At 74.0% G+C, this 55,014-nt stretch carries 53 protein-coding genes and 1 pseudogene (1 of these 54 only partly in view); 34 read left to right on the top strand and 20 right to left on the bottom strand.

Going from position 1 to position 55,014, the window contains the following annotated elements; genetic code table 11:
• Both ABD234_RS17800 and ABD234_RS17795 read left to right on the top strand, forming a co-directional pair.
• Positions 1-168 (top strand): annotated as a pseudogene (locus tag ABD234_RS17800) (arsenate reductase ArsC) (its annotated part extends 243 nt beyond the left edge of the window); the annotation flags it as partial.
• 48 nt (positions 169-216) lie between these two features.
• A complete protein-coding gene (locus tag ABD234_RS17795) occupies positions 217-618 on the top strand; it encodes an arsenate-mycothiol transferase ArsC (protein ID WP_425546808.1) in 402 nt (133 codons plus the stop codon).
• Positions 619-646: 28 nt separating this feature from the next.
• On the opposite strand, the gene ABD234_RS17790 is transcribed toward ABD234_RS17795, so the two are convergent.
• The gene (locus tag ABD234_RS17790; protein WP_344359130.1) at positions 647-814 is read right to left on the bottom strand and encodes an alpha/beta fold hydrolase family protein; all 168 of its coding nucleotides are present in this window, start codon (positions 812-814) and stop codon (positions 647-649) included.
• 98 nt (positions 815-912) lie between these two features.
• Positions 913-1,563, bottom strand: coding sequence for a cyclase family protein (locus tag ABD234_RS17785; RefSeq protein WP_344359127.1), 651 nt, complete (start codon positions 1,561-1,563; stop codon positions 913-915).
• Positions 1,564-1,646: 83 nt separating this feature from the next.
• Here ABD234_RS17785 and ABD234_RS17780 point away from each other — a divergent pair, with 83 nt between their 5' ends.
• The 6 genes from ABD234_RS17780 to ABD234_RS17755 all read left to right on the top strand — a co-directional run bounded on the left by ABD234_RS17780 (position 1,647) and on the right by ABD234_RS17755 (position 6,690).
• Complete coding sequence (locus tag ABD234_RS17780) at positions 1,647-2,528, top strand: GNAT family N-acetyltransferase (protein WP_344359125.1); 882 nt, start codon at positions 1,647-1,649, stop codon at positions 2,526-2,528.
• A 138-nt stretch (positions 2,529-2,666) separates the two neighbouring features.
• Positions 2,667-2,939 carry a hypothetical protein gene (locus tag ABD234_RS17775; protein WP_038371717.1) on the top strand — a complete coding sequence of 91 codons (273 nt, stop codon included), beginning with the start codon at positions 2,667-2,669 and terminating at the stop codon, positions 2,937-2,939.
• Positions 2,940-2,947: 8 nt separating this feature from the next.
• A complete protein-coding gene (locus ABD234_RS17770) occupies positions 2,948-3,931 on the top strand; it encodes an ABC transporter ATP-binding protein (protein ID WP_344359122.1) in 984 nt (327 codons plus the stop codon).
• Positions 3,928-4,755 (top strand): ABC transporter permease, encoded by an 828-nt coding sequence (locus tag ABD234_RS17765; RefSeq protein WP_344359119.1) that lies wholly within the window; start codon positions 3,928-3,930, stop codon positions 4,753-4,755. The genes ABD234_RS17770 and ABD234_RS17765 overlap by 4 nt, the downstream gene beginning before the upstream one ends.
• A 67-nt stretch (positions 4,756-4,822) precedes the next feature.
• The gene (locus ABD234_RS17760; protein WP_344359116.1) at positions 4,823-6,082 is read left to right on the top strand and encodes a sensor histidine kinase; all 1,260 of its coding nucleotides are present in this window, start codon (positions 4,823-4,825) and stop codon (positions 6,080-6,082) included.
• On the top strand, positions 6,079-6,690 hold the full coding sequence (locus tag ABD234_RS17755; protein WP_344359113.1) for a response regulator transcription factor: 612 nt from the start codon (positions 6,079-6,081) through the stop codon (positions 6,688-6,690). Before ABD234_RS17760 ends, ABD234_RS17755 begins: the two co-directional genes overlap by 4 nt.
• 25 nt (positions 6,691-6,715) lie before the next feature.
• Here the strand turns inward: ABD234_RS17755 and ABD234_RS17750 are convergent, their stop codons facing one another.
• Positions 6,716-7,084, bottom strand: a complete 369-nt coding sequence (locus tag ABD234_RS17750; RefSeq protein ID WP_344359110.1) for a hypothetical protein — start codon at positions 7,082-7,084, stop codon at positions 6,716-6,718.
• A gap of 21 nt (positions 7,085-7,105) precedes the next feature.
• Positions 7,106-7,378: a hypothetical protein gene (locus ABD234_RS17745; protein ID WP_344359107.1), complete on the bottom strand. Its 273-nt coding sequence runs from the start codon at positions 7,376-7,378 to the stop codon at positions 7,106-7,108.
• A gap of 295 nt (positions 7,379-7,673) precedes the next feature.
• Between ABD234_RS17745 and ABD234_RS17740 the strand changes: the two genes are divergently transcribed.
• On the top strand, positions 7,674-9,020 hold the full coding sequence (locus ABD234_RS17740) for a chymotrypsin family serine protease (RefSeq protein ID WP_344359104.1): 1,347 nt from the start codon (positions 7,674-7,676) through the stop codon (positions 9,018-9,020).
• A 723-nt stretch (positions 9,021-9,743) separates the two neighbouring features.
• Here the strand turns inward: ABD234_RS17740 and ABD234_RS17735 are convergent.
• From ABD234_RS17735 to ABD234_RS17710, 6 genes are all read right to left on the bottom strand, one after another.
• Entirely contained in the window at positions 9,744-10,775 is a 1,032-nt protein-coding gene (locus ABD234_RS17735; protein ID WP_344359101.1) for an ABC transporter substrate-binding protein, read from the bottom strand.
• 43 nt (positions 10,776-10,818) lie between these two features.
• Positions 10,819-11,688 (bottom strand): ABC transporter permease, encoded by an 870-nt coding sequence (locus tag ABD234_RS17730; protein WP_051486669.1) that lies wholly within the window; start codon positions 11,686-11,688, stop codon positions 10,819-10,821.
• Positions 11,685-12,491 (bottom strand): ABC transporter ATP-binding protein, encoded by an 807-nt coding sequence (locus ABD234_RS17725; RefSeq protein WP_344359096.1) that lies wholly within the window; start codon positions 12,489-12,491, stop codon positions 11,685-11,687. The genes ABD234_RS17730 and ABD234_RS17725 overlap by 4 nt, the downstream gene beginning before the upstream one ends.
• A gap of 160 nt (positions 12,492-12,651) precedes the next feature.
• On the bottom strand, positions 12,652-13,128 hold the full coding sequence (gene tadA, locus ABD234_RS17720; RefSeq protein WP_344359092.1) for a tRNA adenosine(34) deaminase TadA: 477 nt from the start codon (positions 13,126-13,128) through the stop codon (positions 12,652-12,654).
• Positions 13,129-13,150: 22 nt separating this feature from the next.
• A complete protein-coding gene (locus tag ABD234_RS17715) occupies positions 13,151-13,705 on the bottom strand; it encodes a dihydrofolate reductase family protein (protein ID WP_344359089.1) in 555 nt (184 codons plus the stop codon).
• Entirely contained in the window at positions 13,702-14,649 is a 948-nt protein-coding gene (locus ABD234_RS17710) for a helix-turn-helix domain-containing protein (RefSeq protein WP_344359085.1), read from the bottom strand. The genes ABD234_RS17715 and ABD234_RS17710 overlap by 4 nt, the downstream gene beginning before the upstream one ends.
• A 169-nt stretch (positions 14,650-14,818) precedes the next feature.
• On the opposite strand from ABD234_RS17710, the gene upp reads away from it, so the two are divergent.
• The 9 genes from upp (at position 14,819) to ABD234_RS17665 (ending at position 30,340) form a co-directional block, all read left to right on the top strand.
• The gene (gene upp, locus ABD234_RS17705; protein ID WP_344359082.1) at positions 14,819-15,457 is read left to right on the top strand and encodes a uracil phosphoribosyltransferase; all 639 of its coding nucleotides are present in this window, start codon (positions 14,819-14,821) and stop codon (positions 15,455-15,457) included.
• 556 nt (positions 15,458-16,013) lie between these two features.
• Positions 16,014-16,754, top strand: a complete 741-nt coding sequence (locus ABD234_RS17700; protein ID WP_038371702.1) for a winged helix-turn-helix domain-containing protein — start codon at positions 16,014-16,016, stop codon at positions 16,752-16,754.
• An 832-nt stretch (positions 16,755-17,586) separates the two neighbouring features.
• The gene (locus ABD234_RS17695) at positions 17,587-18,804 is read left to right on the top strand and encodes a hypothetical protein (protein WP_344359077.1); all 1,218 of its coding nucleotides are present in this window, start codon (positions 17,587-17,589) and stop codon (positions 18,802-18,804) included.
• A 190-nt stretch (positions 18,805-18,994) separates the two neighbouring features.
• The gene (locus ABD234_RS17690; protein WP_344359074.1) at positions 18,995-20,452 is read left to right on the top strand and encodes a PepSY-associated TM helix domain-containing protein; all 1,458 of its coding nucleotides are present in this window, start codon (positions 18,995-18,997) and stop codon (positions 20,450-20,452) included.
• Between the two features lie 91 nt (positions 20,453-20,543).
• Positions 20,544-21,893: a YibE/F family protein gene (locus ABD234_RS17685; RefSeq protein ID WP_344359071.1), complete on the top strand. Its 1,350-nt coding sequence runs from the start codon at positions 20,544-20,546 to the stop codon at positions 21,891-21,893.
• Between the two features lie 667 nt (positions 21,894-22,560).
• Entirely contained in the window at positions 22,561-24,558 is a 1,998-nt protein-coding gene (locus tag ABD234_RS17680; protein ID WP_344359068.1) for a chromosome partitioning protein, read from the top strand.
• A gap of 138 nt (positions 24,559-24,696) precedes the next feature.
• Entirely contained in the window at positions 24,697-27,873 is a 3,177-nt protein-coding gene (locus tag ABD234_RS17675; protein WP_344359065.1) for an SNF2-related protein, read from the top strand.
• Complete coding sequence (locus ABD234_RS17670) at positions 27,870-28,637, top strand: SWIM zinc finger family protein (protein ID WP_038371696.1); 768 nt, start codon at positions 27,870-27,872, stop codon at positions 28,635-28,637. Before ABD234_RS17675 ends, ABD234_RS17670 begins: the two co-directional genes overlap by 4 nt.
• Positions 28,638-28,693: 56 nt before the next feature.
• Positions 28,694-30,340, top strand: a complete 1,647-nt coding sequence (locus ABD234_RS17665; RefSeq protein ID WP_344359062.1) for a serine hydrolase domain-containing protein — start codon at positions 28,694-28,696, stop codon at positions 30,338-30,340.
• Positions 30,341-30,376: 36 nt separating this feature from the next.
• Here ABD234_RS17665 and ABD234_RS17660 read toward each other — a convergent pair whose 3' ends face one another.
• Positions 30,377-31,891 (bottom strand): serine/threonine-protein kinase, encoded by a 1,515-nt coding sequence (locus ABD234_RS17660; RefSeq protein ID WP_344359059.1) that lies wholly within the window; start codon positions 31,889-31,891, stop codon positions 30,377-30,379.
• A 160-nt stretch (positions 31,892-32,051) separates the two neighbouring features.
• Between ABD234_RS17660 and ABD234_RS17655 the strand changes: the two genes are divergently transcribed.
• The 4 genes from ABD234_RS17655 to ABD234_RS17640 all read left to right on the top strand — a co-directional run bounded on the left by ABD234_RS17655 (position 32,052) and on the right by ABD234_RS17640 (position 34,809).
• On the top strand, positions 32,052-32,300 hold the full coding sequence (locus ABD234_RS17655; protein WP_344359056.1) for a hypothetical protein: 249 nt from the start codon (positions 32,052-32,054) through the stop codon (positions 32,298-32,300).
• 208 nt (positions 32,301-32,508) lie between these two features.
• Complete coding sequence (locus ABD234_RS17650) at positions 32,509-33,765, top strand: alkaline phosphatase family protein (protein WP_344359053.1); 1,257 nt, start codon at positions 32,509-32,511, stop codon at positions 33,763-33,765.
• Positions 33,766-33,867: 102 nt separating this feature from the next.
• Positions 33,868-34,278, top strand: coding sequence for a four-helix bundle copper-binding protein (locus ABD234_RS17645; RefSeq protein ID WP_038371693.1), 411 nt, complete (start codon positions 33,868-33,870; stop codon positions 34,276-34,278).
• A 96-nt stretch (positions 34,279-34,374) separates the two neighbouring features.
• Positions 34,375-34,809 carry a bleomycin resistance protein gene (locus tag ABD234_RS17640; RefSeq protein WP_344359049.1) on the top strand — a complete coding sequence of 145 codons (435 nt, stop codon included), beginning with the start codon at positions 34,375-34,377 and terminating at the stop codon, positions 34,807-34,809.
• A gap of 52 nt (positions 34,810-34,861) precedes the next feature.
• On the opposite strand, the gene ABD234_RS17635 is transcribed toward ABD234_RS17640, so the two are convergent.
• On the bottom strand, positions 34,862-35,422 hold the full coding sequence (locus ABD234_RS17635; RefSeq protein ID WP_038371692.1) for a hypothetical protein: 561 nt from the start codon (positions 35,420-35,422) through the stop codon (positions 34,862-34,864).
• A 101-nt stretch (positions 35,423-35,523) separates the two neighbouring features.
• Here ABD234_RS17635 and ABD234_RS17630 point away from each other — a divergent pair, with 101 nt between their 5' ends.
• Positions 35,524-36,039, top strand: coding sequence for a GNAT family N-acetyltransferase (locus ABD234_RS17630; RefSeq protein WP_038371691.1), 516 nt, complete (start codon positions 35,524-35,526; stop codon positions 36,037-36,039).
• Here ABD234_RS17630 and ABD234_RS17625 read toward each other — a convergent pair.
• Entirely contained in the window at positions 36,020-37,249 is a 1,230-nt protein-coding gene (locus ABD234_RS17625) for an MFS transporter (RefSeq protein ID WP_038371689.1), read from the bottom strand. The genes ABD234_RS17630 and ABD234_RS17625 overlap by 20 nt on opposite strands.
• Before the next feature lie 187 nt (positions 37,250-37,436).
• Here ABD234_RS17625 and ABD234_RS17620 point away from each other — a divergent pair, with 187 nt between their 5' ends.
• On the top strand, positions 37,437-37,892 hold the full coding sequence (locus tag ABD234_RS17620) for a MarR family winged helix-turn-helix transcriptional regulator (RefSeq protein ID WP_038371688.1): 456 nt from the start codon (positions 37,437-37,439) through the stop codon (positions 37,890-37,892).
• 30 nt (positions 37,893-37,922) lie between these two features.
• Here the strand turns inward: ABD234_RS17620 and ABD234_RS17615 are convergent, their stop codons facing one another.
• On the bottom strand, positions 37,923-38,921 hold the full coding sequence (locus ABD234_RS17615; RefSeq protein ID WP_038371687.1) for an ATP-grasp domain-containing protein: 999 nt from the start codon (positions 38,919-38,921) through the stop codon (positions 37,923-37,925).
• 49 nt (positions 38,922-38,970) lie between these two features.
• The gene (gene yczE, locus ABD234_RS17610; protein ID WP_051486667.1) at positions 38,971-39,723 is read right to left on the bottom strand and encodes a membrane protein YczE; all 753 of its coding nucleotides are present in this window, start codon (positions 39,721-39,723) and stop codon (positions 38,971-38,973) included.
• Between the two features lie 60 nt (positions 39,724-39,783).
• Between yczE and ABD234_RS17605 the strand changes: the two genes are divergently transcribed.
• Positions 39,784-41,178: an aminotransferase-like domain-containing protein gene (locus tag ABD234_RS17605; RefSeq protein ID WP_051486666.1), complete on the top strand. Its 1,395-nt coding sequence runs from the start codon at positions 39,784-39,786 to the stop codon at positions 41,176-41,178.
• Here the strand turns inward: ABD234_RS17605 and ABD234_RS17600 are convergent.
• Together ABD234_RS17600 and ABD234_RS17595 are read right to left on the bottom strand one after the other, a co-directional pair.
• Positions 41,169-42,182, bottom strand: a complete 1,014-nt coding sequence (locus tag ABD234_RS17600) for an alpha/beta hydrolase (RefSeq protein WP_051486665.1) — start codon at positions 42,180-42,182, stop codon at positions 41,169-41,171. The two genes, ABD234_RS17605 and ABD234_RS17600, sit on opposite strands and share 10 nt — an antisense overlap.
• 31 nt (positions 42,183-42,213) lie before the next feature.
• Positions 42,214-43,617 (bottom strand): MFS transporter, encoded by a 1,404-nt coding sequence (locus ABD234_RS17595; protein WP_344359038.1) that lies wholly within the window; start codon positions 43,615-43,617, stop codon positions 42,214-42,216.
• A gap of 87 nt (positions 43,618-43,704) precedes the next feature.
• Here ABD234_RS17595 and ABD234_RS17590 point away from each other — a divergent pair, with 87 nt between their 5' ends.
• From ABD234_RS17590 to ABD234_RS17575, 4 genes are all read left to right on the top strand, one after another.
• On the top strand, positions 43,705-44,064 hold the full coding sequence (locus ABD234_RS17590; RefSeq protein WP_051486664.1) for a DUF3870 domain-containing protein: 360 nt from the start codon (positions 43,705-43,707) through the stop codon (positions 44,062-44,064).
• Between the two features lie 154 nt (positions 44,065-44,218).
• A complete protein-coding gene (locus tag ABD234_RS17585) occupies positions 44,219-45,373 on the top strand; it encodes a DUF819 family protein (protein WP_038371685.1) in 1,155 nt (384 codons plus the stop codon).
• Positions 45,370-46,590 carry a dipeptide epimerase gene (locus ABD234_RS17580; RefSeq protein ID WP_344359033.1) on the top strand — a complete coding sequence of 407 codons (1,221 nt, stop codon included), beginning with the start codon at positions 45,370-45,372 and terminating at the stop codon, positions 46,588-46,590. The genes ABD234_RS17585 and ABD234_RS17580 overlap by 4 nt, the downstream gene beginning before the upstream one ends.
• 33 nt (positions 46,591-46,623) lie before the next feature.
• On the top strand, positions 46,624-47,814 hold the full coding sequence (locus ABD234_RS17575) for a C40 family peptidase (protein ID WP_084148355.1): 1,191 nt from the start codon (positions 46,624-46,626) through the stop codon (positions 47,812-47,814).
• 12 nt (positions 47,815-47,826) lie between these two features.
• Here ABD234_RS17575 and ABD234_RS17570 read toward each other — a convergent pair whose 3' ends face one another.
• Positions 47,827-48,630: a serine hydrolase gene (locus ABD234_RS17570; RefSeq protein ID WP_038371683.1), complete on the bottom strand. Its 804-nt coding sequence runs from the start codon at positions 48,628-48,630 to the stop codon at positions 47,827-47,829.
• A 251-nt stretch (positions 48,631-48,881) separates the two neighbouring features.
• Here ABD234_RS17570 and ABD234_RS17565 point away from each other — a divergent pair, with 251 nt between their 5' ends.
• The 3 genes from ABD234_RS17565 (at position 48,882) to ABD234_RS17555 (ending at position 50,831) form a co-directional block, all read left to right on the top strand.
• A complete protein-coding gene (locus ABD234_RS17565; RefSeq protein WP_038371682.1) occupies positions 48,882-49,073 on the top strand; it encodes a hypothetical protein in 192 nt (63 codons plus the stop codon).
• Positions 49,074-49,147: 74 nt separating this feature from the next.
• A complete protein-coding gene (locus ABD234_RS17560) occupies positions 49,148-50,008 on the top strand; it encodes a hypothetical protein (RefSeq protein WP_038371681.1) in 861 nt (286 codons plus the stop codon).
• A gap of 133 nt (positions 50,009-50,141) precedes the next feature.
• The gene (locus ABD234_RS17555) at positions 50,142-50,831 is read left to right on the top strand and encodes a GntR family transcriptional regulator (RefSeq protein ID WP_038371680.1); all 690 of its coding nucleotides are present in this window, start codon (positions 50,142-50,144) and stop codon (positions 50,829-50,831) included.
• A gap of 15 nt (positions 50,832-50,846) precedes the next feature.
• Here ABD234_RS17555 and ABD234_RS17550 read toward each other — a convergent pair whose 3' ends face one another.
• Positions 50,847-51,671, bottom strand: coding sequence for a helix-turn-helix domain-containing protein (locus ABD234_RS17550; protein ID WP_232226249.1), 825 nt, complete (start codon positions 51,669-51,671; stop codon positions 50,847-50,849).
• 137 nt (positions 51,672-51,808) lie between these two features.
• Between ABD234_RS17550 and ABD234_RS17545 the strand changes: the two genes are divergently transcribed.
• On the top strand, positions 51,809-52,687 hold the full coding sequence (locus tag ABD234_RS17545; protein ID WP_051486663.1) for a phytanoyl-CoA dioxygenase family protein: 879 nt from the start codon (positions 51,809-51,811) through the stop codon (positions 52,685-52,687).
• Positions 52,688-52,761: 74 nt separating this feature from the next.
• Positions 52,762-53,085, top strand: a complete 324-nt coding sequence (locus ABD234_RS17540) for a hypothetical protein (protein ID WP_232226247.1) — start codon at positions 52,762-52,764, stop codon at positions 53,083-53,085.
• A 53-nt stretch (positions 53,086-53,138) separates the two neighbouring features.
• On the opposite strand, the gene ABD234_RS17535 is transcribed toward ABD234_RS17540, so the two are convergent.
• Positions 53,139-54,749 (bottom strand): HNH endonuclease signature motif containing protein, encoded by a 1,611-nt coding sequence (locus ABD234_RS17535; protein ID WP_344359021.1) that lies wholly within the window; start codon positions 54,747-54,749, stop codon positions 53,139-53,141.
• Positions 54,750-55,014 lie beyond the last annotated feature (265 nt).

Here is a 55,014-nt window from a genome sequence, read left to right as displayed (position 1 = left end):
GACGTCGTGATCACCATGGGATGCGGCGACGCGTGCCCCTTCTATCCCGGCAAGCGCTACGAGGACTGGGCGCTCGAGGACCCGGCCGGGCAGGGCATCGAGGCGGTCCGCCCGATCCGCGACGAGATCCGCCGCCGCGTGGTCGAGCTCATCGCCTCCCTCGAGCCCTCGGCATCGGCCGAGGGGGCCGCACCGCAGGCCGGGTCGAAGCCGTCCGTGCTGTTCGTGTGCGTGAAGAACGGCGGCAAGTCCCAGATGGCCGCGGCCCTCCTGCGCCATCAGGCCGGGGACGCGGTCGAGGTCCACTCGGCCGGCACGAAGCCCGGCGGCGCCCTGAACGCGCAGTCCGCGGCCTCGGTGGCCGAGGTCGGCGCGAGCATGGACGGCGAGCACCCCAAGCCCCTCGACCCCGATCTGCTGCGCCGGGTGGACCGCGTGGTCGTCGTCGGCGAGGAGGCGCAGGTGGACCCGGTCCCGGGAATGGCCGGCACCATCGACACCTGGGTCCTCGACGAGCCCTCCGCCCGCGGGATCGAGGGCGAGGAGCGGATGCGACTGATCCGCGACGCGCTGCGCGTGCGCGTCGAGGACCTGGCGGCGGAGCTGACCGGGCGCTGAGCGGGCGCTGACCGGAGGGCCGGCCGGCTCAGGGATGCTCGGCCCAGAGCTCGAGGAGGTCGGGGCCGAGCTGGGCACGGCGCTCCATCGGCAGCGAGTGCGAGGCGCCCGGCCACAGGGTGACCTCGGCCTCCGGGAGCAGTCCGCGGAGGCGCTCGACGCTCGCGGCGCCGCCCGCGAGCTCCGAGGGCTCCACGCAGGCCGTCCCTGGGCTGCGCGGGCCGGGACGACGCCCGGCCGGCGATCCGCCGCGCCCTGGACCGCATCGGCGCGCCGCAGGGCTGACGCCGTCGCTCAGCCGACGGCGGCGAAGGCGCGCACCGGGAAGGTCGCCATCCCCTGCACCGCGACCGGCACGGCGGTGAAGGTCGCGCCGGACGCGGGGAGCTGATCGAGGTTCGTGAGGTGCTCGACCACCGGGATCCCGGCGGCCAGCAGCGTCGTGTGCGCGGGGCGGTCCCCGCCGTCGGTCGCGTCGATGTTCACGGAGTCGATCCCGACCAGCTGGGCGCCGGCCTGCACCAGGTGGTGGGCCCCCTCCGCCGTGAGGAACGGATGGCCCACGTCCCCGTAGCGCGCGGTGCCCCAGTGCTGCGACCAGCCCGTGCGCAGCAGCACGGCCGCGCCGGCGACCTCGATGCCGCCCAGCGCCTCCGGGCCGATGGGACCGGGGCCGGCGTCCATGACCGCGGCCGGCAGCAGGGCGCAGCTCTCCAGCGGGAGCTGCGCCAGGTCATGGCCGTCGCGGAAGCGGTGGGCCGGCGTGTCCAGGTAGGTGCCCGTGTTGGCGACCATCGTGATCCGGCCGATCCGGAACTCGGTCCCGGGAGCGTAGTGCTCCGCCGAGGCCTCGAAGCTCAGATGATCCTCGATCACCGGGCCGGGAAGTCCCGGGTAGGTGACGGTCCCGTCGGCGATCGGATGGCTGAGGTCGATGCGTCGCATGGGACCGAGGATACGGAGGCCGGCCGCCTCCCCGTCCCGCGGATCATCGTGCGGCCGGGCCGGATCCCTGCGAAGCTGGTGCGATGAGCACCGCCACGCCCGAGGACGACCAGCGGGCCGCCCTGGACCTGATCATCACGGCGCAGCAGTCGCCGGCGAGCGCCTGCGCCTATCTGGGCACGGACCCGGAGGAGATCCGGGCCGATCTCGCGGACCTCGATCAGGACTGGCGGGAGACGCTGCGCCTGCGCCGGGACGAGGCGGGCCGGATCCTGGCCGCCGCGCTCCTGGAGTGGGACGAGGACCTCGACCTCGCCTGGGTCCACGGCCCGTGGGCGACGGAGGAGGGCTGGCGCACCGCGGCGCCGGCGGTGCTCGCCGAGGTGGTCGAGCTCTCGCCCGTCTCCCGGCACGAGATGTTCGCCGATGACGCCCACACCCGCCTCGCCGAGCTCGCGCAGGCGGCCGGGTGGGAGCGCGGCGCGGCGCACCATGTGCTCGCGCGGCGCGACGATGCCATGGACGGGGAGATCGGGGAGCTGACCGGGGGCGACCTGGAGCTGCGCGAGGCGGGGGCCGATGACCTCCCCCGGCTGCGCGCGCTGCACGACTCCGCGTTCCCCGGCACCTACGCGAGCGCCGCGGAGATCCTCGATCCGCGCAGCCCGTACCGCACCCTGATCTGCCCCAGCGGGGACGAGATCGCCGGCTACCTCACCTGGCAGGAGCAGGGAGAGCGGATGCTGCACCTCGACTTCCTGGCCGTGCATCCCGTCGCCCGCCGCCACGGCATCGCCGCCGCCCTGCTCGACGGCGCGCGGCGGCTCACCGGCCGCCCCGAGGCGACCGCGACCGTCCATGAGGACAGCACCGCCGGACAGGCCTTCTTCGTCGCCCGGGGCTTCGCCCGGGAGGCGATCACCCGCCCCTACCGGTTCTCGCGCGCCGCCGCCGCACAGGGCTGAGCCGCACGCGCCGACCCCGCCGGCGGGGACTGCGGGAGCACCCCATGACATCTGTCATGCCCATCCCGTGCAGAACGCATCCGGGCTCGTGATACCCGGCCCTACCTGCACGGACGCCGCCTCGGAAGACTGGGGGGCATGAACACGACGCACCCCTCCCGCCCTTCCCCCGCCCGCGACCGCGGCGTCCTGATGGACATCATCGGCTTCGCCCCGGCTCCCACGCTGTCCCGCGAGCTGTTCGCGCTCGTGGTCAACGCCGCGCTGATCGCGGTGGTCCTGGCCGTCCTCCAGCCGCCGCTGCTCGGCACGATCGTCGTCGCCGCCATCATGGCCGTGTGGCTGCTGGGACGCCTCGCCGCCGGGTTCGCCGTGCGCGGCTACGCCCGTCCCGCCGGGAGCACCCGATGAGCGCGCCGGTGAGCAGCTCCGCCGCCGCCTCCGCCGCCCCGGCGACGCCCGCCGCCGCGGCGGCCGCGGCCCCCGGACCCGCCGGCGAGCCGATCATCACCGCCCACGGCCTCGAGCGCCGCTACGGCCACGGCCGCGACGCCTTCCTCGCCGTGGCCGGGATCGACCTCGAGATCCGGCGCGGGGAGCTGTTCGGCCTGCTGGGCACCAACGGCGCCGGCAAGACCTCCACCCTCGAGGTGCTCGAGGGGCTGGCCCGCCCCAGCGCCGGCACCGTCCGGGTGCTGGGCCGCGACCCGTGGCGGGACCGCCGCCACGTGCGCCCCCACCAGGGGCTCATGCTGCAGAGCGGCGGCTTCCCGGCCGATCTCGCCGTCGCCGAGGCGCTGCGCATGTGGAGCGCCACCCTCACCGCCGCCCGCCCGGTCGGCGAGGTGCTCGAGGAGGTCGACCTCGCCGACCGCGCCGGCACCCGCATCTCCGCCCTCTCCGGCGGGGAGGTGCGGCGCCTGGACCTGGCCTGCGCGATCGCCGGCGGCCCCGACATCCTGTTCCTCGACGAGCCGACCACGGGCCTGGACCCCGAGTCGCGGGCGCGCGCCTGGAGCCTCATCGGCCGCCTCAAGGACAAGGGCACGACCATCGTGCTGACGACCCACTACCTCGACGAGGCCGAGTCCCTCGCGGACCGCCTCGCGATCATGCACCGGGGCCGGATCGTGCGCGAGGGCACGGTGGCCGAGGTCGTCGCCGGGCACCCCTCCACCATCGGCTGCGCCCTCCCGCCCGCCGCCCCCGCGCTCCCGCCGCTGCACGGCGAGGCCCGCCGCGAGGGCGAGCGCCTGCGGGTGAGCACGCCGCACCTGCAGGCGGACCTCACCGCCCTGCTGCGCTGGGCCGAGGCCGAGCGCATCCCCCTGACCGGCATCGACGCTCGCGCCGCGAGCCTGGAGACCGTGTTCCTCAGCATCGCCGAAGGAGAGTCCGCATGACCGCCGCCCCCGCCTCCCCGACCGTCCTCCCCCGTGCCCGCCGGGTGCTGCCCGGCCGTCGCCTGGCGGGCCTGGCCCGCGCCGAGCTGACGATGCTGCTGCGCAACCGCATGCAGCTGGTCACCGCCGTGCTGTTCCCGCTGGCGATCCCGTTCCTCTACCTGCCGATCGCCCGCGCCGGCGCGGAGCCGGCGCAGCTCGCCGGGGCCCTGGGCATGATGTTCGTGATCGCGCTGCTGTTCGTCGTCTACTACAACCTGCTCTCGACGTACGTCGCCCGGCGCCAGGACCTGGTGCTCAAGCGGCTGCGCACCGGCGAGGCGGCCGATGCGACCGTCCTGGCCGCGAGCGCCGTGCCGGCGCTGCTCATCGCCGCCGTGATGATCACGGTGATGGCGGTGATCTCCGTCCCGCTGCTGGACCTGCCCGCGCCGCGCAGCGCCCCGCTGATCGTGCTGGGCCTGGGCCTGGGGGCCGTGCTGCTGGTCCCGCTGGCGCTGGCCACCGCGAACATCACCCGCACCGTCGAGTCCGCGCAGGTCACCTCGCTGCCGCTGATGGCCGTCGCCATCCTCGGCACCGGCTCCGCCGTGCCGCTGTCGGCGATGCCGGAGTGGTTCGGGCGCCTGGTCGCCTTCGTCCCCTCCGCGCCGATCGTCGCCCTGGTGCGCGGCGGCTGGCTCGGCGTGGACGCCGACGGCGCGGTCCTCGGCACCGCCGATCTGTGGACCTCGGCGCTGGGACAGGTCGGGATCCTGCTGGGCTGGCTGGTGCTGGCGTGCTGGTTCGTGGCGCTGCGCTTCCGCTGGGAGCCGCGGGCGTGACCTCGCGGCGCGAGCGCGGCGAGCGCGGCGAGCGCCCGGCGAGCACGACGTGAGAGGATCGGGAACCATGACCGGACCTGCGACGACACCGCCCTCGCCGGCGTCCGGCCCCGAGCCCGCCGACGTCACCGGGGCCGCTCCCGCACCGTCCGTGGCGCGCCCCTGGGCCGTGTTCCGCCACTACACCGTGTGGTCGCTGGTGGTGCTCGCCGCGCTGCTGCCGCCGATGTGCGCGAGCCTCCTCCAGGACGAGCCGCTGCTGCGCGGGACCCTCGGGGCGCTGCCCACCACCCTGCTGCTGCTCCAGTCCGTCTGCAGCGCCGTCGCGACGCTGCTGATCGTCCGCGCCTGGGACGCGGCGGACCCGGCGCCGATGGGCGAGGACGACCTGCCGCGCCTGGGGGTGATCCGCGCGGGCCGGATGGTGCTGGTCCTCCCCCTGCTGCCGCTGCTCGCTGCGGCGGCGCTGGCCGCGATCCCCGGCCCGGGGCACCTGCACACCCTCGTCGCGGTGCTCGCCGGCTTCGTGCTGGTCCAGGCGATCCGGCTGCCGTGGGCCTGGGGGCTGGCGGCGGCCGCGGCGACCGCCCTGGCCGGGAACCTGCTGGGCATGGGCCGGGCGGAGGCCTCGATGGTGTTCGCGCTGCTGGCCGGCCTGGTGGTCGCCGGGCGCAGCTCCCTGTGGCTCGCCGCGCTGGTGCGGGAGCTCGAGCAGGCGCGGGTGGCGCAGGCCGAGCTCGCGGTCGCCGAGGAGCGCCTGCGCTTCGCCCGCGACCTGCACGACGTCACCGGCCGGGACCTGTCGGTGATCGCCGTGAAGGCCGAGCTCGCCAGCCAGCTCATCGAGCGCGGTGACCCGCGGGCCGCGCAGCACGGCCGGGAGGTCGCGCAGATCGCCCGGTCCTCCCTGTCCCAGATGCGCGCCCTGGTGCGCGGGTACCGCGAGGCGGATCTCGCCGCCGAGCTGCGCGGGACGCTGTCCCTGCTGCGCTCGGCCGGCATCGACGCGGAGGTCCGCGGCGAGGCCGCCGACCTGCCGCCCTCCGCCGCCCGCTCCGCCGCGTGGGTGCTGCGGGAGGCAGGCACCAACATCCTCCGCCACGCCCAGCCGAGCCGGGTGCGCGTCGACCTCGGCCCCACCTCGCTGACCATCGAGAACGACGGTGCAGGCGATGCCCCGCTCCCGGACCGCGGCATCGGGCTGCGGGGCCTCGCCGAGCGCCTCGCCCCCGACGGCACCCTGGAGACCGCCCTGGACCAGGGGGTCTACCGCCTCACCGCGCGCTTCGGCGCCCCGCCCGCCGCCGAACCGGAGGACCCCGCATGACCGCCACGAGGATCGTCCTCATCGACGACGAGCACCTGATCCGCTCGGCGCTCGCGACCATGCTCGACCTCGAGGACGACCTCGAGATCATCGGCCAGGCCGGGGACGTCGCCTCGGGGGTGGACCTGGTCCGGGACCTCGCCCCGGAGGTCGCGGTCGTGGACCTGCAGCTGCCCGACGGCGACGGCCTCGAGGCCTGCGCGCGGATCGCCCGGGCCGCCGCGGGGACGCGCTGCCTGATCCTCACCTCCCACGCCCGCCCCGGCTACCTCAAGCGCGCCCTCGCACAGGGCGTGCTGGGGTTCCTGCCCAAGACGACGAGCGCCGCCGAGCTCGCCGCCGCCGTGCGCACCGTCGCCGCCGGCCGCCGCGCAATCGACCCCGAGCTCGCCGCGGAGACGATCTCCTCGGGCGACTCCCCCCTGACGCCGCGGGAGGCCGACGTCCTCGAGTACGCGGCCGACGGCGCCGGCGTCGCCCAGATCGCCCGCCGCGCCCATCTCGCCGAGGGCACGGTGCGCAACTACCTCTCCAGCGCTCAGGCCAAGGTCGGCGCCGCCAACCGGCACGAGGCCGTCACGATCGCCCGCCGGCACGGCTGGATCTGACCCCTTCCGTCCGGTGCCCGGCGGATTAGAACGCCAGGAACACGACCGTCGTCACCAGCACCGCCGAGACGACGAGCGCCGGGACCACGCTGATCAGGCCGATGAGCACCCCGGGGAGCCCGGTCCGCCGCACCAGCACCCCGGCGGCGATGGAGGAGAGCACGAGGGCGCTCACCAGCGCCGGCAGGCCGATGATGACGCCGAGGAACACCAGCGAGTCGTGCGGGGTCAGCGTGCAGCCCCAGCCGATCCCGCTGCACTGCCCGCCGGGGTTCTCCGTCGGCGCCACGAGGATCGCGAGACCGTACAGCAGGACGGCGAGAGCCAGCACCCCCAGGACGGTCAGGGCCGCGCCCCAGCCCCGGCCCGGCCTGTGTTGCTGCTCGTCCGCCATGCCCGCTCCCCCTCGTGCCGTTCAGCGCCCTGTGGAGGACTCTACCCAGCGACCCCCGAGGATCCCTCGGCGCTCCCGTCCGAGCGCGAAGACCCGACCGTCCGCGGAGCGGATCCGGAGGATCGTCCGCGGCCCGCGCAGCAGGCGACGCGCCGTCACGATCTCGTGGCGCCCGGCGATGAAGCCCTCCAGCAGCGCGGCGAGCTCGTCGATCGCGTCGAGGTCCGGTGCGGGATGGTCCGCGAGATCGCAGAACTGGGTCCAGTGCCATTGGTCCAGGAGGACCAGGCCCACGACCTCGCCCCCGACCGCGTAGGTCGCCAGCGGCTTCCGCGCGCCGTCGCCGTCGCGGGAGATGCTCAGCAGGCCCGCGTCCCCGTCGACCGGGTCGATGCGCAGGCCGATCGGCGCGAGGGCCTCCGCCGCCGACGTCCGACACCGGGCTAATCGGACGCGGAGTCCACCAATGCCGTGCGGTAGACCGATTTTTGCATCTTCGCCCTTCGATGGTTGCGGTGGACTTCGGCTCACGATACTCTCTGACGAGTGACATCAGTCACATCAGGGGATACTAAGTCTTGGGGGATTCATGGGGAACTCATACCGCAAACGCCTGCTAGCTTTTGCGTCCATTTTCGTCGTCGCAACTTCCACATGCACATGGGCCACCTCAGCCTTTGCAGACCCGCCGGGAGAAAACCAAAACGACAGCACGGGCAGTCGGGCGTTCCTCTCAGAACCGAGCGCGGAACTCCAAGCTATCGATCAGAAGCTCCGGGAAGCACTGCGGAATAGCGGCGAAATGTTGCTTGGAACCGCTTTCACTTCGGACGGAACCATGATTGAAGTCCACGGCGAGTCCGCCACATCCGAATTACGCTCCGTCGTCCAGGGAGCGCTCAGTCACCGCGAGATGACTTTTGTTCGCTTCGTCGACTCGAACTTCAGCATCTCTGACTTCAATCGCTCTGCGGCGGAAGTACTTGAAACACGCACGGACTCAGGCGAGCTCGTCGGAATCGGGCTCGACGTCGCGACACAAACTGCGATCGTCACCATTGACACCGACCCCACCGGATCTATATCCGGTCTAAGCGTCCCCGATGGCGAACAGATCACCCCAGATAGTCGGGGGCTCTCGACTGACACTTCCGAACTTATGCGAGAAGTTGAAGCTACTACCCCGCTGCCCGTTAAGTTCACATCGGGAGAACTGAGCGTCTCTGCAGAAAATATGCGCTATCCGAACACTCCGCTTCCTGGCGGTGGACAGATTCGGTCGGCCCCCGACTATATTTCAGTCTGCTCCATGTCGGTCCCACTGAAGGTGAATGGTGAGACAATGATGCTCACTGCTGGCCATTGCGTAGGCTCCTCTTTCCGAACCACCGGAGCGTCCGGCACATTCGTTGGAAATACGTATACCACCTCCTATAGCACCAGCGGATCCGGCACACTGGAATCATATGGCGATTTTCGACTCCTCCGAGGGGGATCTTATGCCAAGCAGGTTTTGATGGGCCCCGTGTCCACGGCGCACCGCGAGCCTTACGGGGCGGCAGATTTCCTCCTTCCTTCACAGGGCACACTCGTGCTCACGTCAGGAAGAACCACTGGGACCAATGGAAACTACTTAGTACGCCGACCCACTCAACTTTCCAACGTGAACTACGGAACCGAAGAGAATCCGATCATCAAGCGGGTGCGGATGACGGAGATGGTCCTGCCGTCGCCCGACAACCCTCTGGAGTATACATGTGACGGATTCAGGAAGGGCGACTCCGGTGGGGCCGTCTTCCGATTCCGGGCATCTGGAGGGATGATCGCCTCCGGCAACGTGACCGCATTCGACGGCGTAGACAAGACCACCAACTGCCAGTACTACTACTCTCCCCTTGCGTACCTTCTTGATTGGAATTCGGGAGTATCATTTTGACCGGCTATACACCCCCGCAAATGACCACAAGAAGAGTCGTTGCTAGTTCGACGATCTTGGCGATTGCGATTCTCGCAGGTTGCACAGAACATGAGCAGGCCCCAGCCACAGCCCCATCGAAGGAAGCCCTGAGCTCCCTGGAGAGCGATATCGCCACGGATCGTTGCCTGGACGCATATCAGGCGGCACCATGGTTAAGCGACAGTGACCTTCCTGAAGTTCGCGAACACATAGACTCGGGAGAACCGATCACTATTTGCGATGTCGAATCGTCAGTGGACGCAATGCACGTCAACGTTTACACAGTCCTCCCGCCGCTGTACGGACTAGAGGAGTCCTGGCCCCGCGGCGCGGACCCCGGAGAGAAATGCGAGGTCGACACTGAGAGTTCGCGCACCTCATACTTGATTCTCAACGACGACGTCTGGCGCATCCAAACCCTCATGTGCTTTCCTATGCCCGTTGGATTCCTTTCCGACTTCGACACCCTGAAACATACAATCTAGTGACGTGGCTCACCGAGAGAAATCAATAATGATATCGTATGATGAAGTGACCCCAGCTTGGCGCGTCGGAGTTGCTATCTTGACCTGCAAACGAACACGTTAGACCCGTTGCGGTAACCGGCGGACGCGAGTCAGCTCGGCGACGGTCGAGGACTGCGGAATGCCATGTCTCATTCCGACGATGAGTGAAGTGTCCGGCACTGCTCGCCCCTGCGGCTCAGCTCGCGCCGGACCCCTCGGCGAAGCTCGCATCGACGATGCCCGCCACGTCCAGCGGCTCGGCGGCCGTGATCTGGCCGGCCTCGATCCACACGGCCTGCATGTTCTCGAGCTGTTCGGGCTGCGGGGCGAGGTCGGGCAGGTAGGTGTACATCGGCGAGGACTTCAGGACCTCGATGTCCTGGCCGAGGGTGTCGGCGAGGATCTGGTAGACCTCGTCGCTCTGCGGGCCGGAGGCGGCGAGGTCCTGCGCGCCCTTCGTGAGCGCGGTGAAGAAGGCCTGCGCCTGCTCGGCGCCGAGGAACGTCTCGGAGTAGAGCACGCCGGTGCCGGTGACGCCCTGCGCGGGGACGGCGATCGGCGAGGCGACCCCGGCCTCCTCCATCGCGGTGGAGAAGGGCGCCGAGGGGGTCGCCGCGGCCACGGACCCGTTGGTGATCGCGGGCTCCTGGTCGGGGGTGGAGAGGTTGGAGACCTCGACGTCGGCGAGGGTGAGCCCGCCCTCCTGCAGCATCGCCGCCAGCAGGTAGCCGCCGGTGGCGCCCTCGCCGCCGGCGACGGCGATCTTGCGGCCCTTGAGGTCGGCGACGGTCGTCACGGAGCCGTCGTCGATCAGCGCCTGGCGCACCTCGAGGGCGGTCGGGGAGTTCTCCGGGTCGCCCGGGGAGATCCCCATCGAGCCGACGACCTTGAAGGCCAGCCCCTGGGCGAGGGCGTTGAACATGCCGGCGCTGAACCCGGCGACCATCACGTCCAGCTGGTCGTTGGACAGCATCGGGATGCCGTCCTGGCCGGACTTCAGCGGCGTCAGCTCGATCGTGATGCCGGCCTCGGCGAAGTAGCCCTGCGCATCGGCCACGTACAGCGGGGCGAACAGGCCCGAGGGGACATGGCCCACGCGCACGGTGCCGGAGGCCCCGCCGGCGTCGGAGCCGGCCGGGTCCTCGCCGGTGACGGCGGGACCGCAGGCGGCCAGGGCCCCGCCGACGGCGGTGGCGGAGGCGAGGGAGAGGAGGGTGCGACGACGCATGGTGTGCTCCTGAGGCAGAGGAAAGGGGGACGGGCGGCGGGCGTCAGCGGCGCCAGGGCAGCAGCAGCTTCTCGCTGCGGCTGAGCAGGGTGGTCAGCACGGCGCCGATGATCCCGATGACCAGCAGGCCGACGTACAGCTTCTCCGGGATGAACAGCTGCCAGGAGTTCCAGATCAGGTACCCCAGGCCCGTGGTGGAGGCGCCGGTGAACTCGACGGCGGTCACCACGACCACGGCGGTGCCGGTCGCGGTGCGCAGCCCCGAGAACACGAAGGGCATCGCCCCCGGCAGCACCACGAAGCGGAAGCGGTCGAAGCCGGTGGCGCCGTAGGCGGAGCCCGCCTCGAGCAGCTTGCGGTCGATCGCCCACACCCCGGAGACGGTGCTGATCTGCATGACGAAGAACGTCGTGATGAACACGGCGATGATCTTGGGCAGCTCGGTGGGGCCGAAGATCATCAGCAGGATCGGGAAGATCGCGATCTTCGGCAGCGGGTAGAGCGCGGAGAACAGCGGCCCGAGGGCGGCGTTCAGGGCCCGCGAGGAGCCCATCAGCAGCCCGACGGCGATCCCGCACAGCGCCCCGAGTCCGCCGCCGATGAGCAGCCGGGCCAGGGTGGGGGCGGTGTGCGTCCACAGCTCGCCGCTGCGGAGCATCTCCCCCAGCGCGGCGAGGATGGTGGTGGGCGCCGGGAAGAACCGCGGGTCGATGATCAGCGCGCGGGCGCAGACCTCCCACAGCAGCACCAGCACCACCGGCGCGGCGATCGAGAGCACCAGGTCGCGGGTGCGCAGGGCGTTCTCCCGCGCCCGATGCGCCCGGGCGGCGACCAGGGTGCGGTCCTCACGGTCGGCGGGGCGCGGCGACGGGGCGGGGGCCGATGCGGCGTCCGGGGCAGGGGTGGTGCTCATGCGGTCTCCTCGGCCGCGCGGACGTCCTCGCGCAGCAGGTTCCAGATGCGGGCGCGCAGCTCGCCGAACTCGCCGGTGCGCTCGATGTCGACGGTGCGCGGCCGCGCGAACGGCACGGTGATGTCCTCGCGCAGGGTGCCGGGGCGGCCGGACATGACGATGATCCGGTCCGACAGGATGATCGCCTCGTCGATGTCGTGGGTGACCATGAGGACGGTCTTGCGCTCCTGCTCCCACAGGGCGACCAGCTCCTCCTGCATGAGCATGCGGGTCTGCGCGTCCAGCGCGCCGAGGGGCTCGTCCATGAGCAGCAGCGGGGAGCCGGTGGCGAAGGCGCGGGCGATCGCGACGCGCTGGCGCATGCCGCCGGACAGCTGGTGCGGGTAGGAGGCGGCGAAGTCGCCCAGACGCACCCGGTCCAGCCACTGCCGGGCGATGTCCTCGCGCTCGCGGCGGCCGGTGCCGGCCATCCGCAGCCCGAAGGCGACGTTGTCCAGCACGGTCATCCACGGGAAGACGCCGTGCTCCTGGAAGACGAAGGCGGCCGGCACGGCGTGCTCGGCGCCGGTGAGGGAGACCTCGCCGACGGTTCGCTCCTCGAGGCCGCCGAGGATCCGCAGGAAGGTCGACTTCCCGCAGCCGGACGGGCCGACGATGCAGGTGAAGGAGCCGGGCTCGAGGTCGAGGGAGAAGTCCTCGAGCGCCCACACGGGCTCGGTGCCGGAGAAGAAGACCTTCGAGACGTCCTGGGCGCGGACGGAGGCCTGACCTCCTTCCGACGGCGGCGTCGGACCTGGATTCATCGGAGCACTCCTGGAGGGTTCCCGGCAGCCCGGAGCTGCGGCGGGGGTGGGGCACGGGGCACCCGATCCTACTGACCGTCCCACTCTGCGATCCGCGCGTCTCGCACCGTGGTCGGCGCGCCGTGCCGCCGGGGGTGCCGGCGGGTCCCGGGCGCGGGAGTCACCGGCCGCGACGGGCGCGGAAGAAGGCGCGCAGCAGGTCCCCGCACTCCGCGGCGCGGACGCCGTCGGTGAGCTCGACCCGATGGTTCAGCCGTGGCTCGCGCACCAGGTCGTAGAGCGATCCGGCGGCTCCGGCCTTGGGATCCGGCGCCCCGACGACCACCCGGGCGATCCGTGCCAGCACGATCGCCCCCGCGCACATGGTGCACGGCTCGAGGGTGACCACCAGGGTGCAGCCGGTGAGGTTCCATCGGCCGCGGATGCGCGCGGCCTCGCGCAGGGCGAGGATCTCGGCGTGCGCGGTGGGGTCCTCGTCCGCCTCGCGGCGGTTGGCGGCCCGTGCGATGACGGCGCCGTGCTCGTCCACGACGAGGGCGCCGATGGGCACATCGGCCGGCTCCCGCCGCGCGGCCGCCGCCGCGTCCTCGAGGGCCATCCCCATCAGCTCGTGGTCGCGGGCAGTGGCTGCGGTCATGCCCCCATTGTCGCCGACGCGGTCAGCTCCCCGGTGCGCCGGGTCGACCCGCGACGGCGTACCGCGCGCAGGCGAAGGCCTCGTTGCGGGCCAGCTCGACCAGCTCGAGGTCCAGGCGGTCCGGGAACAGGGGGCGCCCGGCGCCGAGCATGACCGGCGCATAGGAGATGAGGACCTCGTCGAGCATGCCGGCGCGCGCGAACTGGGCGGCCAGGTCCCCGCCGCCGACGATCCATACGTCCTTCCCGGCGGCCGCCTCCTCGAGCCGGGGGCGCAGCGCCGCGACGTCGCCGGAGACCACGGCGACGTGGCCGGCCGGTGCCGCCAGGTCGCGGTGGGTGAGGACGAAGCTGGGCTGGGAGTAGGGCCAGGGCCGCGGGCCCGACTCCTCGTGCTCGAGGATCCAGGCGCAGGTGGTCGCGCCCATGACGATCGCGCCGATGCCTGCGATGAACTCCTCGTAGTTCATCGGCCCCGCCGCGTCGAGGGGCTGGGACAGGAGCCAGTCCAGGCTGTCGTCCGCGGTCGCGATGAAGCCGTCGAGGCTGCTGGCGGTGAAGTAGCGGTAGGCGGTCATGACGGGGCGTCTCCTCCGGTGAGGGTCCTGCGTCGCCACAGGATGGGGTCGGGGTCGGGCGGGGCGTGCTCGGGGCCGATGCCCGCATCGGCGAGCATCCAGCGGGCGAGCTGGCGGCGGTGGGCGGAGAAGGTGAGCTCGTGGGCGACGATCTCGGCGAGCAGGAACGACTCCGGCGGTTCGCACAGGGCGTCGACGATGCGGTCCTGCCAGGCGCCGCGGCGCTCGACGTCGCGGATCATCGCCAGCCACCGCGGGGCGACGTCCCGGTGCCGCTCCCGCAGCGCGGGGACGGCGTCCGGCACGTCCAGGTCGGGCGCCGCGGCGCCCTCGATGCTGGCCAGCCACGGCTCCTTGCTGATCACCAGGTGGCGCAGGACCTCGGTGATCGAGGTGTCGGGGCCGTCCCAGGCGCGCGGGGCGCTGCCCGGCAGGCGCACCCGGCGGCAGGCGTCCTCGTCCAGGGCGGCGGCGGAGTCCAGCAGGGCGTCGATGTCGTCGAGGTCGTGGGAGACCAGCAGCGCGAGCACGTCCCCGGCAGGATGCTCCCGCACCCCTCCGGCGTCGACGTACAGGACCGTCGGCGAATGGAAGTGGATCCCGTTGGGCGCCGGCAGCCAGTGGCCGCGCTCGCGCGGCGGCGGCATCGCGCTCGGCGGATGCCCGTAGGCGCGGCGGAACGCCCGGGAGAAGCCCTCGAGGGAGTCGTAGCCGGCGGCGAACGCGGCATCGGTCGCGCTGGTGCCGCGCTGGAGGCTCCATGCCGCCTGCTCGAGGGCGACCCTCCGGCGCAGGGCGGCGGGCGTCTCCCCCGCGCCGGCCCGCACGGAGCGGTGGAAGTGGAAGGGCGAGAGGTGCGCGCCGGCGGCCATCTCCTCGAGGGAGGAGCCGTCGGCGTCCAGCACCGCATCCAGCAGGCGCCGCAGGGGATCGTTCTCGCGCATGCCGCCAGTATCCGCGCCCCCGCGCCGGGGCGCTTGACCGTGCTTGCTCACCTGCTGCGACGGGCGCCTGCGCCGCCGCGGCCCCGCGGCGCGTGAGAACCGCCTCCCGCGCGCCCGGCGGGACGGGGATCGGGGTGTGCGCGCCGGGGCGCTCCGGTAGATTCCCCCCATGCGCGTCCTCGAGATCGACCACCCCCTCGTCGCCCACAAGCTCACCGTGCTGCGCGATGCCACCACGCACTCCTCGGTGTTCCGCCAGCTCGCCGATGAGCTGGTCACCCTGCTGGCCTACGAGGCGACCCGCCAGGTGCGCGTGGGCGACGTGGAGATCAGCACGCCGGTGACGGAGATGACCGGCACCAAGCTCACCAACCCCAAGCCGATGGTCGTGCCGATCCTCCGCGCCGGCCTGGGCATGCTGGACGGCCTGACCCGCCTGCTGCCCACCGCCGAGGTCGGCTTCCTCGGCATGGTCCGCAACGAGGAGACCCTCGAGGTCACCACCTACGCCAACCGGCTCCCGGAGGACCTCACCGGCCGCCAGTGCTTCGTGCTGGACCCGATGCTCGCCACCGGCCACACCCTCATCGCCGCCGTCGAGTACCTCACCGAGCGCGGCGCGAGCGACGTCACCTGCGTGACGCTGCTGTGCGCCCCCGAGGGCCTGGCGGCCATGGAGGCCGCGGTGGATCCCGACATCGACCTGACCATCGTCACCGCCTCCATCGACGAGAAGCTCAACGAGAAGGGCTACATCGTCCCCGGCCTCGGCGACGCGGGCGACCGCCTCTTCGGCGTCGTCGACTGATCATCCCTCCCCTGCCCCTGGTCCCCTGCCCTCTCCCGGCGGCGCGGACCGGGCAGCGGCGTCATCCGCGGACACGCCGCGACATGGGGTGTCATCCCCGGACCGGCGGCGGCATCGGGCGAGAGCCACGCCACATGCGCGACATCACCGCAGGCAGCGGGCTCGCCCGGGCGGCGGGCGCGCCCCGCGGGAGCACCGCGGCCCCCGCACCGGTCCCAGATCGTGGAACGTCGATTGCGCTCCGCCGCACGCCGCAGGCATTGTTGCCGCTATGACCTCGCTCGCGCATCGCTCCGAGGCCGCCCGCCGGGCGGCCCGCTCGATGATGCGCTCGATGCGAATGATGATGTGCATGTGCATGATGCACCGTCAGCCGAGCCTCTGAGCGCTCGAGAATCCTCCGGGGTCGGCTGACAGGAGCCGGCCGAGAGGCGCGGGCTCCAGGTGCCACCGGGAGCACAGCCCGCAGATCCGCCCACCACAGGCGTCGATCACCACGGGATCCCGGGTCCGCCACCGCTCGCGCAGCAGCGCACCGCATCCCCGGAGCCACATCATGACCGTCACCCTGGACCGTCCCGCCGCCCGCACCGCCGCCCGCCCCTACGACCGCGGCGTCGCCTCCGCCTCGCCGGCCCCCGCCGGACAGGCCGTCACCATCACCCTGACCGTGACCCTCCCCTCCGGCACCGCCGACGTGGAGGCCGCGAACCTCGCCGACTCCCTGCGGGCCCACGCCCAGCGCCTGACCTCGGGCCGTCGCGCCCGCGCCAGCGTGCACGTCTCCTCCCCGCACCCCTTCACCGCCACCACGCAGGGCGCCGCCCGGACCCTGCCGCCGACGGGCCAGACCCCCGCCGCCTCGCCCCTGCGCCCCCGCCGGGCCGGGATCGTCTCCCCCACCTCCCCCGCCCGCCGCGACGCGGAGGCCGCCCGCCGCCGCGTGCTGCAGGCGACCGCCGTGAGCCCCTCCTCGGCCGCGGTCCCCACCGGCGCCGCGCTGGTCATCGACCTCTACGGTCGCCGCGTGCGGATCGACGGCCAGGACGTCGACTTCACGTACAAGGAGTTCGAGCTGCTCGCCCACCTGGCGCGCAACGCCCGCACCATCATCACGCGCGAGGACCTCATGAACTCCGTCTGGTCCGGCGCCGGCACGGAGACCGGCGAGCGCACCGTGGACGTGCACGTGCGCCGCGTGCGCAGCAAGCTCGGCGAGTACCGGAAGCTGATCAGCACGGTGCGCGGCGCCGGCTACCGCCTGGACCCCGGAAGCGACGTCGCGATCCTCGGCTGAGGCGAGCTCCACCACCGGGCCCCCACGGCGGGGCCGTGGTGCGGGGCGCCCGTCACGAGGGCGCCCCGCACCCTTGTGCCCGCACGACGGCGAGTCCTTTCCGCACGCCCGGGCGGCCCTGGCGCGGATTTCTTCGCGCGCCCGGCCCGCGGCCGCCGGACCGCCGCAGCCGCATCCTGCGGGGAACGGGATCGGCCCGCGGATCGGGGCTTGCGCCCTATGCCGCCGCCCCGTGCGGAATGCACCGCCGCGGCCCGCGCAGACGTCGACCGGGAACCGCAGACCGATTCCGAATTCCGCATTCTGCTCTGCACCCGGTCGCGCCGCGAACCGCATTCCTCCCCGAGGGAAAACCTCTCGGACATCGGCCCGGACCGCGACAATCACCCCGCAGACACGCGCCCAGAATATGCGCCAGACACCCGCCCATAACCTTCCAGCGGACGACCGACCACAATCTCGAGTAGCCAGATTCGCAGGTCACGGGATGATCACGGACCGCTCTCAGGAACTTCCAAGACGCCCTTGACCCGTGTGCCGCAGGTCACGTAGGTTCAGTGCCGTGCCAGGATCAGTCCAGGTCGCACCCAGTTCGGGCCGCATCGCGGCGGGCGCACCTCGATGCCTCCCGGCGCGGCACGCATTCGATGGAAAGGTCAGTGGAATGTCAAACAAGACCGGTCGGCGTTGGTATGCGAAGGCGGCGGTCGCGGTGGCCGCATCGGCTCTCGCCCTGAGCAGCGCCCCTCTCGCATATGCCGAAGGTGAACACGACGGCGGACATGGCGGCGGGCATGGCGGCGGTGACGCCTGCACATTCTTCCTCGAGCACATGTGGGCGAATGAGGACGGAATTCCTCTGCTCGGAAGCCCCTCGCACCTGAACGAGTACCACACGGATCCCACGTACGACAATCTCGTCCTCTCCCTCGCGAGCGGCGCCATCGGCAACTCGCAGATGCCGGTCATCGACATCTACGGCGGCCCGCTGGGGTGGATCCCCGTGTTCAACCCCTCCCACGTCAAGGGCCACGGGACCGACTACGTCACCCTCCTGACCTCCTGCGGCGGCGTCGGCATCCCGCTGAACAGCAACGACCTCACCGCGCTGAACGTCGACTCGGTCGAGCAGCTGGCGGACATGTCCGACCTGATCATGCCGGGCCTGCCCTCCCCCGAGATGCTCACGGACCCGACCTACATCTGGAAGACGACGGACGCCTCCGACATCCTGGCGCGCGTCACCCCCGAGACCCTCCTGAACATGGAGGAGTACGCGGGCTTCGCCGGCGACCACTTCGACACCTGGCGCCTGCTGTGGGAGACCGCGCTGAGCGACGTCTCCAGCGGCAACCCGACCGGCGTCCTGGACGTCCTGAAGATCACCGACAACATCCACACCCTCGAGTCGCTCTCCGGCCCCCTCGGCGGCGTCACCGAATCGGATCTCCTCGGCGAGGGCGGCGTGACCGACCTCCTCGGCGAGCAGGGCACCACGGGGCTGCTGGGTCCGGACGGCGTCGGGGGCCTCCTCGGCGAGGACGCGACCTCGGGCCTCCTGGACGGCCTTCCCACGGATGACCTGCTCGGCGGGGACGCCGCCGGCGGCCTGCTCGGCGGGCTCCTCGGCGGGGACAGCACCGGCGGCCTGCTCGGCGGCGCGGGCGGCCTCCTCGGCGGCGGTGGCAGCGACGGCGACGGCGACGGTGACGGCGACACCATCCCGGGCACCACCAAGTTCTCCTCGATCGCGGACGGCAGCGCCGACGGCGCCGGGGTCGCCCAGTGCCAGGGCTCGCTCACCGGCGACGTCCTGTCGATCACCTGCGTGTACGCCCAGATGCCCTCCGAGGACACCACGGTGGCGCTGAACATCGGCGATGACACGCTCGAGCTGGAGTCCTCCGGCGGGACCAGCGGAGGCGCCGTCGGCTCCTTCGAGCTGACCGAGGACCAGAAGGCCTCGCTCGCCGCCGGCGATGCCACGCTCACGGTGACCTCCACCGGTTCGACCTCGAGCGAGCTCACCTCCTCCCTCGCGCCCTGCTGATCGGCGCACCCTCGAATCCCTGACGTCCCCGTGACGTGCAGCGCGGGACGGGGCGGAGCCGTGGAACCACGGCTCCGCCCCGTCTCCTCGTGGGCCACCCCGGGCCCGCTCCGCGCCCGTCCAGGCGCCGTCACCGGCGCCCCGACGGCCCTCCCCCACGGCACGAGCACGACGACAGGAACGACCCCGCATGACCCGCACCGCCGAGGCCCGCCCCGCCCTGCGACCGCGGCCCCGAGGATGGCTCGGCCCGCTCCTGCAGCGCCTGCACTTCTACGCCGGGATCCTCGTGGGCCCCTTCATCCTCGTCGCCGCCACCAGCGGCGCCCTGTACGTCATCTCCCCGCAGATCGAGGAGGTCGTCTACGCGGACACGCTGCACGTGGCACCGTCCGCCACGACGCTCTCCCTCGGCGAGCAGGTCGAGATCGCACAGGCGCACGTCGACGGTCAGGCGCCGCTGTCGGCCATCCGTCCCGCCCCGGAGCCCGGGGACACCACGCGCGTGATGTTCGCCCAGGAGGGCCTCGGCGAGAGCGAGTCCCGAGCGATCTTCATCGACCCCGGCACCGGCGAGATCCGCGGCGACCTCACCGTCTACGGCACCAGCGGCTCCCTGCCCCTGCGGTCCTGGATCGACCATCTGCACCGCGGCCTCCACCTCGGGGACGTGGGCCGGCTCTACAGCGAGCTCGCCGCGTCCTGGCTGTGGATCGTCGCCTCCGCCGGCCTCGCGCTCTGGATCGTCCGGGCGGGCCGGACCCGGATCGGTCGGCATCGGGAGCCGTCCCGCCCCCGGGCCGGCGGCCGCCGCCGGCTGCTGCGCTGGCACACCGTGATCGGGTCCGTGGTCCTGCTCGCGGCCCTGTTCCTCTCCGCCACCGGGATCACCTGGTCCCAGCACGCCGGGGCGAACGTCACCGGCCTGCGGGCGAGCCTGGGGTGGGCCACGCCCGCGATCAGCGCCTCGCTCGGGGGCACGGAGCCCGCCGCGGACGAGCACGCTGAGCACTCCGGGGGGTCAGAGCACGCCGGCCACCACAGCGGGACGACCGAGCCGTCCGGCGCGGCGATGGATCCGAGCGATCCGATGCACGTCGACCACGTCCTCGAGGTCGCGCGCGGCGTGAACATCGACTCGACCGCCGTGGAGATCCTCCCGCCGGCGCAGCCGGGCACCGCCTGGGTGGTGCAGGAGATCCACCGCAGCTACCCGACCGAGGTCGACGTCGTCGCCATCGACGGCACCACCCTCGAGGTCGTGGACCGGGTGGACTTCGCCGACTACCCGCTGATGGCAAAGCTCGCCCGATGGGGCGTGGACATCCACATGGGCACGATGTTCGGGCTCGTGAACCAGATCGTCCTGTTCCTGGTCGCGATGGGGATCGCGAGCATGGTCGTGCTCGGCTATGCGATGTGGTGGCGGCGACGTCCCCGAGGGACGCCGCGGCTCCTCGGCTGCCGGGCCCCGCGCCGCGGCGCCCTGCGCGCGGCGCCCTGGTGGGGCCTCGCCGCCGTCGGCGCGGTCGCCGTGGCCATCGGCCTGGTCCTCCCGCTGGTCGGCTGGACGCTGCTGGGGTTCCTGGCCGTCGACCTGGCCCTGGCCCTGCGGCCGGCGCGGGCACCGGCCACATCGCCGCGCTGAGCGGCGGGACGTCCCCCGGGCGGCGCGCGCCCGGCTCGCTATCCTGACCCTCGGTGCCGCTCGGCGCCATCGGCCCCGGACCGGAGGACTCATGGGCGGCACGCACGCGCACGGCGGATCCCACGACCACCTCGACCTCCCGGCGTCCCAGGCGCGCCGCGCCCGGATCGTGCTGGGCGCGATCACGGGCCTGCTGCTCGTGGCGACGCTGGTGGGGCTGGTGGCCCTGTGGCCCTCGACGGCGGACCGCCCCGAACGGACCTCCCTGCTCGCCCCGGGCGTGGAGCTGATCAGCGCCACCGTCACGTCCGTCCCCTCCGGCGCGGCGCCGGCGGAGGCGGTGGAGATCTCCGCGGAGGTGACCTCCGGGGACGATGCCGGGCTGACGATCCCGGTGGAGGTCCCGCCCGAGGTCGCCGGCAGCGGGCTCGAGCCGGGCGACCGCCTGCGGGTCATGTCCGTCGTCCCCGTCGATGAGGACGGCGAGGTCATCGAGGACGAGTCCCTCGGCGGCGGCGTGTCCTACTACTACTTCGACCACGACCGCTCGCTCCCGCTGCTGCTGCTGTTCCTGGTCTACCTCGTGGTCGTGGCGCTGGTCGCGCGGGGACGCGGACTGCGCGCGGTGGTGGGCCTGTCCGCCGGCGTGGCGGTGGTCGTGTGGTTCATGCTGCCGGCGCTGCTCACCGGGACGGAGCCGATGCTGGTGGCGATCGTGGGCTCGGCGGCGATGATGTTCCCGGCCGTCTACTTCGCCCACGGCGTGTCGATCCGCACCACCACGGCGCTGCTGGGGACCTTCGGGGGCCTGGCCCTGACGGTGCTGCTGGCGATGGCCGGCGCGGATCCGGCGGGGATGACGGGCGCCGAGGGCGACTCCGCCGCCATGCTCTACGGGGCGGATCCGGGGCTGTCGCTCTCGGGCGTGTTCATCGCCGGGGTCGTCGTCTCGGCCCTGGGCGCGCTGAACGACGTGACGATCACGCAGGCGTCCTCGGTGTGGGAGCTGCGGGCCGCGATGCCCGGCGCCTCGCGCCGGCGGCTGTTCACGGCAGCGATGCGGATCGGGCGCGATCACATCGCCTCGACCGTGTACACCCTGGCCTACGCCTACATCGGGGCGGCGCTGCCGCTGCTGCTGATCGCCTCGACCATCGACCGCTCGCTGCTGGCGACCCTCGTGTCCGGGGAGATCTCCGCCGAGGTGTTCCGCACCCTGGTCGCCTCCATCGGACTCGTGCTCACCATCCCCCTGACCACCGGGATCGCTGCGATGCTGGCCGGCTCCGCGGACGGGGCCGATGCCGGTGCGGCGGGATCGCCGTCGCCGGAGGGGGCGGCACGGATCACGGGGCGGCGGCACAGCTCGCGCACCCGGCCCGTCGCGGAGCGCCCGGCGGGCGATGAGGGCCTGGAGCGGTCGCAGACCCCGGAGCGCTGATCCGGGACGAGGCCGAGACACAGGACGCGACGAGGGCCGTCCGAGGTCAGCGCAGCCGGATCGGACCGGGGCAGGATGCGGGACCGGGGCAGGATGCGGGACCGGGGGAGAATGCGACGAGCGGCCCGGAGCTCTCGCTCGGCTTGCGCCGGGGGCTCACGGACCGCTCGTCAGGCCTGTCGTCCGTCAGGGGTGGGTGCGGGCGACGAGGCTGGACGGGACCTAGCAGGGGGGACCATTCGGTCCCGTCCGGCCGCTTCCTTCGAGGGGGGATCGATGGAAGCGACACGTCTTCAGTTCTCAACTCCTGTGCTGCCGTCCCGGCTCCGTGCCCGGCCGACCGCACGTCCCGATTCTAAGCAGGTATCGCCGCGCATGTAAATCGGAACGCGGGATCCGATGACGCAGGTCGCCGGAGAGTTTCCCGCCGGCTCCCGCCTGGGGCGACGGAACGCCCCTGTTCGGCCATATTTGAGCAAAGAATCCGTCAAGCACGTCTGGAGTCTTCCGGGGAGATGCCCCTGAGCTGACCGAACGCCGCGGGCGAAGAAGCGTCCGACCTGCAGATCCCGCCGGCGGCCCGCTCCGATCCCCGTAGAGTGGGCGTGTGACCTCGCGCGCCTCACGCGCGCGTGAGGCATCCGCCACAGGAACGAAGGGGACAGGCATGATCGCGCAAGCGCGCATCGCATCGGAGACCCGCGCCGCCGTGCATCTCGCCAGCGAGACGATCGAGCTGCACGGCGCCAACCTCACCGAGGTGCGCGCCCGGGTCAAGCAGGTCTTCATCAACGCGTCCCGTCGCGCGGACGCCCCGCTGGACGTGGTGATCGTGGAGGGCGAGACCCGCCATCACCTGCGCGTCGAGCCCAGCGGCAGGATCGCGGCCCGCCCGGCGGACTCCCGCCCGGTCCACGGCCCCGCGCTCGAGCCCGAGCCGGCCTCCGCCCCGGGCGAGGACCTCGAGGCCACCGTGCTGCGGCCCCTGTCGCTGACCGCCCCCGCCGAGGACACGGCCAAGGACACCCGCTCCCCCTGGGCGCCGCTGGGCGCCGGGTCCTCCGCCGTCCCCGCGCCCGCCCCGGCGCAGGTCGGCGCGGGATCCGCCTCCACCGCACCGGAGCCCGCCCCGGGCGCCGTCGAGGGCGCCGCGGCAGCATCGGCCGCGTCGACGCCCGCGGCCCCGGAGGCCCCGCCGGAGGAGGATTCCGAGAGCACGCGCGCGCTGCCGGTGATCCGCGACGACGCCGCGGCTCCCACCTCCCCCGCCTCCTCCCCTGCGCGCTCGGACACGGACGTCCCCACCGGCCGGCGGCGCGCCGCGCCGCACGAGGAGGACGACGCCCTCGCCCCGGAGGCCACCGAGCCCTCGGCGCCGGCGAGCTCCGCGCCCGCCGCGACCTCCACGCCGGCCGGGCCTCCGCGTCCCCCGGCCCCCTCGTTCGCATCGGGCGCCCCGGCGTCGGCGCCCGCGCCGACGACCCCGGCGCCCTCGGCTCCCGTGCCCGGTGCGCCCGCCCCCGCCGGGGCCCCCTCCTCCTCGACCGCTGCCGGCGGTTCGACCCCCCGCCCCCTCCCCGCAGAGCAGGCCATGTCCCAGCATTCCTCCCCCACCGCCTCCACCCCGTCGCACCTGGCCGCCGCCCCCGAGGCCGCGCCCGCGGCGACCGCACCGGCCGCGGCGCCCCACGGCTCCGCGCCCGCCGCCCCGCAGCACGCCTCCCAGCCCGCCCGTCCCACCCTGCAGGACCTGCAGTCCGCGACCACGCGCACCGCGAGCGATGCGGCGACCCGCGGCTGGCAGGGGTTCGTCCACCGGCTCACCGGCGGCGCCGTCTCCCCCGCCCCGGGCCGGGCCGAGGCGATCGAGCGGGAGAACCTCGCCCGCGTCCGCAAGGCGCTGGACGGCCCCAAGAACATCGCCGTCGTCAACCTCAAGGGCGGCGCGCACAAGACCACGGCCTCGCTGATGATCGCCGCGACGCTGGGCGTCGCCCGCGGCGGGAGCGTCCTGGCCTGGGACAACAACGAGACCCGCGGCACCCTCGGCTGGCGCGGCCGCCCGGCGGACCACCAGCACACCGCGCTGGACCTGCTCCACAACCGCGAGCGCCTGCAGGCGCCCACGGCCACCGTCGCGGACCTGGACCAGTACGTGCGGCCCCAGGGCGACACGCGCTTCGACATCCTCGCCTCCGACGAGGACCCGGGATCCGCGTCCTCGATCGACGGGCCCGCCTTCGAGGAGCTCAACAGCACGCTGTCGCGGTTCTACCGCCTCAAGGTGATCGACACGGGCAACAACGTGCGCGCCTCGAACTGGCTCGCCGCCGTGCACAGCGCCGACCAGCTCGTGATCATCTCCACCGTCCGCGAGGACACCTTCAACGCGGCCGCGTGGATGATCGACGAGCTGCGGGCCACGGGCCTGGCCGAGCAGGTCGACCACGCCGTGACGATCCTGTCGCACTCCTCGAAGAACAAGCTCGAGCCCGGGCTGCAGGAACGCCTGCACGGCCACTTCAGCGCCCACACCCGCGCGGTGACCGAGGTCCCCTACGAGCACCAGTTCGTGGACGGATCCCCGCTGGACTGGGGCCGGATCGCCCCGGCGACCAAGGATGCGTGGCTCGCGGCGACGGCCCTGATCGTCGACGGGCTCTGAGGGGCGCGGCCGCGCCGGGGCCCGTGATCCGCGGACACCGCAGAGGCCGCTGAGGCCGCTCCTCCTCCCCCGGGAGGTGGTATCCCCCACCGGGCCCCGGGGCGCCGCCGGTCGGTGCCTCCGCCTACCCTGGTGACCATGCTGCACCGCCTGGACCTGCACCTCGACCCCGGTCACGGCCCCGTGCTGTGGGCGCGGCGGGAGGAGGCCGGGCGGGGCGCGCCGCTGTCGGACCTGACCGCGGTGATCCCCCAGCTGCCGCCGCCGCTGGCCGACGCCCTGGACGGCGTCGGCCGGCTGCGGCACCGCATCGACGTGCCGCGGCCCCGGGGCCGGACCCTCGAGGTCCGGGGCCACCTGCTGGACGGCCCGCGCCTGATCGACCTGCTGGACGCGACGGAGGAGGTCCTGCGCCGCGGCGACCGCTCCCGGGACCTGGCCGCGGCGCTCCTGCCCGCCGTCGAGGGCTGGACGTCCGTCCTGGCCACCCCCGAGCTGGCGATCTCGCCCGCCCTGGTCGCGGCCGTGCTGCGGGACCTGCAGGCGCAGCGCCTCGTGCGCACGCGGCGCATCGGGATCCGGATCCACGAGGTCTTCGGGGAGGCCTGGGCGCGCTGGAGCCCGCTCGAGGACGATCCGCCGCCGCTGCTGGACCTGCTGGTCGACGCCCGCGCACGGCGCGCCTTCGGCCACCACCTCGCCCAGTCCGGCTTCCCCGCCGAGGGCGACCCGCACGACGTGCTGCCGGCCCTCGCCGGCGAGTGCGCGCTGAAGGTCGACGTCCCCGCCCTGCGCGGCGTGCAGCGCGCGGTGGACGCCTATCTGGACTCCGGCCGCGCCCGGGTGGCCCTCCGCTCCGAGGACAGCGAGCTGGTGGTGAGGCTGTTCGAACCGCCGGACGGCTCCCGCTGGCCGCTGCAGACGTGCCTGCGCGAGCCCGACGGGACCGTGCACCCGGTGGCGGATCTGCGCGCCGTGGGCGACATCGGCACGGCCGGAGCCATGGAGGCATCGGCCGAGGTCATGCGCCTGGCGCCGACGGTCCGGGAGGCGCAGGTGGACGAGACCGGGGTGGACTGGCTGCTCACCACGGCGCAGGCCTCGGACTTCCTGGCCCACGACACCCCGGCGCTCGAGGCCGCGGGCGTGACCGTCCTGCTGCCCCGGGACTGGACGAAGACCCGCACCACGCTGAAGGCCGAGGCCACCGAGGAGCCCCAGCCCGAGGGCGGCGGCTCCGGGGTGGGCGTGCGCGCCATGGCCGGGTTCCGCTGGAGCGTCTCCGTCGGGGAGACGGAGCTGACCGACGAGGAGCTCGCGGAGATCCGCGAGGCGCAGTCCGAGCTGGTGCGGCTGCGCGGCCGGTGGGTGCGCCTGGACGCCGCGACCCTGCGTGCCGCAGAACGCTTCCTGGACGCCTTCACCGCCCGGGCCCGCCGGCGCGGCGACGTCGACGGGCTGCCCGCCCGCGACCCCGAGGCCCGGGCCGCGCGGCTGCCCGCCCCCCGGCCCCTGGGGCCGGACCTGTCCCGCGGCTCCGCCGCCGCGCCGGGCGGCCGGGCGCCGGAGGAGCTGGTCACCGACTGGGCCAGCGTGTTTTCCCTGCTGCTGTCCAGCACCGCGCAGGAGCTGGACGTCGACCTCACCTCCCTGGTGCGCGGCGACGAGAGCGGCTGGTCCAACACCCTGGCGCGCCTGCTGCCCGGCGGCCCCGGCGCGCTGCCCCATCCCTCCCCGGCCACCCTGCGGGCGCAGCTGCGCGGGTACCAGGTCGAGGGCCTGAACTGGATGTGGGCGCTGCACGAGCTGGGCCTGGGCGGGATCCTCGCCGACGACATGGGGCTGGGCAAGACGATGCAGGTCCTCGCGCTGCTGTGCCGCGAACGGGAGGACATCGCCCTGCTCGCCGGTCCCGGCGCGGCGGAGCCGGCCGAGCCCGCCGCGCTGCCGGACCCCGGGGACGACGCCCGGCATCGGCGCCTGCTCGCGGCCCACGGCATCGACGAGGAGCTGCGCCCCGGCCCGACGCTGCTGGTGTGCCCGATGTCCGTGGTCGGGTCCTGGCAGCGGGAGGCCCGCACCTTCGCCCCGCACCTGGCCGTGCACGTCCACCACGGCGGGGACCGGATCCGCGACGAGTCCTTCGGCGAGGGCGCGGCCGACATGGACCTCGTGATCACCACCTACTCCCTGCTGGCCCGCGACCTCGCCGTGCTGCAGCAGGTGCCCTGGCAGCGGATCGTCTTCGACGAGGCCCAGCACCTCAAGAACCGCTCCACCGGCGTCTCCCGCGCCGCCCGCAGCCTGAGCGCCCGCCACCGCCTGGCGCTGACCGGCACGCCGGTGGAGAACCGCCTCGCGGACCTGCACTCCCTCATGGACGTCGTCAACCCCGGGGTGCTGGGGCCCGCCGCCGCCTTCCACGAGCAGATCGCCGCGCCGATCGAGAACGACGGCGACCCCTCCGCGGTGAGCCGCCTGCGCTGGGTGACCGCGCCGTTCGTGCTGCGGCGCGTGAAGACGGACCGGGCGATCATCTCCGACCTGCCCGAGAAGATCGAGATGACCTCGACGGTGCGCCTCACCCCCGAGCAGGCCGGCCTGTACGAGGCCCTCGTCGCCGAGCTCATGACCGAGATCGACGGGGCCGAGCAGAACCAGCGGCGCAGCCTCGTGACCTCCACGCTCACCCGGCTGAAGCAGGTCTGCAACCATCCCGCGCACTATCTGGGCGACGGCTCCGGGATCCTCCGGGAGGGCCAGCACCGCTCCGGCAAGCTGGAGCACGTCGACGACCTGCTGGAGAAGGCCTTCGACAAGGGCGAGAAGGTCCTGCTGTTCACCCAGTTCACGACGTTCGGGCACATGCTGGTGCCCTATTGGCGCGAGCGCTTCGGCCGGGACGTCCCGTTCCTGCACGGCGGGGTCTCCAAGCAGGACCGCGACCACATGGTGGCCGAGTTCCAGGGCCGCCCCGACGAGCCCGGGGCGATGCTGCTGAGCCTGCGCGCGGGCGGCACCGGCATCACCCTGACCGCCGCGAACCACGTCGTCCACCTGGACCGATGGTGGAACCCGGCGGTCGAGAACCAGGCCACCGACCGGGCCTTCCGGATCGGCCAGCGCAAGGACGTGCAGGTGCGCAAGCTGGTCTCCCTCGGCACGGTCGAGGAGCGCATCGACCAGGTGCTCTCCGAGAAGCAGGGCCTGGCGGACCTCACCATCGCCCCCGGCGAGTCGTGGCTCGCGGACCTCGACGACCAGAGCCTGCTGCGCCTGCTGTCCTACGACGTCCCCGAGGAGGAGGGCCGATGAGCATCACCCTGCGCTCGCGGCGCGGCGCGATCGGCGAGGGCTGGCACGCCGTCGCCCTGCGCCGGGCCCTGGAGGCGCTGCTGGGCTCGCGCACCCTCGCGGCCGGGCGCCGCCTCGCCCGGTCTCAGGCGGTGCAGTGGATCGACGTCGGCCCCGGGACGGTGCGGGCCGAGGCGCTCGACCCCGACGGGGAGCTGCGCCGCCCCCAGCTGGGCATCTCCGCGTTCTCCGCCGACGAGCGGTCGGCGGTGCTCCGGGTCGCCGCGCGACGCCACGACCTGGCCCTGCGCATGTCCGCCGGCGAGTACCCCGAGGAGTTCGAGGCCGACCTCGCCCGCGAGGAGATGTCCCTGCTGCCGCACACCACCTCCGACGGCACCTTCCACTGCACCTGCATGGACTGGCCCGGCCCCTGCCAGCACGTCTCCGCGCTGCTGTACCTGCTGGTCGAGGCGGTGGACGAGGATCCGCTGCTGCTGCTGACCCTGCGCGGGCTCGACCTCTCCGACCTCGCCGGCGCCCGGGCCGATGCCGATCCCGGGACGGGCCGCGGGAGCGAGCCCCCGGCGCCCTCCGAGGACGATCCGGCGCCGGAGGACGACTCCGCGCAGGAGCCGGACGGGGAGGGGACGGACCCGCACTCCGCCTCCTTCGACCCGCTCATCGCCGACCCGTCGCTGCTGGTCGAGGGCCTCGGCCCGGAGGCCGCCCGGATCATCGGCGAGTTCTACCGCACGGCGCCGGAGCGGGACGGCGAGACCTGAGCGGCGTCCGGTCCCGCGGTGCGAGCATCCCGCCGCGCCGTCCTACAGTGGGATCCATGTCCCGCTCCCCTCTCGCTCCGTCCCCTGCCGCCTCCCCTGCTCCCTCCGCCGCCGCGGCCGTGCCGGCCGATGTCCCCGCGGATGTTCCCGAGGAGGTCCGCGCCGAGATCGCCGCGCTGTTCGAGCAGGCCGTCGCCGAGCACCGGACCTCCGGCGTGACCTGGGCGGTCATCGGCGGGCACGCCCACGACCGGCCGATCCTGGCCCACGGCGCCGCCGGCGGCGAGCACCTGGTCGACGGCGCCCCGGCACCGGGCAGCGGGCCGATGCGGCGCGAGAGCATCTCGCGCATCGCCTCGATGACGAAGTCCTTCACCGCCGCGGCGATCCTCGCCCTGCGCGACGAGGGCCGCCTGCGGCTGGACGACGAGGTCGCCGAGCACGTCCCCGAGGCGGCCGGCCTGCTGCGCGGGACCCAGCACCCGCTGCTGGCGGACTCCCCCGCCCTCACCCTGCGCCACCTGCTGACGATGAGCGCGGGCCTGGTCACCGACAACCCCTGGGGCGACCGGCAGGAGGCGATGACCCGCGAGGAGTTCGCCGGGCTGCTCGCCGAGGGGCTGGGCTTCGTGCATCGGCCCGGGACCGGGTTCGAGTACTCGAACACGGGATACGCCCTGCTGGGACGGGTGATCGACGAGGTCGCCGGCGCCCCGTACCCGCAGGTCATCCACGACCGCTTCCTGCGGCCCCTCGGCATGGGGGACACGGCGTTCTCCCGGGAGGGCCTGCCCGAGGACCGGGTGGCCACCGGGCACCGCCTGGCCGACCGGCAGGACGCCACCCGTTTCGAGGCGGTCCCCTTCGACGCCCCCGGCGTGTACGGGGCGATGGCCGGGCTGTACTCGAGCGTGGACGACGTGGCCCGCTGGGTGCGCTTCCTCGCCGCCGCCGAGCTCCCGCCGGAGCGCGCCGCGGAGGCCGGCGCCGGGTCGGCGGGCGGGGACGCCCTGCTCTCCGCCGCCTCCCGCCGGGAGATGCAGCAGGCGCATCGCCTGCAGGTCACGCCGCCGCTGCCGGCGGGACCGGACGGCGTCTCCCCCGGCTTCGACCGGGTGCGCGGCTACGGCATGGGCCTGGTCGTGGAGCGCTTCGTCGACCTCGGAGAAATCATCTCCCACTCGGGCGGCTACCCGGGGTACGGATCCTTCATGGCCTGGCATCGCGGGAGCGGGGTGGGCATCGTCGCGCTCGCGAACTCGAAGTACGCCCCCGCGGTCCCGCTGGGGATGCAGGCCCTGCGCCTGCTCGCCCGCCGGGTCCCCGCCCTGCTGACCGCCCCCGCCCCCGAGGCCGATCCGCGCGCCCTGGAGGCCGCCGCGGCGATCCTGGACTGGCTGCGCACCGGGGACGACGCGCCGGCCGATGCCTGGTTCGCGGACTCGATGGACCTCGATCAGCCGCGCGAGGAGCGTCTGCGACGCCGAGACGCCGCGCTCGAGGCCGCCGGCCTGCGCCGGGAGGACCTCGACCGGCTCTCCGCCGGATCGGCCGAGGTGATCGGCCGTGCCCATCTGCGCTGGACCCTGCCGGCGGCCGATGCCGGCCCGACGCCCCAGCAGCTGCGGATCGACCTGGAGATGGACCCGCGCCGGCTCGCGCTCGTGCAGGCGGTGACGGTGCGCACGGCCCCGGTGACCTGAGCGGGCACCGCTCCCCGGCGCGCCGGCCCCCGGACCTCAGACTAGGGCCGCTGCCTGCGGGGGTGCTCCGTCCGCCTGCTGCCCGGTGGTGTGCGGGGCGCTGACGATCTCGGCGGCGCCCCCGTGCTCGGCCGGCAGGGCGCCGACCGAGAAGCTGCGCAGCAGGATGACCACCGCGACCGCGCCGAGGACGACGGCGGCGATCGCCCCCAGCACCACGGCGACCATGAGGGTCTGGCGGTCGCTGATGCCCCCGCCGGCCCTCCCCCCGGTGCCCTGGCCGCCGGTGCCGGTGACCGGGCTCGTCGGCGCCTGCCCGGGGCCCGGGCCGGTCATGAAGCCCTGCGGGGTCGTGCCCTGGGCCCACTGCGGTCCCGTGCGCGGCGAGCCCGCGGAGGCCTGCGCGGCCGGGCTGGGGCTGGGCATCGGGCCCCGTGCCTCGCCGGGGGCGGGGCGCACGGAGCCCTGCGCCGCCTGCCCGCCGACGCCGGCCTGCGTCGCGTGCTGCGGGACCGGGGTCCCGGGGTGCGGCGTCTGCTGCGGGGGCGTCTGCGACGGGGCGGGCGACGAGCCCGGTATGCCGTGGTCCTGGCTCGGGCGCGTGGTCATGCCGTACGCCTGGTCCATCTCCCCCTGGCGGATCGCCTCCATCGCCCCCGGGGCGGCGTTGCTGCGGGGCTTCTCGCGGTCGCGGCCCGGCGCATCGGGCGGCAGCGGGGGCAGGGTGTCCTCGAAGGTGAGGGGCGCCCCGTCGGCGAAGGTGAGCGGGTAGCGGGTGGGCACGCGCGGCAGGTCCCGGCGCACGGTCTCCGCGTCCTGGTAGCGCTGGTCCGGCTGCGGCGCCACCAGGCGGCGGATCACCGCCGCGAACTTGGGGCTGACCCCGCGCAGCAGGCCGTCGAGCTCGTCGCGGCGGAAGGCGCCGTCGCGCAGCTTGATCGGCCCGTTCAGGGCCACCAGCGCCACCACGCCGGCCGCGTAGAGGTCGTGGGAGGGGGCGGGCTCGGCCATGGAGAACAGCTCCGGGGCCATGTATCCGGGCGTGCCGTTGACCATCCCGACGTGGGTGAAGCGCACGTCGGACTCGTGCACGGCGATGCCGAAGTCGGCCAGCCGCGCATGGGGCCGCGCGGCGCCGCGCGGCTCGAACATGATGTTGGCGGGCTTGACGTCCCGGTGGATCCAGCCCTGGGAGTGCACGTGCGCGAGCCCGTCCAGCAGCTGGTCGAGGATCACGACGACGGCGGGCTCGGACAGCTTGCCGCGCTGCTTCACCGCGGACTCGAGGGTCCCGCCGGAGACCAGCGGCATGGCGATGACGACGTGCTCGTCCTCCGCGCCCCAGCCGTAGGGGGTCAGCAGGTGCGGATGGTCGAAGCTGACGCCCTTCTCGCGCACGAATCGCATGAGGTCCGCGGAGTCGCGCTGGCGCAGGACCTTGGCGGCGCAGTCCTTGCGCGTCTTCATGTCGTAGGCGCGCCAGACGGACCCCGATCCCCCCTTGGCGATGAGGTCGATCAGGGCGAATCGCCCGACGATCACGTCTGCCATAGCCGCCTTCTGTTGTCCGAGAACCGCCTGCGCACCACCGCGCAGGGGCAGGCCGACCGCCCCACAGTACGATGGATGGAGGCCTCCCGCATCCGCGCGCCCGCGGATGAGCACCTGCGGGCCGGGCCGTCAGGCCCCCGGATCGGCGAGGAGGACACCCATGGTGGACATCTGGGCCCCCCTGTCCGGCACCGACTGGATGACCTTCCTGATCCTCGCCGCCGGCATCGCGCTGCTCACGATCATCGGCGTGATCCTCCTGGTCCTCACCCCGGAGGAGCCGCCGGACACCACCGCCGAGGCCCGGGAGCGGCTGATCGCCAAGGACCGTCGCACGGCCGATCTCCACCGCCGGCGGCTGGACGCCGATGCCGGTCGCGCCGACCGCATCACCCGCGACCTCACCTGACCCGGCCCCGCCCGGCCCGGCCTCCCCGGCCCGGCCCCGGGAGCCGCCCGCGGGCACCGCGGCCGGCACGTCCACCGGCTGTTCATGTCCTGGTGACCGGACGCTCACCAGGCCCTTCCGCGCCGTCAACACCCCCGCCCTAGCGTGGCCGACCAGGCCCGCGGCGCTGCTGCGTGCAGTACCCGTGGACCACGAGAAGGGGGACCCTATGACCGGCGGCCGGACGCTGCTGATCGCGATCGACGGAATCGACGGGACGGATCTGGAGCGTCTGCGCCGCGACGCGCTCCCCGAGGGGGCCGCGACGCCCCGGCGGCTGCGCGTCCTGCCGGGAGGCCCCAGCGAGGCCTACCCCTCCCTGGTCAGCGTGTGCACGGGGACCTCGGCGGGGCGCAGCGGCGTCCCGACCGATGCGGCCTTCGATCCCGGGAGCCCCTCGGCGGGCCTGCACTGGTACGCGGACTCGCTGCGGGTCCCCACCGTCTTCGACGTCGCCGCGGACGCCGGGATGACCACGGCGGCGCTGCAGTGGCCGGCGACGGCCGGCTCCGGGATCGACCTGTGCCTGCCACTGGTCGAGGACCTGCGCCGGTACCGGGAGCGCTGGACGATGGCGCGGGAGACGAGCTCGGCCGCCATGTGGCAGCGCCACCTGCGGCCCCGCCAGGAGGCCGGGGTGCATCTGTCGAGCGCCCCGCCCGATGCGCTGGTCGCCGAGATCGCGGCCGAGGCCCTCGCGGGCGGCCGCATCGACCTGATGGCCGTGCGCCTGGCCGCCTACGCCGATGCGCAGCGCCGCAGCGGCCCCGATTCCTCCGCCGCCCGCCGCGCCCTCGGGGACCTCGCCGATCGCCAGCAGCAGATCCTCGAGGCCTTCTCCCCCGGGGCCGAGGACCGGGTGATCCTCCTGCCCGGCCGGCCGTGCGTCGCGGTGCGGGCGCTGGTCCACCCCAACACGGCCCTGGTCGCCGCGGGGCTGGTCCGCACCGACGGACCGCACGTCAGCGACTGGGACGCCTTCGTCATGCCCGATGGCCCCTATGCGGCGCTGCACGTGGACCGCTCCGCCCCCGAGGGCACCGCCGCCCGGGCGCTGCAGGCGCTCTCCGCTCTCGCCGCGGAGCACGGCCTGTGCCTGCGGGAGGTCGACGACGGCATCGGCGCCACCCCGCAGACGGATGTGGTGGCGGTCCTCGAGGGCCACCGCGGCACCGTGTTCGGGCAGGCCGCGACCCAGCGCGCCCGCATCGCGGGTGAGGACCCGTACTACTCGGGTCCCCTGGCCGTGACGGATCCGGACGCCGAGGTCACCGCCGTCGCGACCGGGCCGGGACTGCCGGCCGACGGCAGCGCCGGCTCCTGGGCCGATCTCGGGGTGAGCATCGCCCGGTCGATGGGGCTCGCGCTGCCCGGCGCGACGGCGCAGGGGCTCCGGGACCGGGCCGCCGCCCCGGACGGCCCCTGACCTCGCCGGCCCGACCGGGTTCCGTTCGACGGTGACGCCGGTTACCGTGGAGGGGACGCACCGACTCCCGTCGCACATCGCACGATCGAGGAGGAATGTCCGATGACCGACCACGTCGAGAACATGCTGCGCACCACCCCCGCCGATCTGGGCGGCATCGACCGCCGGCTCCTGGCGGACTGCATCGCCGCCTGCGCGGACTGCGCCCAGACCTGCACCGCCTGCGCCGACGCCTGCCTGTCCGAGGGGATGGTCGCCGAGCTCACGAAGTGCATCCGCCGCAACCAGGACTGCGCGGACCTCTGCGCGGCCACGTCCCGGGTGCTCTCGCGCCGCACCGCGAAGGATCCGGCGGAGGACCGCGCCCTGCTCACCGCGTGCCGTGACGCCTGCCGCGCCTGCGCGGAGGAGTGCGAGAAGCACGTGGACATGCACGAGCACTGCGCGGTGTGCGCCGCCGCCTGCCGCCGGTGCGAGAAGGCCTGCGAGGACCTGCTGGCCGCCCTGGGGTGAGCCGAGCGACCGCGCACGACCCGCCGCGGCCCCGCCCGGTTCCTGGTTGCCGGTGCCCGGGCGTCCCGGTGCCCGGGCGTCTGCCACGATGGCGGCATGACCCGCACCGATCCCGCCCTCGTGCCCGAGCTCCTCGTCGAGGACCTCGCGCGGAGCCTCGCGTTCTGGCGCGGCCTGTGCGGCTTCGCGATCGACTACGAGCGCCCCGACGAGGGGTTCGCCTACATCGTCCGCGACGGCGCGCACCTGATGCTGGAGCAGCAGGGCATCGGCCGGACCTGGATCACCGGGCCGCTGGAGCGGCCGCTGGGCCGGGGGATCAATCTCCAGATCGCCGTCCGGGACCTCGCGCCGATCCTCGCGGCGCTGCGCGGAGCGGGGCACCGGCTGTTCCTCGAGCCCGAGACCCGCTGGTACCGCGTCGGCGACGAGGAGGAGGTCGGCGTCGAGCAGTTCCTGGTCACCGACCCCGACGGCTACCTGATCCGCTTCCAGGCCTCGCAGGGACGGCGGACGATCGGCGGGGCCTGACCGGAACCCGGGCATCTCCGGACCCCGCCCCTGCGCTCGACGCCGGATGCGCTCAGCGCCGGATGCGTTCGAGGCGCGAGGTCATGGTCCCCAGCAGCCGCCGCAGGCGCCCGCCCTGCGGGGCGCTGCGGCGCTCGCGGAGCTCCTCGAGCTCGTCGGCATGGTGCTGGATCTGGTGACGGCCGTCGTGGATCTCGCCGCCGGCGCAGCCCGGTGCGAGCAGCGCCGCGGGCAGCGCCTCTCCCGTGCGCAGGTGCAGGTCGGATCCGCCGTCGGCGTCGATCCGCAGCGTGTACCCCGACAAGCCCTCGCGCGCGAAGATCATGGCGTCCAGGGCGGCGACGGCCTCCTCGAGGGCCGAGCCCTCCACGGTGCGGGGGCCGCGCTCGGGCCACAGGCGCAGGGGGACGAGGTTGCCGGAGACGTCCATCACGGCGTCCAGCAGCCGCAGGCGGCCGGGCCTCTCCCCCTCGCCGCGCAGCGCGACGTGCTGGAGCACCAGGCGCAGCGTTCCCGCCGGCGCGAGGGCCCGCGCGGCCCGCACCACCGCCTCGCAGATCTCGCTCGCGGCGGCTTCCCGATCCTCGCCCGTCGCCTCCGACGGGCGATGCATGCCGATAGTCACCCTCGGATGTTACAACGATAGAACGGCGGGGGGAATGCTCTGCGAGACACCTGCTCAGAACTCCCCGAGCCCTCGCGTACCCTGCAGGCATGCACAGCTCCACACCCGACCAGGTCACGATACGCCCCGCCGCGGAGGCCGATGCCGACGCCGTCGGCGCGATCCGGGCGGACGCGATCGCGACCTCCACCGGGCTGTGGATCGACGAGCCGCCGACGGCGGAGTCCTCCGCGGCCTGGGCGCGCGGGCACCGCGAGCGCGGCTCCATGCTCGTCGCCTGCGATGACGCGAGCGGCGCGGTGCTGGGGTATGCGACCTTCGGCCCGCTGCGGGACTACTCCGGGTACCGCCGCACCGCCGAGGTCTCGATCTACCTGCACGCCGACGCGCAGGGCCGCGGCATCGGCCGGGCGCTGCTGGAGCGGCTCGTCGAGCTCGCCCGCGAGGCGGGCATGCACTCCCTGCAGGGCTGGATCGAGGCGGGCAACGCCGCCTCGATCGCCCTGCACGCCCGCTGCGGCTTCACCGAGGTGGCCCGGATCCCCGAGTCGGGCTACAAGTTCGGCCGCTGGTGGGACCTGGTGATCATGCAGCGCCTGCTGTGACGGGCGCGGGCGCCTCGGCCTCGGCGGGGCGCGGCCGCGCCGTGCCGCGCCGCCGGACGGCCTCGGCGACCAGCAGCGTGACCAGCGCCCCGGCGGTGAGGACCGCGCCCACCTGCAGCGGGGACGTGTAGCCGCCGCCCGCGCTGATCGCGAGCCCGCCCAGCCAGGCGCCGAGGGCGTTGCCGATGTTGAACGCGGCGATGTTGGCGCCGGAGGCGAGCGTGGGGGCATCGCCCGCATCGCCCATGATCCGCAGCTGCAGGGCGGGGACGGTCGCGAAGCCGAGCACGCCCATCGCGATCAGCAGGACCACCGCGGCGACGGGCTGCGCCGCGAGCGCGGCGAACGCCGCGAGCACGAGGACCAGCGCGCCGAGGACGACGACGAGGGTGCGCGGGACGCTGCGATCGGCCGCCCGTCCGCCCGCCCAGTTGCCCGCGAACATGCCCAGGCCGAACAGCACCAGCAGCCACGGCACCCACGAGGAGGCGAAGCCGGAGACCCCGGTGAGGGTGAAGGCGATGTAGGTGAAGGCGCCGAACATGCCGCCGAAGCCGAGCACGGTCACGGCCAGGGAGAACCAGACCTGCGGGCGGGCGAAGGCGCGCAGCTCTCCGCGGAGGCCGCCGCCGGCATCGGCCGCATCGGCCGGATCAGCCGCACCCGCGCGGGCGGGCAGCAGCAGGGCGATGCCGATCAGGGCGAGGACGCCGATCACGGTGATCGCCCAGAAGGTGGCGCGCCATCCCAGCTGCTGCCCCAGCAGGGTCCCGAAGGGGACGCCGAGGACGTTGGCGATGGTCAGCCCGCCGAACATGAGCGCGATCGCGCCGGCGCGCTTCTCCGCCGCGACGAGGGAGGCCGCGACGACCGCGCCGATGCCGAAGAAGGCGCCGTGGGTCAGGGCCGAGAGGACGCGGCCGATCATGAGCGCCTCGTACCCCGGGGCGAGGGCCGAGACGAGGTTCCCGGCGATGAACAGCACCATGAGCCCCACCAGCACGCGCTTGCGGTCGAAGCGGTGCACGGCGGCGGTCAGGCCGATGGCGCCGACCGCGACGGACAGGGCGTAGCCGGAGATGAGCATCCCCGCGGCGGCCTCGGTGACGCCGAGGTCGCGGGAGACCTCGGGCAGGAGTCCGGCGATCACGAACTCCGTGAGGCCGATGCCGAAGCCGCCGAGGGCCAGGGCGAGCAGAGCGATGGGCATCGCAGTCCTTTCGAGGGAGGGATGGGCCCGAAGGGGCCGCGCGGGCAGCCGGATGGCCCCGCGTGGGTCGATAGTCCGCGCATGCAACTACCGGCGTCGGACGCGACGTTAGTTGCATACGCGCGATATTGCAAGGGCGCGTATCATCGGGAGGCGACACAGGCCGCGCACCGGAGAGGAGGCCCGCATGTCCATCGCGGACGATGCCGAGGAGATCCGCGCCCGCGGGTGGCGCACCCTCGCCTCCCTGCACGCCCTCATCGAGACCCGCCTGGAGAAGGCGCTCAGCAGCGAGCACCGCCTCTCGGTCGTGGAGTTCACGGTGCTGGACGCCCTGAGCCGCCAGCACGGCTGGCACATGCGCATGAGCCAGCTGGCCCGCGCCGCGGCGCTCTCGGCGAGCGCGGCCACCCGGCTGGTCAACCGCCTCGAGGATCGCGGGCTGCTCACCCGCGTGCTGTGCGCGGACGACCGCCGCGGCATCTACACCGAGCTGACCCCGGCGGCGGTCACCCTGCTCGAGCAGGCCCGCCCCACCCATGACCGCGTCCTCACGGAGGTGCTGGACGAGGCCCGCGACCGCGAGGAGCTCGCGCCGCTGGTCGACGCCCTCGAGCGCCTGCCCTCCCCCGCCGGGGCCTGAGCCCGGAGGGTCCGCGCGGGCCCGGCCCGCTCACTCCCGGGCGCGGAGGAGGTGGCGCTTGCTGGCGTGGAAGAGCGCGGGGTCCTCGTCGAGCTCGGTGCGGACACGGCGGGGCCGCCAGGTGGACCGCGCGGCGTCGAGGTCGGCGGTCGCCGCGGCCAGGAAGTCCGCGGCCTCCTCCAGCACCGGCGGCTCGCAGGTGGGGCACGAGTTGACCTCGTAGACGACGTGCCCGCCGGTCTCGAGATCCTCGCCGATGTCGACCCCGCCGATGACCGTGCCCGCGGCCCGGGAGGCGCGGGCGGCGAGGTCGATGAGCTCCGGGGTGAGGGGGCACATCGCGATGCTGCCGCCGGCGGTGACGTTGGTGACCCAGTCATCGCCCGGGGCGTACCGGTACATCGCGAAGACGGGGTGGTGGTCGATCGTGTACACGCGGATGTCCCGGCCCGGGTTCTCCACCCACGGCATCGCGCAGAACCCGGAGTCGGGCGAGGCCTCCTCCCGGCGGAAGGCGTCGTAGTCGGCCGCGGTCTCGAGCCGTGCGATCCCCTGGCCGCCGTAGCCGTTCAGAGGCTTGACGACCGTCACGCCGTCCTCGGTGAACCCGGGCGTGAGCGCCGTGCGGTCGTATCCGGCCAGCACGGGATGCCGCAGGAGCCCGTGGGCGGCCAGCCGCGAGCTGTCCAGGAGCTTGTTCTCGGCGCGGAACAGGGTCATCGCGTCGTTGAGGACGGGGATGCCCGCGCGGGCGAGGACGTCCAGCTGCACCATCCCGGGGGTCAGCAGCTCGCCGAGCACCCAGCCGAGGACCAGGTCCGGCCGGATCGGCCGTCCGTCCACCGTGAACGCGGCGCCGGTCGGCGCCAGATGGACGACGAGGTCGTAGGGGTGGATCCGCACCACGGACACGCCCCGCGCCCGGATCGCCGGGAACAGGACGTCGTGGTCCTCCTCGTCGCGATCATCGGCCAGGACCACGAGGAGGGGCCGGTCCCCGTCGAGGCCGTCGTCGAGACGGCTGCGCATGGTGATCCCTCCGGTCGGGTGCTGCTGCCGCGGGCTCTGCTCCGCACGGTCATGGCGGTGATTCTGGGGCAGCCGAGGGCCCGGGTCCAGGCGCGAGGGGCGCTCCGCGCCTCCGTCGGACCGGGCGGTCCGGGGACTTGACGTGCGGGGCCCGCCCTGCCTCGCCCACCCCAGGGCCGCGCACCGCGATGGTCACCCAGGGCAGGACGAGATGGACGATCGGCCCGATCGCCGCGGCATAGAGCACCGTGCCCACGCCGACCGGACCGCCGAGGCTCCAGCCGACCGCGAGCACGGCCGCCTCGAGGACCAGCCGCACCGGGCCGATCGGCAGGCCCCAGCGCCGGTGGATGCCGGTCATCAGGCCGTCGCGCGGCCCCGGCCCCAGCTGCGCGCCGATGTAGACGGCGTCGCTCACCGCGTTCAGGACGATCCCTCCGGCCAGCAGCCCGATCCCGCCGCCGAGCGTGGTCGCCTCCGGGATGACCCGCAGGGCGGCGTCGGCCGCGACGCCGACCCACAGCGCGTTGGCGAGGGTGCCGATGCCCAGGTGCTGGCGCAGCGGGATCCACGCCACCAGCACCAGCACGCTCACCGCGATGATCACGGTGCCGATGCTGAGCCCGGTGCGCGCGGCCACGGCGACGTGGAGCACGTCCCACGGGTCGGCCCCGAGGGCGGAGCGGATGATCATGGCCAGCCCCGCGCCGTAGCCGGTCAGGCCCAGGGCGAGGGTGGCGAGGCGCAGGGGGAGGCGGTCCACGCGCAGCTGGGCGCGCAGCGAGAGGTTCTCCAGGGACATGGCCCCATCGTGCGCCGGATCGGACCCCTCGGACAGGTCCACCTGTGGTGCACTGGTCCCATGGCCCGCCCCGCCGCCCCTCCCCCGCATCCGGTGCGGCTGCTCGTCGAACAGCTGGGGCCGCGGCCGGCCTCCGCCGTCACCGCCTGGCTCGCCGACCGGATCGGCGCGCTGATCGGCGAGGGCCGCATCCCCCTCGGCGCCCGGCTGCCCTCGGACCGGGCGCTCGCGCAGGCAGTCGGCGTCACCCGCGGGACCGCGGTGCGGGCCCTCGCCCTGCTCGAGGAGCGCGAGCTGATCACCTCCCGGCAGGGATCGGGGCGCACGGTGCGCCTGCCCCGCGGCACGGTGGCCCCGGTGGAGTCCCTCTCCGCCCGGTCGACGCCGGCGCAGGCCGGCACCCTGGATCTGCGCGCCACCGTGCTGCCGCCGCATCCGCAGGCGGAGGCGGCGGCCCTCGAGGCCGTCGCCGGGATCGGCCGCGACCCCTCGCGGGGCACGGCCCCCGCGCACGGGCTGCCCGAGCTGCTCGAGGCGATCTGCGCGCACTACGACCGGCGCGGCCTGCCGACCTCCCCCGACGAGGTCACGGTGACCACCGGCGCGGTCGCCGGGCTGCACCTCGCGCTGCGCGCGGTGACGCGCCGCGGGGACCGGGTCGCCGTCGAGAGCCCCTGCTACCCCAACACCGCCCGCGTCGCCCGCGGGACCCGGCGCCGGATCATCCCCCTGGATGCCGGCGCGGCGGCCGAGGGGATGGCGGAGGTCCTCGCCTCCGGAAGCCTGGACGCGGCGATGCTCACCCCGGACTTCCACAACCCGACCGGCCGGCTGCGGGACGCGCGGGAGCGGGGCCTGCTGCTGGAGGCGGCGCGGCTCTCGGGCACGCCCCTGGTCGTCGACGAGACCCTGGTGGGCATGAACTGGCGGGGCCTCACGATGCCGCCGCCGATGGTCCGGCCGGGGACGACGACGCTGCTGGTGGGATCGGCCTCGAAGAGCCTGTGGGCGGGGCTGCGCATCGGCTGGATCCGGGCGCCGCGCGCGCTCACCGAGACCATCGGCCACCTGCGCCTGGGGGTGGACCTCGGGGCGGCCGTCCTCGAGCAGCGGATCACGGCGGCCCTGCTGCCGCAGGGACCGGATCCGCAGATCCTCGCGGAGGTCGCCGCGCAGCACGAGGCCCTGCGCGCGGGCCTGGCCCGGCATCTGCCGCACTGGAGCGCCCCCGCGGCCGACGGGGGCCTGTCGCTGTGGTGCACGGGGCTGCGCCGTCCCAGCCCGGAGCTGGTGGCGCGGGCCGCGGCGCGCGGCCTCGCGCTGACCCCCGGCGGGCTGTTCTCGCCGACGGGCCGCGGCGGGGACGACGCGATCCGCCTGCCGTTCTCCGCCCCGGCCGACCGCATCGGCCGGGCGCTGGAGATCCTCGGGGAGATCGAGTCCGATCAGGCGTGATCGCCGGCGTGCGCGTCCTGCGGGGCCTGCTGGCCGAGGCCGCAGATGCGGCGCACGAAGGCGATCTGGCGGCGCAGCGCCCACTGGGCGCTCGGCCCCTGGATGAGGATCGGGTAGTCGTGCGGGGCGCCGACCTGCTCGTGGTACTCGACGGGGACGCCGGCATCGGCCAGGGAGGCGTGGGCGGCGCGCGCATCGCCCAGCAGGATGTCGTCCCCGCCGGCGACGAGATGCACCGGCGGCAGGCCGTGGAAGCCGCCGAAGCGCGGGCTCAGGCGCGGGTCGGTGCGCACGTACTGCCCGGCGTACAGCCGGCCCGCGCGCTCCAGGGCCTGCGGGGTCAGCACCTCGTCGCGACCCGCCTGGAGCGCGATCACGGGATCGGAGAGGGTCAGGTCCGTCCACGGGCTGGTGAGCAGCAGCGCGGCCGGGGCGCCGTGGCCCTCGTCGCGCAGGCGCTGCGCGACGGCGAGGGCGAGCCCGCCCCCGGAGCTGTCCCCGGACAGGATCCAGCGGCCGGGGGTCAGCTCCGCCTCGCGCACCAGCTCGGCGACCACGCCCGCGGCGTCCTCGAGGGCGCGCGGGAAGGGATGCCCGGGGGGCATGCGGTAGTGGACCATCGCCGCAGCGGTGCCGGCCCGGCGGCGCAGCTCCTCCAGCCACCGCCAGTGCGCCGGCGTCTCCCCGATGGTGTGCGCCCCGCCGTGCAGGTGGATGACGGCCGCCTGCCGCGCCCGGTCCCGGTCGATCCAGGTCACGGGCACCCCCGGCACGGTCCGGTCGCCGATGCGAGTGACCTCGCGGGTCACCAGCGCGCGGTCGACCACGTCCCGCCCGGGGAGCGTGGGCCGCTGCGAGGCCCGCAGCGCCAGCCGGTAGGGCGTGTCCGGGAGCGCGGACAGCAGGCGCAGGCCCCGGCCCGCGGCCCGGGCGGGGGCGAGGTCCTCCGGCGCGGGAGGCACAGGGAGGTCCGGGGTCGTCTCGGCGGCGCGCGCATCGCTCATGGGCACATCCTTCCACGCCCCGCGCCGCGGGTCAGGCGGCCGGCGCCAGCTCGTCGTCGACCATCCGGGCGGCCGACGCCTTCCACGCCACCGCGCCCATCACCAGGGACAGCACCAGCAGCACCACGAGGATCGCGGTCCATCCGGCCAGGGCCTCATGGGCCAGGCCCACCGCGAAGGGGCCGATGGCCGCGAGCATGTACCCGACCGGCTGGACCATCCCGGACAGCCGCGCCGTCACCCGGGCGTCCCGGGTGCGGGCGGGCAGCAGGGCGATGGTCGCCGGGAAGACGAAGCCGCCGATGCCCAGCAGCAGCATCCACAGCAGCGGCGCGGTCCCCGGGGCCAGCAGCAGTCCCGCATAGCCGGAGGCGGTGAGCACGCCCATGGCCAGCATGATCGGCTGCAGGTTCCGCACCCGGGCGATCACCATCGGCATCACCAGCCCGCCGAGCATGCCGCAGGCGAAGGAGACCGAGGCCAGCGCCCCGGCGGTCGCCGGGGCCAGCCCGGCGTCCGCGAGGATCGAGGGGGTCCACCCCATCTGGATGTAGGCGTGCATCGACTGCAGGCCGAAGGTGATGGTCAGGGCGATGGCCATCGGCGAGCGCAGCAGGCTGCCGGGGGCGCGGCCGCCGCCGGCCGGGGGCTGGAAGTCGTGGCCCGTGCGCCGCAGCACCAGCAGCCACACCAGCGCCGGCACCGCCGCGCCCAGCGACCACACGCCCAGAGCGGTGCGCCAGCCATCCGGGGCGGCCTCGGCGATGGGCACGGAGAACAGGGTCCCGGCGGTGCCGCCGGCGGCCAGGACGATCGAGTACATGGTCATCAGCGCGACGGTGCGGGAGCCGCCGTGGCGCTTGACCCACGCGGGCACCAGCACGTTCCCGAGCGCCGGCCCGGCCAGCGCCAGCACCGTGAGCAGGGCGAAGACGGCGCCCCCGCCGGACAGCGGCCGAAGCGCCAGTCCCAGCGCCGCGATCCCGATGGCGACGACGATGCTGCCGGTGAGGCCCAGCCGCTTGGCGACGGGCACCGCCAGCAGCCCGATCACGCCGAAGCACAGCCCCGGCATGGCGGTCAGCAGCCCGCCGTAGGTCTCCCCGCGGCCGAAGGCCTCCGAGATCGGGTCCAGCAGCGGCCCCACCGAGGAGGCGCCGGGACGCAGGGCGAAGGAGATGGTGAGCACGGCGATCGCGGCCAGCGCGAAGCCGAACGCCCCGCGGCCGCGACGGGCGGGCGCGGCGCCCCCGGCCTCGGCGCCCCCTGCCGCGGCGCCCCCTGCCTCGGCGCCGGCCTCCGGCTCGACGGCGGGCTCGTCGGCGAAGACATCGGCCTCGACCGCATAGGAGTCCGCGCAGACCTCCCGGTCCCCGGGCTCCCCGGCGGGATCGACGGCGGCGGGGTCGGGCACGGGGCGGGGGTCAGGGCTCACCGATCCGTTCTATACCCCGCGGCCCGGCCGCGGCCAGATACCGTGACGCGGATCGGCTCCGCGTGGATCGGCCTCTACCCTGGGCCCATGCCCGACAGCTCCGGCCCGCCGCCCGCCGCAGGCCCCACGATCTTCCTCACCGGCGAGGCGAAGTCGCCCAGCAACAATCCGATCACCACGCAGTGGGGGCTGTTCTTCATCGGCCTCGTGGTCGATACTGAGACCCACGTCATCCGGGCGGCGGACTGCACCGCCACCCTCTCCCTCACGGTCGACTTCGTGCGGGAGCTGCTGGTGGGACGCTCGCTGCTCGAGGATGACGCCCTGGTGGAGTCCATCACCGACAGGTACCACGGGTCCTCGCAGAGGGCGCTCGCCGCCGCCGTGCGCAGCGCCGCCGCGAAGTACCGCGACCTGGCGGCGGACCCGCCGGACATGACCCCATAGCCGCTCTCCGCCCGCCCGGGACCTCACAGGACCGGATCCGCCGGAAGCACCCCGCACGCGCCCGCAGCCGCCGGCGCCGTGCAGGGTGCTTCCGGCGTTCTCTGTTTCTGGGGGTGCTTCCGGCGGCGGACCCATCCCTTCGAGGAGCTCCCCCGTGATCACCGACGGCCTGCTCATGCTCGGCGTCCTGCTGGGACTGTCGTGCGCGCTGATCGTGCTCGAGCGCACGACCGGCTGGACGCTGTTCCGGTACGTGCCCGGCATGGTGCTGATGTACCTGCTGTGCGCGACCCTCAACTCCCTGGGCGTGTTCAGCCACGACGAGGCGACCCGCGCCCCCATCGGCGAGGTCAAGACGGTGATCCTGCCGGCGATGATCTTCCTGTTCCTCTTCGGCTGCGACCTGCGCCGGATCATCCGCCTGGGCCCGAAGCTGCTGATGACCTACGTGGTCGCGGCGGCCTCCCTGAGCATCGGCATGGTGGTGGCTTTCCTGCTGTTCCGGGCCGCGCTGCACCCGGACGCCTGGAAGGTGCTCGGCGCGCTGCTGGCCTCGTGGACCGGCGGCAGCGCCAACATGGTCGCGGTGCAGGACATCCTGCAGGCCCCCGAGTCGATCTTCGGCTACGCCCTGATCACCGACACGATCATGTACTCCGTCTGGCTCATGCTCATGTTCGCCTCGGTCGCGGTCTCCCCGGCCTTCAACCGCTGGACGCGGGCCGATGACTCCTACCTCGCCGCCCACGCCGGCGACGCGGAGGACGAGCAGGCCCGCCCCGTCACCGTCGCCTCCCTCGCGATCACCCTGTTCGGCTCGATCTTCGTGGCGACCCTCGCCCTGTGGATCGGCTCGCTGCTGCCGGAGATCGGCCAGGTCGTCAACGCCACCACCTGGACCATCCTCATCGTCTCCGTGCTGGGCCTGATCGTCGCCCTCACCCCGCTGGGGCGCACGGCCGGCGCCATGGAGGTCGCCTCGCTGATGCTGTTCGTGGTGATCGGCCAGATCGCCTCCGGCTCGGACTTCTCCGCCATCACGCAGGCGCCGCTGTACCTGCTGATCGGCGTGATCGTGCTGGTCATCCACGCCGCGATCATGGTCGTGTACGCCAAGCTCACCCGGACCGAGCTGTTCTCGCTGGCCGTCGCCTCGACCGCGAACATCGGCGGCATCGCCTCGGCCCCCGTGGTCGCGAGCGCCTTCAACCGCCAGCTGGTGCCGGTGGGTGTGCTGTTCGCCCTGCTCGGATCGCTGCTGGGCACCTTCACCGGGCTCGCGATGGCGCAGGTGATGGCGTGGCTGTGAGCATTCCTCCGGCCGATGGCGCGCCGGCCGCCCGGCCCGACGACGCCGTGCTGACGGTCCGGGCGGTGCGGGTGCACCGGCACCGGGCGGCGCTGCTGCGCCCCTTCGTCACCGCCGCCCGGCGCACCGAGGCCGTCGACTACGTGGTCGCGGAGGTCGAGCTGGACGGCGGCGCCGTCGGCCAGGGATCCGCGGCCGATGCCGTCGCCGTGACCGGCCAGAGCGCCGCCTCGATCACGGCCGCCCTGGACGGCCCGGGCCGGCGCGCCCTGACGGGGGCCTCCGGCACGATCGCGGAGCTCTCGGCCCGGATCTCGGCGGCCCTGCCGCAGGCCACCAGCGCCGCGGCCGCCCTCGAGGTGGCCCTGCACGACGCCTGGGCGCGCGGCCACGACGCACCGCTGGCCGCGCTGCTGGGCGGCAGCATCGCCGGCGCGATGGAGAACGACATGACCATCTCCCTCGAGGACCCTCCGGCGATGGCCGCCCGGGCCCGCCAGGCGCGGGCCGCCGGCACCCGCATCCTCAAGGTGAAGCTGGGCCGGGACATCGACGAGGACCGGCGCCGCCTGCACGCCGTCCTCGAGGCGGCGCCCGACGTGCGCCTGCGCCTGGACGCGAACCAGGGCTGGTCCCCCGCCGAGGCGATCCGCATCATCGGCGGCCTCGAGGCCGAGGACCTGCCCCTGGACCTCGTCGAACAGCCCGTCCCGGCGGCCGATGTCGCCGGCCTCGCGCAGGTGCGCGCCGCGGTGGGCGTGCCGATCATGGCCGATGAGGCCGTGTGGTCCCGCGAGGACGCGCTGCGTCTCATCGACGCCGGCGCGGCGGACCTGCTGAACATCAAGCTCGCGAAATCCGGGGGGATCCGCCCCGCGCTCGCCATCGCCGATGCGGCCGCCGAGGCCGGCCTGACCTGCATGGTCGGCGCGATGATGGAGCCGCGCATCTCCATCACCGCGGCCGCGCACCTGGCCTTCTCCCACCGGGCGATCACCCTGATCGACCTGGACCCGCCGGCCTGGTTCGCCTCCCCCGCCCCGGCCGGCGGCTACACCGAGGACGGCGGCATGCTGCGCCTGCTGGGCGGTCCCGGCCTGGGGCTCGACCGGTTGGACGCCCAGGTCGACCCCGCGACGCACGCCCCTGCCCGGCACGACCCTGCCCGGCACGACCCTGTGCCGAGCGACCCCCCGCCGGAGCATCCGGCCCCCTGAAACCCCGGTATCCGCACGACGAAGGAGTCCATCATGGGAACGCACCGACACCACCGCACACCCGGCCGCGAGGAGACCGGCGCCCTGCCGCCGCTCGACGGTCCGCGCCTCACCCGCCGCGGCGGGCTGAGGCTGGCCGCGGCCGGCGCCGCCGGCCTGGTGACCGCGCTCGGCACTGGAGGAGCCATGGCCGCAGGCCCCGCCCCCACCGGCACCGGCGGCAGGGCCGGCGGAACGCCCGCCCGGCCCCCGCAGGACCTCCCGGTCCCGGGCGAGGGCCTCGCCCCGGGCGTGCACGCCCACTGCGCGGTCACGGCCACGACGCTGTGGGTCGAGCCCCGAGGCAATCGGCCCGGGATCGACGACCCGTCCCTGACCACCCCCGTCGACCTCGACGCCTGGAACGCGAACATGCAGGACACCGAGACCCGGCGCTGGCTGACCGGGGAGCTGGAGTCGCAGGCCGTGCTCGGCAGCCCCGTGATCGTCGACGAGGTCGACGGCGACTGGGCACGGATCGTGGTCACCGCCCAGCCCACCCCGCGCGACCCGCGCGGCTACCCGGGCTGGGTGCCGACGACGCAGCTGGTGGTCGACGAGGACTTCGCCGCGGCCGCCGCCTCCTCGCCCACCGCCACCGTCACGGCGCTGACCAGCATGCTCTCGCGCACGCCGTCCGGCAGCGCACCCCTGATCCCGGTCTCCTTCGACACGGTCCTGCCGGTCCTGGGCCGCACCGGGCGCTCGGTGCGGGTCGCGGTCCCCGGCGGCGGATCCGCGCATCTGCCGGCCGAGGACGTCGTGGTCCGCGCCCCGGGCGAGCAGCCGCCCCTGCCGAGCGTCGAGGACATCATCGCCACCGGCGAACGGTTCCTGGGGCTGCGCTACCTGTGGGCCGGCGTCAGCGCCTACGGCTACGACTGCTCCGGGTTCACCTACACCCTGTTCCACCACCACGGGATCACGATCTGCCGCGACGCCGGCCCGCAGATGCGCGACTCCGGCCTCGAGGAGGTGGACCGTGAGGATCTGCAGCGCGGCGACCTGGTGTTCTTCGCGACCGAGCCGGGCGGGGACTCGATCCGGCACGTGGCCCTGTACCTGGGCGAGGACATGATCCTGCAGTCCCCCAACGCCGCGCGCAGCGTCGAGATCATGTCGCTGAGCGAGTACGACCCCGACGGCGAGTACGCCGGAGCGCGCCGCGTCGCGCTCGCGCGCTGAGCCGGCCGCGGGTCAGCGGGCGAGGTCCGGCAGCAGCGCCCGGACGAGGCGGCCGATGTGCGCATCGGCCGCCTCCTGCCCCCTGCCCGCGGTCATCACCGCGAGGTACCGCACCGTGGTCGTGTCCGGGTCGCCGAGGAACGCGACGTCGTGGCGGTAGTCGTCGACCCACCCGGTCTTGGAGCCGACCTCCACGTCCGGCCGCAGCGCGTCGGCGATCACGCGGATCCGCTGGGCGCGCAGCGCCTCCCGGGCGAGCGACCGCGAGCGGGGCTCGAGCCCGCCGGGCCCGGGAGCGCCCGCGACCAGCGCGCGGATCGTGCGGGCGAGGTCGGCGGCGCTGGTCTCGTTGGTCGCCCCCGCCGCGATCGCCGAGGCGTCGCCGATCATCCGCTCCACCCGGGTGCTCGTCAGACCCAGCCGGGCGATCTCCTCCGCGACCGCCGGCAGCCCGACCAGGGAGAGCACGTGGTCGGTCGCCTCGTTGCTGGACCGGTCGATCATCCGCACCAGCAGCTCCCGCACGGCGATCGGCGTGCCCTCGGGCGGATGCGTGGCATCCCGGTGGTCCCCGCCGAGGGCGAAGACCTCCCCGTCGGCCCCGCGGAACCGGGACGTCGCCGTGACGCGGGCCGCGAGGTCGAGCCCTCCGGCGTCGACCGCGCGCAGCGCCGCCAGCAGGACGTGGAGCTTGATAGTGCTGGCGGCGTAGAAGGGACGGTCGGCATCGGCCGCATCCAGCACGCGGCCGGCGTGGTCCAGCAGGCAATGGGCGGTGCGCTCCTCGCCCGGCGCGGGGGCGGTGGGGATGCTCATGCGTCCCGACGGTACCGGGCACGACGACGGCATCGCAGCGCGGGCACCCCGGCGCGGCATTCCGGCGCGGGCACCCCGGCGCGGGCATCCCGGCGGGCCGGCGCCGCGCGGCGGGACCCAGGTCCACCTCGACGGCGCGAGAGACGGGACCAGGGGTGGTGGTGCTCGGCAGGCGGGGTGCCTAGGCTGGCTCCTGGGGACCATCAGGGGGACACCGGTCCCCGGAGCGACCGAGGGGGACGAGGATGACGGTGGAGACGCGCCGATACAAGGTACGACGGGCACTGCCGGGTCTCCTGGTCGCCATCGCCTGCGTGGTCCTGGTGGCCGGGCTGCTGGCGATCTCCCTCGGCAGTCCCGCGAGCCTGCCCCTGGCCATCGGTCTCGCCGCCGTCTCCGTCACCCTGCTGATCCTGGCCGTGGTGCGGCTGCGCGACCGCTGATCCTCCCGCACTCGATCGCGCGCGCTCGCGCACGGCACCTGTCGCCCCGCCGCCGGGCGTGGTAGGCAGGGCGCATGAGGACTCCCCCGCGCCATTGGGCGCCGGCCGAGCAGCCTGCGCACGTCGACGGCCGCGACATCCGCCTGCGCATCTGGGGCAGCTCGACCACCTCCGAGGAGGACGCCCGCGCGGCGGCGCGCTCCCGGCTGCAGGCGATCCTCGCCGCAGGAGGTCCGGGCCGCGGCGACGCCGCCTGGTACTACCCGCGCGGCCCGCTGCGCGAGGAGCTCCTCGAGGAGATCCGCGACGGGGACGGCACGCTGCTGGCCACGATCACCCGCAACCGCTACGGCGCGCAGATCCTCTCCACCGACGCCGTGCTCATCGCCGACGTCGACCTCCCCGTGCGCCGCCACCCGGCACGCCGGCCGGCACCGCGCGGGAGCCTGCTGGATCGGATCCTGCGCCGCGCCCCGGCGCAGGAGGCCGCCGCCCGCGCCGTGTTCGAGGAGTTCGTCGCCGCCCACCCCGACCTCGGGGTGCAGGTACACCGCACCCGCGCCGGATTCCGTGTACTGGTCACCGGCGCTGAGGCGCAGCCCGGAGGCGAACGCGCGCGGCAGCTGCTCGAGGAGCTGGGCAGCGATCCGCTGTACGTCACCCTGTGCCGCTCCGACGGCTCCTTCCGGGCGCGGCTGACCCCGAAGCCGTGGCGGGCCGGCACGGCGGCGCCGCGCGTGACCTGGCCGGCGCGAGCCCCGGCGGAGGCCGAGCGGCTGCGAGCCTGGGTACGGGACTACGAACGGTGCTGCGACCCGTTCGCCGTCACCCGGCGGGAGTCCGCCCACGGCCCCGCGCCGAGCGCGTCCGAGCGCCAGGTGATCGACCTGCACGATCGGCTCGCGCGGGCGGACTCCGGGCTCCCGCTCGCCTGAACCGCGCCGGCGCCTCGCCTCGTGCCGCCGCGGACGGACAGGATCGGGAGGAGAATCCTGTATCCCATAAGATTCATGGACCATCGTTCCCGGCGCCCATCGGCGGGCACCGGGGCAGACCCCGGGAGTGCTCATGAGTGTCAAGCGGCAGGTGCTGCGTGCCGAGGTCCAGGAGATGATCCTGGACCGGCTGACCCAGGGGAGCTGGCGCCCTGGTGCCCGGCTCAGCATCGACGGCCTGGCCCGGGATCTCGACGTCTCCCCCACCCCGGTGCGCGAGGCGCTCGTGGCGCTCGAGAGATCCGGGCTGATCCGCTACCAGGCGCTCAAGGGCTACGTCGTCGCCGAACCGCTGACCCCGCAGCAGATCGCGGAGCTCATCGACGCCCGCGTGGTCATCGAGACCGCGGCGATGACCCGCGCCTTCGCGCACTGGGAGGAGCTCACCGCCGACCTGGTCGAGGCCCATGCCGCGCACCAGGCGCTGGCCGATCGGATCGCCGAGACCGACGAGCCGCCCTACGAGCTGATCCACGAGTACTTCCTGGCCGATGCCGCCTTCCACGAGGCGATCTTCCGCCACGCCGGGAACCGTTTCCTGGACTCCATGCGCGAGACCATCCATGCGCACGCGCATCGGATGCGGCAGACCTGGTCCGCGGGCCCCGGGCAGATCGACTCCGCCGAGGCGATCGCCGAGCACGCCGCGGTCCTGGCGCGGGTCCAGGAGCGCAACCACGACGGCGCGCTGCAGACCCTGCGCACGCACCTCGAGGCGGTCGGCGAGCGCTCGGGCGGCATGCAGGAGGCCGCGCAGGAGTAGGCCGCGGTCGCTCGGTCACTCCCGCGCGCTGCGGCGAAGAGCGCGCGGGGAGGCGCCGGTGACGGCCCGGCACGCCTTGTTGAACGCCTGCAGATCGCTGAAGCCGACGCTGGCCGCGATCGCCGGGATCGACATGGTGCTGCTGGTCAGCAGCCGCCGGGCATGGTCGATCCGGCGTCGCCGGATGTAGGCGACCACAGACTCGGACAGCTCGCCGCGGAACACCCGGGTCAGGTGGTTGGCCGAGATCCCCACGTGGGCGGCGACCTCGGGGACGGTCGGCGGCTCCGACAGCCGCGACTCGATGTAGGACATCGCCGCGCTCGCATGGCTGCGGGCCGGGCGCCCGTCGCTGCTGCGCGGCCTCTCGTCCAGGCGCAGCAGCGCCATCCAGATGTCGGCACGGGTGCGGGCGGGACGGGTGACGGCGGAGGCGATCGCCGAGGTCATGAGGTCCGTGATCGCCGGCAGTTCCGCCCCGGGTCGCATCACGACCTCCAGCCGCCCGCCCGGACCGGGACGCCCGCCGGCCGCGCCGGTGCCCGGGGACGCGATCGGGTCCCCGCGCAGATGGGCGTAGAGGTGGGTCGACGGGCCGCGATAGCGGTAGCGGATCCGGCAGGCCGGCGGCACGAGAGAGACCGATCCGGGGGTGATCCCGTGCTCGACGCCGTCCACCTCGAGCACGGCGTCGTACTCGTACAGGTGCAGGGACCACAGCTCGGGGAGCTGGAACTCCTCCTCGTCGCGCTGCACGCCATGGGTGCTGCGGCCGATGTTCCGGACCTCCGGCGGGGAGGTCAGGTCCAGAGGGGCTGGCTCCGCCGTCGGCATGCTCATGCAGGAATTGAACCAGCATCGGCCGGATGAGCACCATCCGCCACGGGGGCGGCCCTGCCTACGGTGGATCCGCAGCGTCGCCCCGATCTCGCGCCGACCTGCACGGACTACGACACGCCCCTCGGAAAGGACCCGTCATGACTGCGACGGTCGACCGCGAACATCTGCTCAGCTCGGTGGAAATGGCCCATTTCGTCTCGCACGGCGCCTTCGCCCTCCAGGCGGTGGTCCCGGAGGAGATGAACGAGCGGGCCATCGAGGTCCTCGACGCCGGGATCCCCGGCTACCCCTACGGCACGCCCCTGGACACGGCGTTCCCCACCGGCACCTTCGTCCGCGAGCTGCTGGACCTCCCGGCGATCGCCGGGGCGGTGCAGAGCCTGGTGGGTCCGGACCCGGTGATCGACCATCACGCCGTGCACATCCGCCCGCCGCGCGGCGGGGAGGCGCAGAACATGCACGGCGACGCCATCCTCGACACCCGCACCGACGCCTTCGACATGCAGCTGATGTACTACCCGCGGGAGGTCACCCTGGAGCAGGGCGGGACGCTGAGCGTGCCGGGCACCCATCTGCGCCGGATCAACCAGACCGGCATCGGCCGCTACCAGAACCTGGCCGGGCAGACCCGCCTCACCTGTCCTGCCGGCACCGTCGTCTTCCTCCATCACGGCATCTGGCACGGCGGGCGCCGCAACGACTCCGACGTCGCGCGCTACATGTTCAAGATCCGCTTCAACCCGACGGTCCGCCAGCTGCGCCTGTGGAACACCGATGACATCGACGATCCGGCTGTCGTCGAGACGCTGCGGACCTCCTTCGGGTGGACGAACGCGAACGAGGGCCGTCTCGAGCTGGTCAACCGGGCGAAGCTCTGGCGCGTGCTGACCGGCGACCAGCTGTTCGACATCGACAACTACCTGACCCGCGAGCAGCTGCGCCCGCAGTTCGTCGCGCCCGGCGCCACGGACGTGCGCCTGGGATCGAACGCCACCGCAGGGGGCTGGGGTCTCTGACCCGGGCGACCCGCCCCTCGCCCCTCCGCCGCCCGGCTCGACAGCAACTCTCCGACCAGAAGAACAGGACCATCATGACCCTCTCCGTCGACGAATCCTTCGCCGCGAAGCCGATCGACCCGCATCTGCGCCAGCAGGTGCTCATCCTCTACCTGGGCACCTCCGCCCTCGACTCCGAGGTGATCGGCTGGAGCCGCTACGACGGCACCGGCCGATCCCGCCCGACGATGGGCGACAGCGACGAGCCGCCCTTCCGCACCGGTCTGGATGCGCTGCTCGCCGGCTGGCGGCTGATCCAGATGTCGCAGCTGATGCCCCACCAGCCCGGCCACGAGTACGACGTGTCCTACCTGCCCTACGAGTTCGTCTTCGAGCGCCTGGTCGAGACCAGCCGCTGACGGCGCCCGGCCCGTCGGGCGGCGACGCCGGTCGCTGATACCGGCCGGTGAGGTCAGCGCCCGGCGGGCGCCGTCGCCGCGGCCGTCGTCCCGTCCTCGGCGGGGCGACGGCTCAGCAGCCCCGAGACGGCATCGTCGCGGTGGAAGTCGTAGCCGCCGGTGGTCGGGGCGATCCGGACGTCGCCTGCGCCCCAGTGCAGGGGAGGCGTCGAGGCGTCGATGATCTTCAGCGGGTGCCCGACCTCCGCCGGCGCCACCCGGGCGTGCTCGAGGACATGCGGCCACCACGCCTGCACCGGGCGGCCGCTGCGGTCGCGGACCTCGAAGCGGGAGGCTCCGCGGGCCGCGGCCTCCCCGCCGCCGTCTCGGAGCCGGTGCAGGGTGAGCCCGCCCTCGTGGACCATCATGTGGTGGCGCCGGCACAGCAGGACCAGGTCTTCGATGTCGGTGCTGCCGCCGTCGCTCCACGGCACGAGGTGGTGGGCGTCAAGATGCCGGGACTGGTGGCAGCCCGGGAACTGGCAGGTGCCCTGGGTGGCGCGCAGGGCGCGGCGCTGGGCGGGCGAGGCCAGGCGTCGCGTGCGCCCCAGGTGCAGGACCTCCCCGGCCTCGTCCGTGACCAGCAGGGCCAGCATCCCGGTGCAGGCCAGGCGCTGCGCCGTGGCCGGCTCCAGCGGCCCCATCCCGACGATCCCGCACCGGTCCCGGTGCCCGCCGGTGTCCAGGGACGGCGCAGGAGGATCGCTCGGCGTCGCGGGCTCCTTCCCCGGCGCGGCAGGCGTTCCCGCGGGAACGCCGTCGGCGGCGAGGGCGTCGGGCGTGACGTGCACCAGGACCAGGTGGCGGTCCTCCCCGCTGCGGTCGGCCGGCGCGGTCTCGAGGTAGGTGCGCGCCAGGTCGAGGAGGGCATCGGCCTTGCGCTGCGGCATGTCCGGGGTGCCGAAGTCGGCACGGGCGGAGCGCGCATTGTCGTCGTCCCCGACCGGGGCGTCGTCCCGCTGCAGAGCCAGATCCAGCGCTGTCACGACCTCGGCGCCGACCTCCGCCGGGAGCACCGCACGGAGCTCGACCATGCCGTCCTCCCGGACACGCCAGGATGCCGCGCGGGCGGCCTCCTGGGGCATGCGGGTGCCCTCGGCCGCCCGGAAGCCGGAGATGGTGCGGGCCAGCTGCGAGGCGGTCATCGATCGGGCCATCTCCAGCAGAGCCTCCTCCTCGACCCGCCCTACCAGGCGCGTCATCTCGCGGACCTTGGAGAAGGACAGGCGGCCCCGCCGGAACTCCTCGACGGTGGCGGGCATCCGCGGGAGGGCGCGGGCCACCCGGACGTGCTCGCGGGCGGTGCCCGGCGACATCGAGCAGGCCCACGCCAGCCAGTGCGCCGTCGACTTCAGCCCGACGTACCAGCGCAGGGCGTCGCGGGACTCGAACTCCGCTACGAGCAGCAGGAACGCGCACATCGCCTCGGCGATGTGGGCGGCATGCGCCTGGATGCGCGTGCCGAGCCGTTCGGCGTCCTCCCGGTTCAGCGGCGCCACCTGCCCGATCGCGGCATCGGCCGCTGCCCGTGCCTCAGCTGCTGCTCGTCCCTCGGCCGATGCCGGCCCCTCGGCGGCGGTCCGTGTCCTGTCCTCGCCCTTGGTCTCGCTCATGGTCTCGCTCATGAGAGCACCTCTGTCCCCCGTTCCCCGGCGACAGCCCCATCGCCGCCGCCGCAGATCCATCCCACCAGAGGGCACCGACGGTCGACGCCGCCGGACCCGCGCGGTGGACGAGCACGGGGTGGGGAGGACCAGCGGAGGCTCGGCCTGCTCCCCCGCCGACGGCCGGGGCCTGTGCCGCGCCATGGCGCGGGGGGTGTCCCTATGTTCCGAGTCAAGCCGCGAGGGCGGCTGGGTCGGGGCTGGGGACGTTGATGGGTGGTTGGTA

Origin of the sequence: Brachybacterium phenoliresistens (genome assembly GCF_039530785.1) — a bacterium.
Classification (GTDB): Bacteria; Actinomycetota; Actinomycetes; order Actinomycetales; family Dermabacteraceae; genus Brachybacterium; species Brachybacterium phenoliresistens.
Note: the sequence above shows the minus strand (reverse complement) of the source record. Positions and strands in the feature narration are given on the sequence as shown.

What these genes read in the sequence shown, in the direction of transcription:
- ABD234_RS17785 (WP_344359127.1), bottom strand. Translation starts at nt 1,563, where the DNA reads ATGCGACGCATCGACCTCAGCCATCCGATCGCCGACGGGACCGTCACC.
- ABD234_RS17780 (WP_344359125.1), top strand. Translation starts at nt 1,647, where the DNA reads ATGAGCACCGCCACGCCCGAGGACGACCAGCGGGCCGCCCTGGACCTG.
- ABD234_RS17775 (WP_038371717.1), top strand. Translation starts at nt 2,667, where the DNA reads ATGAACACGACGCACCCCTCCCGCCCTTCCCCCGCCCGCGACCGCGGC.
- ABD234_RS17765 (WP_344359119.1), top strand. Translation starts at nt 3,928, where the DNA reads ATGACCGCCGCCCCCGCCTCCCCGACCGTCCTCCCCCGTGCCCGCCGG.
- ABD234_RS17760 (WP_344359116.1), top strand. Translation starts at nt 4,823, where the DNA reads ATGACCGGACCTGCGACGACACCGCCCTCGCCGGCGTCCGGCCCCGAG.
- ABD234_RS17755 (WP_344359113.1), top strand. Translation starts at nt 6,079, where the DNA reads ATGACCGCCACGAGGATCGTCCTCATCGACGACGAGCACCTGATCCGC.
- ABD234_RS17750 (WP_344359110.1), bottom strand. Translation starts at nt 7,084, where the DNA reads ATGGCGGACGAGCAGCAACACAGGCCGGGCCGGGGCTGGGGCGCGGCC.
- ABD234_RS17740 (WP_344359104.1), top strand. Translation starts at nt 7,674, where the DNA reads ATGGGGAACTCATACCGCAAACGCCTGCTAGCTTTTGCGTCCATTTTC.
- ABD234_RS17735 (WP_344359101.1), bottom strand. Translation starts at nt 10,775, where the DNA reads ATGCGTCGTCGCACCCTCCTCTCCCTCGCCTCCGCCACCGCCGTCGGC.
- ABD234_RS17730 (WP_051486669.1), bottom strand. Translation starts at nt 11,688, where the DNA reads ATGAGCACCACCCCTGCCCCGGACGCCGCATCGGCCCCCGCCCCGTCG.
- ABD234_RS17725 (WP_344359096.1), bottom strand. Translation starts at nt 12,491, where the DNA reads ATGAATCCAGGTCCGACGCCGCCGTCGGAAGGAGGTCAGGCCTCCGTC.
- tadA (WP_344359092.1), bottom strand. Translation starts at nt 13,128, where the DNA reads ATGACCGCAGCCACTGCCCGCGACCACGAGCTGATGGGGATGGCCCTC.
- ABD234_RS17715 (WP_344359089.1), bottom strand. Translation starts at nt 13,705, where the DNA reads ATGACCGCCTACCGCTACTTCACCGCCAGCAGCCTCGACGGCTTCATC.
- ABD234_RS17710 (WP_344359085.1), bottom strand. Translation starts at nt 14,649, where the DNA reads ATGCGCGAGAACGATCCCCTGCGGCGCCTGCTGGATGCGGTGCTGGAC.
- upp (WP_344359082.1), top strand. Translation starts at nt 14,819, where the DNA reads ATGCGCGTCCTCGAGATCGACCACCCCCTCGTCGCCCACAAGCTCACC.
- ABD234_RS17700 (WP_038371702.1), top strand. Translation starts at nt 16,014, where the DNA reads ATGACCGTCACCCTGGACCGTCCCGCCGCCCGCACCGCCGCCCGCCCC.
- ABD234_RS17695 (WP_344359077.1), top strand. Translation starts at nt 17,587, where the DNA reads ATGTGGGCGAATGAGGACGGAATTCCTCTGCTCGGAAGCCCCTCGCAC.
- ABD234_RS17690 (WP_344359074.1), top strand. Translation starts at nt 18,995, where the DNA reads ATGACCCGCACCGCCGAGGCCCGCCCCGCCCTGCGACCGCGGCCCCGA.
- ABD234_RS17685 (WP_344359071.1), top strand. Translation starts at nt 20,544, where the DNA reads ATGGGCGGCACGCACGCGCACGGCGGATCCCACGACCACCTCGACCTC.
- ABD234_RS17680 (WP_344359068.1), top strand. Translation starts at nt 22,561, where the DNA reads ATGATCGCGCAAGCGCGCATCGCATCGGAGACCCGCGCCGCCGTGCAT.
- ABD234_RS17675 (WP_344359065.1), top strand. Translation starts at nt 24,697, where the DNA reads ATGCTGCACCGCCTGGACCTGCACCTCGACCCCGGTCACGGCCCCGTG.
- ABD234_RS17670 (WP_038371696.1), top strand. Translation starts at nt 27,870, where the DNA reads ATGAGCATCACCCTGCGCTCGCGGCGCGGCGCGATCGGCGAGGGCTGG.
- ABD234_RS17665 (WP_344359062.1), top strand. Translation starts at nt 28,694, where the DNA reads ATGTCCCGCTCCCCTCTCGCTCCGTCCCCTGCCGCCTCCCCTGCTCCC.
- ABD234_RS17660 (WP_344359059.1), bottom strand. Translation starts at nt 31,891, where the DNA reads ATGGCAGACGTGATCGTCGGGCGATTCGCCCTGATCGACCTCATCGCC.
- ABD234_RS17655 (WP_344359056.1), top strand. Translation starts at nt 32,052, where the DNA reads ATGGTGGACATCTGGGCCCCCCTGTCCGGCACCGACTGGATGACCTTC.
- ABD234_RS17650 (WP_344359053.1), top strand. Translation starts at nt 32,509, where the DNA reads ATGACCGGCGGCCGGACGCTGCTGATCGCGATCGACGGAATCGACGGG.
- ABD234_RS17645 (WP_038371693.1), top strand. Translation starts at nt 33,868, where the DNA reads ATGACCGACCACGTCGAGAACATGCTGCGCACCACCCCCGCCGATCTG.
- ABD234_RS17640 (WP_344359049.1), top strand. Translation starts at nt 34,375, where the DNA reads ATGACCCGCACCGATCCCGCCCTCGTGCCCGAGCTCCTCGTCGAGGAC.
- ABD234_RS17635 (WP_038371692.1), bottom strand. Translation starts at nt 35,422, where the DNA reads ATGCATCGCCCGTCGGAGGCGACGGGCGAGGATCGGGAAGCCGCCGCG.
- ABD234_RS17630 (WP_038371691.1), top strand. Translation starts at nt 35,524, where the DNA reads ATGCACAGCTCCACACCCGACCAGGTCACGATACGCCCCGCCGCGGAG.
- ABD234_RS17625 (WP_038371689.1), bottom strand. Translation starts at nt 37,249, where the DNA reads ATGCCCATCGCTCTGCTCGCCCTGGCCCTCGGCGGCTTCGGCATCGGC.
- ABD234_RS17620 (WP_038371688.1), top strand. Translation starts at nt 37,437, where the DNA reads ATGTCCATCGCGGACGATGCCGAGGAGATCCGCGCCCGCGGGTGGCGC.
- ABD234_RS17615 (WP_038371687.1), bottom strand. Translation starts at nt 38,921, where the DNA reads ATGCGCAGCCGTCTCGACGACGGCCTCGACGGGGACCGGCCCCTCCTC.
- yczE (WP_051486667.1), bottom strand. Translation starts at nt 39,723, where the DNA reads ATGTCCCTGGAGAACCTCTCGCTGCGCGCCCAGCTGCGCGTGGACCGC.
- ABD234_RS17605 (WP_051486666.1), top strand. Translation starts at nt 39,784, where the DNA reads ATGGCCCGCCCCGCCGCCCCTCCCCCGCATCCGGTGCGGCTGCTCGTC.
- ABD234_RS17600 (WP_051486665.1), bottom strand. Translation starts at nt 42,182, where the DNA reads ATGAGCGATGCGCGCGCCGCCGAGACGACCCCGGACCTCCCTGTGCCT.
- ABD234_RS17590 (WP_051486664.1), top strand. Translation starts at nt 43,705, where the DNA reads ATGCCCGACAGCTCCGGCCCGCCGCCCGCCGCAGGCCCCACGATCTTC.
- ABD234_RS17575 (WP_084148355.1), top strand. Translation starts at nt 46,624, where the DNA reads ATGGGAACGCACCGACACCACCGCACACCCGGCCGCGAGGAGACCGGC.
- ABD234_RS17570 (WP_038371683.1), bottom strand. Translation starts at nt 48,630, where the DNA reads ATGAGCATCCCCACCGCCCCCGCGCCGGGCGAGGAGCGCACCGCCCAT.
- ABD234_RS17560 (WP_038371681.1), top strand. Translation starts at nt 49,148, where the DNA reads ATGAGGACTCCCCCGCGCCATTGGGCGCCGGCCGAGCAGCCTGCGCAC.
- ABD234_RS17555 (WP_038371680.1), top strand. Translation starts at nt 50,142, where the DNA reads ATGAGTGTCAAGCGGCAGGTGCTGCGTGCCGAGGTCCAGGAGATGATC.
- ABD234_RS17550 (WP_232226249.1), bottom strand. Translation starts at nt 51,671, where the DNA reads ATGAGCATGCCGACGGCGGAGCCAGCCCCTCTGGACCTGACCTCCCCG.
- ABD234_RS17545 (WP_051486663.1), top strand. Translation starts at nt 51,809, where the DNA reads ATGACTGCGACGGTCGACCGCGAACATCTGCTCAGCTCGGTGGAAATG.
- ABD234_RS17540 (WP_232226247.1), top strand. Translation starts at nt 52,762, where the DNA reads ATGACCCTCTCCGTCGACGAATCCTTCGCCGCGAAGCCGATCGACCCG.
- ABD234_RS17535 (WP_344359021.1), bottom strand. Translation starts at nt 54,749, where the DNA reads ATGAGCGAGACCATGAGCGAGACCAAGGGCGAGGACAGGACACGGACC.